Here is a 57,671-nt window from a genome sequence, read left to right as displayed (position 1 = left end):
GGCGCAGGAAAAGAAAACACAAGCTTATATAACGAAATCAGTATCGTATTCCCAATAATTTGGTAAAAATAGACGCCTTCGAAGAAGAATTTAAAGTTTTGCCATCCTACCCACGGACTTTCCCACAGCCCTTTGAGCACATTGTAATTTTTGAAACCAGCGGTGATGTACACCATAGGAACGTACTTGAATACCGCAAAATACAGCAAACCGGGCAGCAGAAGCACATACATGATGCTGTACCTGCGGAACTGTCGAGCTATTAGGGCCATAACGTTTCTCTCCTCTTGTCTATCTTGATAACTTTATTCTAGCTCTTCGAATGAACCCTAAATTCCAAATTCTTCGGCAAAAAGTTTGCTATTTTCGAATGTGCTTGGAAATTGCCATATCTACCTGCGTGAGGCCCCATGAACGTATAACTTGCCGAAGATCAAAAACTTTTTGCCGAAAAATTTAGACCTCTTCCTGTTACCAACCTTCTACAATTGAACTATCCGCCATAATGAGGAGGTGAGATGATGGCTTTATCAATGTAAGCGCTTTATAACTATCGCGAAGCCTTGCCCGTACACGAAGTAAAATCGATTGCAAACATGAATGAAGGAGGAAACTCAGTAATGCTTAAAAAATGGAAATCCAAACTACTTGCCGCAACACTCCTAGTGTCCCTGCTGGCTTCCGGCTCACAAGGGATGGGTGGAACTAAGGCTTACGCTGCTTCCCCGGTTAATCCGGGCGCGACACAAGCCGTGAAGGATGTACTGAATTATATGGATACGGTTCAGGCAAACAATCAAATCATCTCCGGACAGTACGTACGGGGGCAGAATTATGGCTATATGGAAACCGACCACATTTACAATTTGACAGGTAAATATCCGGCCATGATTGGTTTTGATTTCTACTACAACGTGACGGATGCCTCCGATTTAAGTCATTGGCGCTCCTTTGTTGTCGACCACGCGACTGAATATTGGAAGAAAGGTGGGCTTGTCACGATCTCATGGCATGAGACGAACCCACTAGATACAATAGCGGACGCCGGTGGCTGGAATAGCGTCAATAGTTCAATGTCACAAGCGGATTTCAACTCGCTCACGACCCCTGGGACGCCTCTATACAACAAGTGGCTAGCACATATCGATACGATGGCTGGCTATCTGAAATCTTTGAGAGACCAAGGTGTTGTCGTTCTCTGGAGGCCTTATCACGAGATGAACATCGGCTTCTGGTGGGGCGGGAAAACGGGGGCCAGTTACAAAAAGCTATGGGAGAATATGTATGACCGATACACGAACTATCATGGTTTGAACAACCTGATTTGGGTCTGGGCCCCGGCTCGGGATGATAACAATGCAGTAAACAGCAATTATTACCCCGGACCCTCTTATGTTGATCTCGGCGGGGCTGACATCTATGCTGATGTCAGCGGGAATGCGAAATTTGCAAACGCAAACAATGAGCTGGCTTCTGTCATGGGCAATAAGCGTTACGGTTTATCTGAGGTTGGTTTGCTCCCGACTCAAAGTGCGGTTCAAACAACCTTTGACTATACCTGGTTCCTTGTATGGGCTATAGGATGGGCCGACAATCTGTTCTACGGATACCCCGCGAATGGACCTGGCAACAATACTTACTCGATCACGCCATTTTATAACAATGCCATCACGATTACGCGAGATGAAGTGCCTTCCTTCGGAAGGACCATCGCCCAGGAAACGATCATTTTCAAGGATGCCATGAACGGCTATTCGGCAGCAGGTGTTTCCCCATCCAACTGGACGACCGTTACCACAGGAGGCACGGTAACCGTGGAGAACGTTCCTAGTGTGGGATTAAATACCGGCCCGGACCGAAGTATGAAATTAAACAAAACAAGCACGACGAATGCCACGACAGCCGAGAAATCGTTCACCCCGCAAACTGGCGTCGTTACCTTCAAAGCCACGCTGCGGACAGAGGATGCCAGTTGGAAAGACTTCATTATCTATGACAGTTCAAACCTAGCCGCCTTGCATGCAGGCCTGCAGGGAAATTACTTAAAAGTATATGATGGCTCAACACTTATGAGCATTGAACCGATCACCGCTAGCAAATGGTACGATATTAAAGCCGTGATGAATACCACTACCAAGAAGTTTGATTTGTATGTCAACGGTGCAAAACAAGCCAATCAATTCAGCTTCAAAAATACGGCAGCGGTTGACGTCAGCCGATTGAAGGTTGGGGTTGCTCCAGATGCTGCTGGCATCTATTATATGGATAATGTTTTCATAACCAGATAGGGCAGACCGCCGAGAAATCGGCTTCGCCGCCCTGAGAGCTGAGCGCTGAGCGATGAGCCTCTTATAGGCGACAAATCCAGAGGGAGGGGAACTCTAGTACGCTAATTAGGCAAATAGCGGGAATGCTGGGGCAATAGCGGAACTACAGGGTCTTATTTCCGAGAAAAGCGCCTGATTTTTTGCAAAATAGCAAAATAGCACCCTGTAGTTCCCTTTGGCTCTCGATAACGGCAGTTTTGGCTGGAATAGCGGACTGTAGTTCCCTTTCCTCAGCGCGAGGCAACTGGAGCCACCTCCTCCAGCACTCTAAAACATATAAATGCTTCCACCCAGAGGAAATAACCATGCAAAACCTCTCATATTCCCATCTCGTTGGAGGAAGCTGCCACAATGGACGGCGTAAGCCGTACGGGTATCTTGTTTCGAGTCGTGATACCTTTAATAAAAAGCGCTGTATCGACTCGTTCAGTCGGCACGGCGCTTTACCTTTTTTCGCACTTAAAGCATTTTATTTATACCCTCACAGCGGACCATCCATGTCCCATCCTGCGGGAAACCGGGCGCAGCCGCATCGGTCCCGCCCAACCAACCACCTGCCATCATAGCAACTGCCGTCAATAAGCCGCCATTGCCGGGCAGATAGATCGGCAGCCTGCTCGTCTGAAAGTTATGGCCATTCGGCAAGTAGGTATTCTTCGTCTGATCGATCAGGAGAAGATCGACAGCAAGCTTGCCTTCTCCAAGCCTTGCGGCCGTCATCGCCATCATCGGATAGTCCCAGCCCCAAGTGTCCTTCCAATGCCAGACCTGGATAACTTCCTTCAGCGTTCGCCGCATGGTTTCCGTATCTGTCATCAAGCCAGGCAAGATGCCCAGCGGAGCCAGCATGGTCGGATGGTCGTCAATTCCAGCCAAGCCGCTGAATGTATCCGGAACCGTTTCAGCTGCCACATATAGTCCATCTGATACAGGAAGCGGAGACAAGTGCTCCAGCACATGATCCCATTTCTCCACGCGTGTTAAGCCGAGCCTCTCCCTCCAATGGTTCGCTGTGGATAAGCCAAAAGCCCAGTAAGCAAGCTCGAAAGTCGGATTCATTGTTATCGCATGATCATAGATTTCCTGTGCTGGCGCAAGTGGCGGCCCCAACACATAACGCTTGCCAGCTTCATCCCATTCTGCCAAGGAAGCCATGAAATCTGCACTTTGGAATACGATGTCTTGATACTTCTCCAGTGTGTCACGATCGTTTCGTATCGTGTAAAGCAGTTCAGCAAAATAGATCGGGTGCGGCTGCTGCCAAATGAGGAATGGTTCGATAAAACAGGGCGCATTTATTCCCTCCTCCGTTACGCACTTTGGCCAACGGGCCCCCTCATATCCTTGAGAATGTGCCAGTTCCTGCGCTTTGTGGAGAATCTCACTATACCAGCCTAAATTATTCTCTAACAGCTCCGGTCGATTCCATAGCGCAAAATGCACCGAATGCCACCAATGCATCTCGAGATGGAATTTGCCGGCCCAGCTATTCATCGTCAAGCCCGTTTCCTGAGGGGGAAGCGATCCGGACGACTGCACAGCGGTCAAATATTGCGAAAGCACGATCCGCCGTTCTAGCTCATGGGCTCGAATGTCCTGACTCCCAGCCAGTTCTATCGCCCCACCGCTGTTCCAAAAAACTGGCCAATGATTATTAGATTGCGTTAAAACATCCTCGAAATCAAGAAGAGGTATGGCCTGTTCCTCTTTGGAGTAACGAATCACCAGCTCTACCTCGTCAGACTCTGCATGAAGTGTTAAGAGGTGAGGGTCGCTCGAGTCACGCTTGAGTGTGCCATTTGACCACCCGGCGGTGACCCAATAGACATCCTCATCCAGCGTTCGTTTTAAACGGACAGAGTGGTCTGTTGATGCTACAATCTCAGTCCGGTGTGCTTCGGGACGGTCCCATACTGCGCCTGAACCGCCGAAGGATGCTGATCCATAGGGAAACCGCATAGCCAGTTTGAGCTGACCTGATACCAAGAGACTGGATTTAACCCGGATCGCAAGATGATCTTCCTCCGGATGACAGCATGTCAGTACCGAGACCGTTTCGCCTGATAAGGAAAAACGGCTGGTGATCACACCTGTCCACAAGTCCAGCGTTTGCTCGGTCTCCTGCAAGTTCTCTCTTCCTGCCGGTTCACCAGAAGGAAGAGTAAAGAGGAACTTGACTGCCCCCAGATGCAGGCGGTGGGGGTTCATCCGCAGCCATCTGTATTCTTCACTGTTCTCCCCGCGCGGCATATAGGGAAATCCTATCGCCCTCCCATTGAACGTGTTAAAGTAGGTTTTCTGAAACCTCTCCACATCGTAGCCCTTCGGGTTAGATGAGGTGTGCCAGCCCCAATTGGACAGATGGCCAAGTTCAACTCCGCCATTCTCATAACACTCGGGAAATGTCTGCAAACCCGTTGCATCAACGGTGAAGGCATAATTCCCGTTCCCCACGGTTAGAGAGGAGAATTTATCGAAGCCCCGTACAACGGGGTTATGGCGGCGCACCAGAGCTTTCCGATCAATCGTTTGCATAATTTACATCCTTTCTCTGGATTAGCCTCACATATACATAGCTTAAATCTCAATAACATATACTTCGAAAGGCTGCATCCTATGAACACCTTGCAGGACGGTCTCTGTAAGCAGATCACGCTGCGGGGTTAAGAAGGTGACCCTTAGGGGAACTCTAGTACGCTATTTAGCCAAATACCAGTGATGCGAGGGTAGTAGCGGAACTACAGGGTCTTATTTCCACGAAAAGTGCTCAATTTCTCATCAAACAGTAAATTAGCGTACTGTAGTTCCCTTTGGTTCGCCATAATGCCACTTTTTGCTGGAATAGCGTACTGTAGTTCCCTCCGCGCGAGGCAGCCTAAGAAAAAGGAGCCGCTCGTTGAACCAGCCGCTCCCTTCCTTCCACTACAATTAATAGCGGACTATTTCTTCACTTTCGCATACCAATCTCTAGCACGCTTCGTGACTTCTTCACCGCCTGATTTGTTCCACTTGTCAACGAATTCATCAAATTTGCTGATCGGGTACTGGCCAAGGATAATCTTGGTTGCATATTCCACATACAGTGTGCGATTGTTAATGTCGGCGAAGCCTTCATAGATACTCGCAGGCATGCCGTCGCCGGCAATGGTCTTGACGTATTTCTGAGCTTCTGCGATGTTCCGAATACTTTGATCCACTGCCCATTTCCGATCTTCCGATGCCGTGCTTTTGTACAGATCTGAAGAGAAGTCTGCAGTAGCTACAAATAGATAGGGGTTAATGGCAAGATTCTCTTGTACACTCTTGTCATCCGGAAGTCTGGAGGCTTTGCCGTCCTTCATGGTATAGTGCATGCCTTCCACACCAAGGTACAGCGTATTCCAATTCTTTTTGTCATACATATTGTTCAACAGTTTCAGCGTCGCCATAAGCTTCTTCTGATCCTTGTTGCTCTTCACAACCCAGACCGGAGGCTGCATCTTCTTCAAGGTATAAAAACCTTTGTAGCCTGGAACCTCTGGGATCGGGAGTACCGAGTAATCGCCTTTCACGCCTTTATTTTTGTTGATATTCTCTAAACGCTCGAAGACCGACTCTTCCCAGTGGAAGTAGTTGCCGACATTGTTGGATTCAATCTTGCCTTCCCATTTCGCTTTATTATTCAAGAGCGATTCCTTATCGATTAAGCTATCCTTATACAGCTTGGCGATGAACTCCAAAGAAGCTTTCATATTCGGGGTAACCGCAGCGTAAGTCAGCTTGCCATCATACACATCCCAATCTGGCTTGCCTTCGAACATCGCTACACCATACATCGCGAATAAATGATCCATCCAAGCTGCTGCCTCCCGGCCGCCGGTCGGGATCTCATCCTTTTGTCCATTGCCGTTCGGATCCTTATCCCGGAAAGCTTCAAGCACCTTCACGTACTCATCTTGCGTCTTAGGCATTGGCAGCCCCAGCTTGTCGAGCCAATCTTTACGAATCAAGCCCGTTTCTCTGCCATAGTCCAGCACACCTGGGATATAATAAATTTTCCCTTGTCCGGTAGGATCATTGGCTTTGACCACGTCCCATACTTCCTTGGGAATGACCTGCATGACATTCGGTGCGTACTTCGGCAATAAATCTGTCAAATCGGCGATTGCGCCGTTCTTAGCCAAGCTGTCTTCGATGCCCTGCTGAGGCAAGAACAAGTCCGGCATTTCGTTTGCTGCAATCTTCAGATTCAACTGGTTCAGGTAGTTGGTGCCTCCGTTCCATTCCACATACGGTTGAATGACACCCACGCCCAGTTTATCCTTATAAAAATCATAGAGCTTGCTGCCTTTGGTAATCGGTTTAAAACCCGTATTGGTATTCCACACTTCAAGATCAACGATTTCCTCTACCTTAGGAGCAGCACTTTGTCCTGGAGCAGGAGATGAAGAAGCAGCGGATTTGTCTGAATTGCTGCTGCAGCCTGTAAAGACTGTAGCGGCTAGGGCGCCTGTTAGCGCCAGTACTCCCAATTTTTTGATAGCCATGCCTTGTTTCCCCCTTGAAATCGACATTATATGTTCTAGGCTTATTAAGCCTTAAAACCAATACGAAATTATCCTTTTACAGAGCCGATCATGGCTCCTTTGACGAAATATTTTTGCAAGAACGGATACACCGCGATGATCGGAAGGATAGCGAAGATAACCGTCGCCGATCTTAGCGTTCTTTCGTTAAAATTAAAGTCAGCCGTTGAAGCGGCACCTGGCATAATCATATTATCATCCGAGATGAACTGGCGGATCTTCATCTGCAGCGGAAACCAGTCCGTATTCTGGAGAAATAATAAAGGTGTCTGAAACTGATTCCAAATGACCACCGCGTAGAATAAGGCTAGTGTAGCAAGTACAGCTTTCGACAGCGGAAGGACGAATTGGAACAGCATTCGAAAGTAACCGCTGCCTTCGAGGAAAGCTGCTTCCTCCAGTTCCTTAGGAAACTCCTTGAAGAAGCTTCTCATGATGATCAGATTAAACGGGTTCAGGATATGAGGAACAATCAAGACCAACGGGTTATTATAAAGGCCTATTCCTCGTACAGTAAGGAAATAAGGAATGATGGGAGCCTTGAAAATCATGGCAATGACCACCCCAATCATGATCACGGAACCCCAGCGAAACTCCGGTTTCGAAAGCGGATAAGCGAGCAGCGCTGTAATGAATAGCGCCAAGGCAGTACCAATCACAGTCGAACCTAGTGTGAGGAAGAATGACTTCCACAAATCAGGACGCTCAACAATGTAGCTCCATGAATCTAACGTGAACTCCTTAGGCCAGATGGACACCAAATTTTGCACAACAGCACTTTTCGAGCTGAACGAAATCGAAATGACGGACAGCAGCGGCACAATTGCAATGAACGATAGCAACAGAAGAAGGGTCGTGATACTTGTTACAAAAACTTTTTCTCCCCTGGATTCAAACATATCTACCACAACCCCCCATCTGAAACTTTTTTCGACAACCGATTGAAGATGAACACCAGAATAAAACCGATAACCGACTGGAACAAACCTACTGCCGTAGCAAAGCTATATTGTGCCTGTTGAATACCTGTTCGGAACACATACGTATCAAGAATATCCCCCACGCTGTAGGTCATTGGTGTCAATAGATTGAATACTTGATCGAAGCCTAAGTCCAGGAAGTTTCCGATTTCCAGTAAAAACAGAACCAGCACCGTAGGCAAAAGCAGTGGGAATGTAATATGACGAATCTGTCTGAATCGGGATGCCCCGTCCATCATGGCCGACTCATATAACTGCGGATCGATGGAACTGATCGCGGCCATATATACGACAGTTCCCCACCCAGCATCTCGCCAAATGGAAGTCAGCACATAAACCGGTCGGAAGTAAGCGCTGTCTTGCATGGCCAAAATTGGATCATGCCCAAACCATCCCAACACGATGTTGAACAATCCACTTAAGGAGAAGATGTCAAACACAATGCCGGACACAATGACCCACGATAAAAAGTGAGGGATGTATAGCGCCGTCTGCACACCTTTCTTTAGGGCGGATTTCCGAATCTCGTTCATCATCAGCGCCAGCAAGATCGGAATCGGGAAGACCAGCACGATTTTCAGAAAACCTAGCATCAGCGTATTTCCGAACACGCGGACGAAATCCGGATAATCGAGAAGCTTCTGGAAATGCTTAAAGCCAACCCAAGGACTATCGATAAACCCTTTGAACACCGAATAATCCTTAAAGGCGATCACCGAGCCTAATAACGGAATGTACTTGAAAATAATGAGAAACATGAGACCTGGAATGGCCATCACATAGAGCGGCCAAAAAACCTTCAATTGAATTTTGCTTTTAAGCAATTTATTCCCCCCTCGCGTCTAGTTGTATTCGCTTACACACAGTGTACTCTCTAAGGGGGATGCTGCTCAAAGGGACGTTTTTAAGTTTCGACAGGGTCATTTTATAGTTACAATAAAAGTCCTCCCACCTTGAGAACGGCGAAAGGACTTCTGAGGATTAGACACCTGAGGGATTCCTGCGATATTCGCTAGGCTTGCAACCCGTTAGCTTTTCGAACAACTTGGCAAAGTACTGAGTGTCGGAATAACCGACCATCTGGCAGATCTCGTACACCTTTAAATCCGTCTTTTCCAGCAATTCTTTGGACTTATTGATCCTTGTCTGGGCGAGAAATGTCAGATAGGTATCTCCCGTTTTTTGTTTGAAAAGTTGGCTCAAATAGTAAGGATTGATATAAAAACGGGCGGAAAGTTCCGCCAAGCTGATCGCGTCGGCGTAGTGAATCGATACGTAGTCTTTGATCTCAGCGATTACATCCTTTTTCTTCGTCATATTATGTTCCAGCTTGAAAGCGATAATACCCTTAATCATTTGAAGCATCCAAGTCTCCATACGGTCCAATGTCCGATAACGCGAGAGTCCATCCAGAATAAGGAGATGGCGTCCCAAAAAGTCATTTTGCTGCAGCTGCTCCATGGAAAGTTTGCGTGCACTCGACAAAAGAATGCTTAAGCATTGCAATTGGAGATCAACAGGACTCATCTCACGCTCCTCCTCCAGCCAATGGAAAATCACGCGGATCGCGCCGACACAAGCTTCTTCATCCATGTTATCAAGACCAGCCTCCAGCTTGTTAATCATATCTTCCGGAACGGCTTGCCGCTTGCCTGACAGGGTCATGATATCCGGATATGAAATGACCACACCCGCACCTTTAATTAGTTTGTAGCTGAGTGAGTGGCGAGCTTCTTCAAAGGACATATTGATTCCCGCTACCTTTTCCTTCACTGTACCGATCCCGACTGTAACGGATAACTTCAACTCGCGAAATAAGGTATCTTTGAGCCGCTGGATAGCCCGGACGAATTCCCCATAGTCGATGGCATGATCATGCGCAACAACAACTGCCACCTGGGCGCCTAGATACCTGAAGCGAAATCCCCCACGATACGGCCCCAATGTGCGGTCTATGTGATTGAATACGGAATCAAGGCCACTTTCCGCCAAAGAGCCCAAGCTGCTTTCAAATTCCAGCAAAGCGCAAACAAAATGCGTACGATCTAGCGGAATATGAGCGGTCTGGAGCAGCTCTTCCGCATGTACCGTATGCTCGCTGCCTCCTTCAATGATGTCCCGTAAAGCGCTTTCCATCATACGAATATTTACTTCTTGCTTCAGCTCATCCACCTCTTGGAGCTTAGCTCGTTCCTCCCGAATCACGTCCATGACCTTACAGACGCATTCACGAAGTTCCTCTTCTTCAACCGGTTTGTTGAGATAAAATTTAACCCCCAACTGCATGCCTCTTCGCGCATATTCGAAGTCCGCATACCCGCTCAAAAGAATGAATTTGGCCTGGCAGCCCTTCTCTTTCAAGATCTGAATCATGTCCAACCCGTCTGCCTGAGGCATTCGAATATCTGTAATGACAATATCCGGCTGGCGTTCTTGTATCAGTTTAGCCCCTTCTAGTCCGTTATAGGCCACTCCGGCAATCTCGCATTCCGGGATATAGCGTCCTATCATTTTCTGGAGTCCCTCCACAATCCCTTTCTCGTCATCAACCACAACTACTTTCATCCCAAGCACCTCCCCTTCCAGTCTGCCTGACTACAACTTTTATTTAGTATTTGGGAATGAGAATCTCAACTATGGTTCCCTTGTCACCGCCCGATCGAACGGTTAATTTGTACAAGTCCCCATAATGTAACGTGATGCGTTCGGCAATATTTTTCAGCCCTAACCCTTCACCTTCCAACTTCTCCGTTTCCTCCAGCTTATATTTATCCGATGCAGCATCCTCTAGCACGGTACGCAGTTCCTCCTGCTTATCCCCGGAAATACCGATTCCGTCGTCCAGAATCCGTATCATGATTCCGCCATCTGCCGTCCACATGCCTTCAATTACAATATGCATGCTCCCTTCATAGCCTTGAAAGCCATGGATGATACTGTTCTCCACAATAGGCTGAAAAACGAGAGGAATGATGTTGCATTGCTGCATCTCTTCCGGCATTCGGATATCGAGCAGGAAACTGTCGCCAAAGCGTATATTCTGAAGCTGCAGATAATTAAGGGTATAATCAATTTCGTGTTTGATCGAATGCTGTTTGCCATCCTTGCCCAAGGTCAAGCGAAACATTCTCGCCAAAATCTTGATCATTCCAGCGATCTCTTCTTCCTCCTTCACAAGCGCCTTCATGCGGATCGATTCTAACGTATTGTACAGCATGTGCGGGTTGATCTGATTCTGCAGAGCAAGGAATTTGGCTTTCCGCTGTTTGATTTCTGCGATGTAAACGTCTTCAATAAGTGTTCGAATGACAACAATCATCTTGTTATAGCTATATACCAAGCTGCCAATCTCATCATTGGCTTGAATACTTTCAATGGGCAAATATTGCCCCGTTTCCGCTTGCTTCATACTGCGGCGCAGTGCTTTAATTGGCTTCGTAATCCTTAAGCTTAGTCCGAGGGAAATCAAGACCGTGATCAGAAAACCAATGATGATCAAGATGATGGTAACCACCTTAATCCTAGTGATTTTCTGCAGCAGCTTCTCACGGGGTATCTCTGTCTTAATCACCAAATTTCCCAGCTGGGTACTGCCTGAAATCACGATTTGGTCACTATTGCTCACGTCTTTGGTATAATCAATGCCTGCTTCCAACACCTGCATCCAGGGGACTCTACCGCTGGCGGCATCCGAATGATAAACGGTTTCACCTGAAAGCTTGGAGATGATTACACTCATGCCATATTTATCTCTAGTCAAGACAAACTCATGGTTTAACTCCATCAATGTGAAAGGGTCCAAGTCGATGAGAAGCACCCCGGCAAATGCCCCTTCGGAGCTGAGCAATACTCGACCTACTGTAACTAAAGCCCCCTGCCCTTTATCCTCGTAGTAAGATCTGTCATGCAGACCGGTGATGAACAAAGTATCTCCCGAACTGCGCGCTTGTTTGTACCATTCTTGAGACATCAAGGCGCTCTCATTAACCGTGCTGCTTGTATTCGTATACTGATAGACGCTATTATCGCGGCTGATCAGCATGACATTATTAATTTCGGACTTGAGCAAAGCGACTCGCATCAAGACCCGTTGAACTGATAGTTTCTGAAGAATGTACTCATTCATGGACAAGTTAGGCCCGTCCCCAACCTTGGAAATAAGATCATTGTCAATGAGTACAGACTTGGTTACTTTGTCATATTCCTTCATAAGTTCATTTAGAGAATTCTCGATCTGAGACGTGTACAGGGCAGCGAACTCCTGAGACGAGTCCTCCAATCCGGCTGCAGATTGACTATAGATGATACTGCTAACTACCAGTAACGGAAATGCACACGCAATGAGATAGCCTGCCATAAATTTGCTTTGGAGCTTCATATTTTTTAGCTTTGCTAGTGCTTTTTGGTCCCATTTGTTGTAACCCATTTACGACCTTCCTCGGTTTACTGACATTACTTAACATTGTACATGCCATCGTACATCGACGCTATCGAAGTATCTTTGCCATAAATGTATGCGATTACAAGTTACTATACTTGGCGGAAGTTCATAACTCAAAGGGTCATTTTTAAGTTTTTACATGGGCAATGTTGAGATACAATCCGTATATAGAAGAACGCGTTCAAGAGTGCAATGCCCTTGTCCATCCTAACGACTATACTATTCCCCCTAAAATAAATAAGGCTGTCCCATAAGTCAATTTAATGACTTATGGGCAGCCTCTTTCTTTCAATGATATTGCACTACATGGAAAAGGATAGAGATCTACTTCTTGAGCAGCAAGTAGACGAAATAAGGCACACCGATCAGCGACACCATGATGCCCGCCGCAATACCGTCCGGGTCGACCAGGTTGCGGCCAATCGTATCTGCTGTCAGCAGCAGCCAACCGCCTAAGAGCACCGCGACCGGGATATAAAGCTGATTGCGCGGACCGACTAGCGCCTTGGCAATGTGCGGAGCTATCAGCCCAACGAAGGCAATGCCGCCCGTGACAGAAACTGCCGAAGCCGCAGCGGCGACTGCCGTTAGAATCAACACCAGACGTTCCCGTTCAAGCTTCAGACCAACGCCGATGGCAGACTCTTCATTCAGAGCAAGAAGATTAAGTCTGTGGGCTTTGAACAACGTGAACGGAATAAGCAGCACCAGCCAGGGAAGCAGCGCCCAGATGAACGGCCAATCCGTCCCCCATATCGTGCCTGCCAGCCATTTGGCGATGAAATCGACCTTGGATCGATCCGCCGACGAAATGATGACAATCATAATGCCCGACAACGCCATAGAGAAACCAACACCGACCAGTACCAGCAGGGTAGGATTAAGCCCGCGCGTCCGACTATATGAGAACAGATAGATCAACGCGGACGTTAGCAGCGCCCCGAGGAAAGCGACGGCCGGCAGAACATAGACATAAGAGCCAACCTGAATCGGAACATAAAGGAAGAAGACCGCGATAGCCACACCCGCTCCGGAATTGATACCAATAATCCCAGGATCAGCCAGATCATTGCGGGTTACGCTTTGCAGGATAGATCCGGATAGAGCGAGTGCCATGCCTGACAGCAGTGTAATAATAATGCGCGGCAGCCGGATAGAAAATAGCACAAAATCTTCTTTAAAGGTACCATGGCCGAACAGTACGGGAATTAACCGATTAAACGACAGCGGTGAATAGCCAATACTCATGCTAATGATAGAAGTGGCTGCGATCAGCACCAGACTGACAAGCAGAATAAGGCGTTGTTTGCGAATGAGAGCAGTCATCATCATTAGAATTGTTTGCCTCCTCTACGCACCACGAACAAGAAAAAGGGCAAGCCCAGCATCGCGACGATGGCTACCATCGGTGTCTCATAAGGCGCATGAATGGTCCGCCCCAGCGTATCGGCAAGCAGCATGAACGAAGCTCCGGCAATGACGGAGAACGGAAGGACATGCCGGTAATTGGTGCCTACAATTCGGCGAACGATATGAGGAATCATGAGGCCGACAAAAGCCATATTGCCGACCAACGCTACCGAAGCCCCAGTAAGCACGATAACAAGAGCAAAGAGGACAGCCTTGACTTGCACCAGCTTTTGCCCGAGTCCCGTCGCCACCTCATCGCTTAAGCTGAGTATGCTCACTTGGCTGGATAGAAGGAGCACCAGGATAATACTAACCAGAATAACCGGACCGATGGCTTGAAGTTGTCCCCAGGTAGTTCCAATCAAGCCGCCCGCTGTCCACATGGATACATCCTTGGAAATTTTGAAAAAAAGGCTGACGCCGTCCGAAATGGCATACAGAAAAGCGGATACAGCTGCTCCCGCCAGCACAATCCGGATTGGCGACAAGCCGCCCTGACGCACGGAGCCGAGAATGATCACCAGTACCGCTCCCAGAGCAGCTCCCAGAAAAGACGCCATCATAATGCCAAAATAGTTCAATGACGGAACGAAGATGAATGCCAAAGCGAGCGCCATATTCGCTCCGGAGGTCAGCCCCAACAAGCCGGGGTCGGCCAGCGGGTTGCGGGTGACGCCCTGCATAATGGCACCGGACACCGCAAGCGCAGAGCCGATTAGAATGGCTCCAAGCTCCCGCGGCAGCCGAATTTCACGCAATATGAGAATCGTATCATTCGTAGCAGACGAAGTCAGGGCAAGCCATAAATCTCGAAACGTTGTTTTTTCTGCCCCGAACAGCATCGATATAACAAAGCAAAGGACAAGCACCAGAGCACTTCCTATAAGCTTTAAGAAGAACCGTACAAGATGTCGTCTATTTGTCATTGGAATCAGCGTTTAACGGCCAAGAAAGTTCTTGATGAAAAATTTAAGTTGATACTCCATACTTACTGGATCGTTAAAGTAGAATGCCTTCGCATTAGCTTCGAACACGCGCTGATTTTGGACAGCAGGAACATTCTTGTAGGTTTGCGTATTTTGGAACGAGTTGTCTTCATCGGCATTTTTACTGAAAATGACATAGTCGCCCATGAAATCCTTCAGCACTTCGGTCGATAAGGCAAAAAAACCATCTGTTTTCGTTGCTGCCTTCACTTTATCCGGCATCTTCAGTCCAAACTGCTGATAGAGGATTTCGGTTCCGCGGCCAAAGTTTTCGCCGTACACATACAGCTGTTTATTGAACGTTTCGATAACTGAGACCGTAGCATTTTCACCGATTTTGGCTTTGATTTCTTCACCAATCTTTTTGGTGCGTGTATTAAAATCATCGACCCAGGACTGAGCCTCTTTCTCTTTATTCACCAATTTTCCGATTTCAAGCTGTTGGGTCAAAAAGTCAACCTTGCCGTACGTATACGTCACCGTCGGGGCGATTTTCTTGAACTTGTCGATATTTTTGATGTCGGATAGTCCTACGATAAGATCAGGTTTCAGCTCAATAATTTTCTCGAGACTTTCGTCCGTAACCGCTTCTACACCAGCCAGCTTTTCGGCAAAATTCGGATTATCCTTGGACATCTCATCCGCGCCCACCAGAGGCACGTCGAGCGCCATTAAATTTCCTGTCAAAAACCGCGTTAGCACGATGACACGTTTCGGATGGGTCGGAACCTGTACAGGTCCGCTTTCCGATTGGTAGGTAAACGTGCCGGTATCCTTTTCACCCGTTTGCGTCGAAGCCGGTTTAGGCGACGAACCGCTTCCCGTATCGGACTTGTTAGCTTCTTTCCCCCCACAAGCACTAATCAGCAAAACTAAAATTAAAACGAACGGAATTAACAGTTTTTTCATCAATAACTCTCTCCCTTTTCCATTGCGAGGTTTCTTATATTTGAGTATGAAAATCATTCTCATTTACACACATAATTATATGAATCCCTCCTGCAACAAACCATGCCTTTTTGTTTGGAAAAAAGCTTGCACTATTGATTGCCTGTCCACAAAGCTACCGCCCGCCCAAGCTGCAACCGAATTGAAATCGGATTATAAGGAATCCATTCATCCTTCACAAGATGATGGACACAATTTCGCTGTACCGCAGGGTGATTCTTCCACTGAGATGAGGTGAATACCGCTTCGGAATGTGCGGTGGAGCCGACTTCATCCGGAAACACAATGACCAACAGCCTTGTTGCTTCAAAATCCGCTAAATCTGATACTCTGATGGTAATAGAATGGAATTGATCACCTTGTTTTTCTATTTCCTGCGCAATCCTTGCTGGCGGCCGCAATCCCAGCGATCGGTACATGACATAACCTGCATTTCGCGCCCCGTAGACATAGATTCCCTCCGGTTTGATAACCAGAATCATGAGGATGTCAGCAGCGACCTCACTTTGCTGAACCCGTATTCGTCCCGCTTCTTCCTCCTGCTCAAAATCAGCCAACCATTGTTCTGCACGGTCGCTTCTCTGAGTGTATTTGGCGAGTAGACGAAGATGTTCTTTCCATCCCATCTCCATCCACGCAATATCTAAGACAGGCGCTGAAACCCGCAATCGCTCTGGGCTCAGTCCCAAGTGCTTCATATGCAGGTTTGCTGCAAAAATCAGCTCTACCCCATTGTCAAGCAGCGCCGAATTGATCTGTTCAATCGTGTAGCCCGCATTAACAAACACAATGCTCTGTGGAAGATGCAGGCCTGCCGTGCTGATATATTCGCTCGTCTCCGAAATGATGACAGTAGGCTCCAATCCAAGCAGCATCAGATGTATGGCGTAGGGGACAAGCAAAACCGCCACGCGTTGAACGGACTTCCCATCATAGCCGGAAGGCGACTCTCCTGTCTGCTGCTTGAAACGGCGGCTGAGATAAAATTCATCTCTGTACCCCACCTTCTGGGCAATTTCCCTGAGCGTGCCCGGCTCGCCAAGCAGCAGCTCCTTGGCTCGATGAACGCGCAGCCGCGACATATACTCATTGGGCGAAAAGCCCGTAAGCTGCTTGAACAGAATGGAGTAATGCGACCGGCTTATACCGGCAATATCGGCCAAATGTTCACGCGTGATCTTTTCATTAAAATTGTTTTCCAAATACGTCATGCTGCGTTCCATGGAAGGTTGTTCATCCGTGGCAGACTTGACGTCCATCTTCTCCAGCAACCGAAGCAGAATTTGATGAAACAGCAGTTGATTCTGTACATGACGGATTTCGCGGTCAGGCATGCGATGCCTATACAATTGCTCCGCGTAGGCCACAATCTCAGATTCATGTGAGAAGTAATGAACATGGGTATTGGAGGTAATGCCGTTTTTTCGAATCATCGCCTCTTCCGGCACAGATCGATTCTGGTTCTGGGTATTAATAGCAATTCTGTAAGCATGAAAAGGGCTCTGGCGATTGGCAATCAACTCAGCCTCACCAAACGCTGGGAGCAGAATGACACTCCCTTCCGTCAGTTCGTACGAATGACCCTGAACAGTAAGGACCGCTTTGCCACCGGCTGCTGCAATCAGCACTGGTACGTTCTCTTTTATCTGATACACCGGTTTGTTCATCGTGCTGTACAGGGAATGGATGCTTTCCAAGATATATAATTGAAAGTGGGACGCTGCCCACTCCGAAACATGGTTGATGTCCATGGCCAAATCCTCCGTTATCTGCTAGCAGCTCGTTTAAGTCGCTTTTATTTTCGCACCCCCTGATCTTCTTGTCTATGCTGTTCCATTTAAGTATTAACGAAAAGATGGTTATCTAGCGATATGAACAGAGCCGTCTTTTTGTCGTTGTACCAAAAATCCAATTCGCTGCCACGGTAGAATTCAGGTTGTGGATCTTAACATTTTCTTATTATCAAAAGAGCGAAAATAAAAGGAATACATGTCGATTCATGTCGAATTATGAACGAATAACAGTGAAAAGAGGTTGTGACAATGAGAATATCAATGATGAGAATTTCAATGATCCTAAAGCTCATGTGTGTTATATTTCTATTGCTGTCTGTCTTAAATGGCATAAGTGTATACTTGCTGCAAAAAGACGTTAAACAAGAACGGCTGTCACTGCAAAGACAATCAGAATTTAAACAACTGGGGATAGATCTGGCCAATGCATCAGATTATTTAACGAATGAAGCCAGAAGATACGTGCAATTTGGGGAAAAAGAGTATTTTAATAATTATTGGAAAGAAGTTAATGAGACTAAGACAAGAGATCATGTTGTCATAAAATTAAAGGAATTAAATGCTCCACAGGCAGAATTGGATCTCATAGAAAAAGCAAAGCAAAACTCCGATGCATTAATAAAAACAGAAGATGAAGCGATGAAAGCAGTTGCGAGTAAAGACTTCGATAGAGCCAGAAAACTGATGTTTGACAAAAATTATGATGATACTAAGAAGATCATTAGGGATCCGATTGATGAATTTCAGACAAAAATGAATGCAAGGGCCGAAAAAGAAGTAATTCAAGCAAGACAACAGGCAAGCAGCATGTTGAACCTTGCAGTTACCTTGTTAAGCATCACTTTCTTAACATTCTTCGCTATGCTTTTTTTCATCATTGTTAGGCTGAAACCTTTAAAAACGGTAAATGAAAAACTAGCAGAATTAGCAAGTCAGGGTGGAGATCTCACGACAAGACTATCCGTAACTTCCAAGGATGAAATCGGAGAAATCGCTTCCTCATTAAACGCTATGCTGGATAGTTTGTTGGCTATGGTGCTAGATATATCCCAAGCTTCAAAGCATGTGTTTCAATCCGCAGAAAAATTAACTTTCAATACCAAAGAAACCGCAACGGCAACAGTGGAAATTGCCAGAAGTATAGATGGAATTCAGCAAGGAGCAACAACTACCGTACAAAATACATTAGACGGAGCGCGGGCAATAGAAGAAATGGCCAAAGGTGTACAGAGAATTGCAGAATCTGCTAATGAGCTATCTGAATCTGCTGGAGACACTGAAAGTGAAGCTGTTGAAGGTTTTGGACATATGGAACAAGCGCAGCAGCAAATGCATTCGATTGATGATTCCCTTAAATCTTCCCTAAATATTGTCACCAAGCTTAGTGAACGGTCATCACATATTGAGAAAATCGTTGGAGCTATTATGGAGATAGCCAATCAAACCAACTTGCTTTCCTTAAATGCGTCAATTGAAGCTGCGCGGGCTGGCGAACATGGGAAGGGATTCTCTGTTGTCGCATCGGAAATTAGAAAGTTAGCTGAAGGATCAGCTTCTTCGGCATCGGAGATATCAAATTTATTGAAAGAAATTAGAAGCGATTCTACGGAAACTGTAAAAGCAATGCATAGTGTATCTGAAGAAGTGGTGCTTGGAAATCAAAAAGTACTATACGCAAGAAACTCCTTTCAAAAAATCTTGCATTCCGCAAAAGGTATCACGGTTCAAATTCAGGAGTTGTCAGCCGTTTCAGAACAAATGGCTGCTGGCTCCGAAGAAATTTCGGCGTCCGTATCTGAGATGGCACAGGTGTCTCAAGAATCGCTAAATGCAGTGAAAATAGTGAATGATAAAACAATCATACAGACTAATTTGGTAAAAGAAGTATCTTTATTGTCAGATTCACTTAGTAAAGAAGCTGAAAAAATGGAGAGAATAATTCAGAAGTTTAAAACCGTGTAAGTTTAGAACTAATCTGCCCTTTCGTTTAATAGTAAAAAAGAGACCCTCAGCAACGAGCTGAGGGTCAAAGTTTATATTTTAAAAGGGGGTAATAAGATCAGCCTCTTAGGAGCGACAAAACCTGTTAAGGGAACTAGAGGACGCTATTTTGGCAAAAAGCGGGGATGCGAAGGTCATAGCGGAACTACAGGGTCTTATTTCCACGAAAAACGCTGAATTTTCCGTGAAACAGCAAAATAGCGTACTGTAGTTCCCACCCCCCTGCAAAAAGGACACTTTTTGCTAGAATAGCGTCCTGTAGTTCCCTTATCTTCGCGCGAGGCCGCCTAATTTCCGCATCATTTTATAGATGCTTCGTTATCCTAATCCTTACGATTGACTTCACTAATAAAATGAACTACAATCTCATTAAACAATCGTTCAATGAAACACATGCAAGAAAGGATGGATATTGGTCATGAAAAAAGTACCCAGAACAAGCCGTGACCTTCAAGCTGCTGAACGGAAAGTTCAGATTTTGCAAGGTGCCAAGGAGTTGTTTGCCCAGCACGGTTATCATGGTACTTCTATTCGAACTATTAATAAGCAAATAGGCATTACAGATGGCCTTTTGTATCATTATTTTCCCGGTGGCAAACAGGAACTTCTCGAAACCATTTTTCAGGAAGCTCAAGTCGTTCGGTTAAAAATAATGGATGATCTGATTGCAGGCATTCACCCTGGTCAGCCGCTGGAGGAAGCCCTTTATCTCTTGGTCAGCAGTGTCGTAAAAACGATGTTAGGTGACAGGGACTTTATGCTAATTATGATGCGAGATTCCGATTCGATCCTATCGGACGACAAAAATTTCTTGAGTGAAATGATTTTAAAAAGACACCAAGCCCTAACTGATGCGCTCAAACAGAGAGCTCTCAATGGCGAAATTCGGGACATGGACTTCAACGCTGCGGCCAAACAAGTGATTTCTATTGGTATCATGGTTGTGATTGGGGAAGTGACTTCATTGAATATTATCAACGCCGATATCGATAGTTATTTACGACATATGATCGCTTTCACTGTCTCGTTATGGAGATAGTGATTATTTTTTAACTATTTGATTCATGCAACGTTGAATGAATTAAATACAAATTAGGAGGTTAAGTATGAATCATTTTTTTAAACAAAAACATCCGTATCTCGCTATTATTGCTGTATTTCTTGTGGTTCTTCTGCTAGGTTTAGCGCAGCTTGGATCAACCGTTAATCCTGTACCAAAGAATTTACCCGTACTTCTGGTACAGGCTGATAGCGGTGCAAAACTCCCGACGGGTCAGGAGATGAATTTTGGCAAAACGATTCAGGAGAAATTAACAGCGACTCCCACTCAAAGTAATACGGTGTCTCCTCTGCAATGGACGATTCTGGAAAGTGAGCAAGAAGCCATGGATGCTATGAATCGTGAGCAGGCCTATGCGACAATAGTGATTCCGGCTGATTTTAGTTCCAATCTTATTAGCCTATTATCTCCTCAACCCTCCCCATCTATGATTACTGTCTATGTTAATCAGGGCATGAACTATAACGGAGCAACCATGGCAAACCAAGTCATCAGCCAGATGGTTGGCGGAATAAACGCACAAGTCAGAGAACAACTGCTCAATCAACTGGCTGGGCGCAGCGGTGCTACACTTACGATTGAACAGTCCAAAGCATTCGCTTCACCGATTTCAGTCACAACAAAAACAATCAATACGGTAGGGGCTAACAGTTCGAATGGCAACGCCCCTATGGTTCTGACTCAGCTTGCATGGTTCGGAGCCATGGTAACTACTCTACTTCTTTTCACGGCTTCGCAGAAAGCTGTTCAATCAGGTTCCCGTCTGCATCGTCTAGGAATCCGGGCATCTCAGCTCGTAGGCGGGGTTGTCGTCACCGCGGCAGCAGCGGGCAGTATATTGCTGGTTACAGGGCAGTGGCTCGGCTTATCCATTCCCCATACAGGGCAAATCTTTTTGTTTCTATTCTTCGCCGGGTTCGTCTTCTTCCTGCTGCAAACAGCCGTGGTAAGCTGGCTTGGGATGGCAGGGGTACCGCTATTTGTACTTGTCTTTTTCTTTGGTGCTCCAGTTCTTTCTCTGCCGCCGCAGCTGCTTCCGGCCTTCAGCCATGATTGGCTCTACTCGTGGATACCACTTCGATTTTCTATAGAAGGTCTACGCGATCTGTTCTATTTCGGCCAAGGATTGAATATCAGTGGACCTATATGGACTCTAAGCTCCATTGGTGCTGTTGGCATTGTGCTCATTCTCTTGTCCGTTCTCAAAAAGCATCGGGAACCTGCTGCAGCTAAACAGTTAGAAAAAACAACGCAAATTGCCTTAGGCTAGATGAAAATAAGGACTTCCTCCAGCTGCATTTGGAGGAAGTCCTTTCACTTACTTGCTGGCATAGGCGGACGAAAATCATAAGATGTGTTCTTCGCCCCACTCGCTCATTTTATCAAGAAAAACAATCATCGATCTTCCGGAAGAAGTCAACAAATATTCTACTCTTGGCCGGGGTTCGGGATATGCTTTCCTGTCAATGATTCCGTCACGCTCAAGCTCCCGAAGCTGTTCCGTTAGGATTTTTTTCGAAATAGAGGGTAAATGGCGCAGTAATTCACTATAACGCACTGGTTTGTTATTTTTAAATAAGTATCGATAGATCGGAATTTTCCATCTCCCACTTAACATCGTAAATACAACTTCTACCGGGCACTCATTTCGCTGTACAGGCATTCGCTCACCCCATTAATCAGCAACATTATACCCCCTATCATAACCTGTAAGGTTGGATACTTAAAAGTGCCTTATTGTTCATCATTCATAATGTTCATATAATCACGCTTAGAGAGGAGTGAATGAGTATGAACATTGGCATTCTAGGTGCTGGAAATGTAGGTAAAATTCTAGGAGAGGGTTTTGTTCAATCAGGTCATCGCGTTCTTATCAGCAGCCGAGAACCGCATAACTCAAAGCATATTTCTTGGAAGCAAGAGGTTGGCGAATCCGGAGGCATCGGCTGGGGTCATCGTCCAACAGTTATTGCCGGAAAGTCATATCGTCAAAACACTCCATACCATCAGCGATAAAATCATGATCCATCCCCATTTTAAAGAAGGTACGCCAATCATGTTTATGTGCGGAAACAATCCTTCGTCCAAAGATCAGGTCAGAGCTCTGCTTAAAGATATTGGTTGGACGACGGTTGTTGACTTGGGTGACATACTGCAGAGCCTTCTACAAGAATCGATCATGCTTGCCTGTGTGATTAGCGAACTTCAATTACAATCGCCTGGATCTGCCTTTGCTTTGTTGAGACATTAAATGACTACACTCTTACCGATGCCTGCACCGATGTATAAGTCGGGGTGGTCATCGGTTTTTTCAACCAAAGTATTTTATCCGCAATAGTACCTTGACAGACATAGTAGTGTGTCGTATTATAAAGACACGGAGGTGATTACATGAGCGAGAACAAAATTACATCCGACCTGCTGCGCGGACATACCGATACGATGATTTTACGGCTCTTATCCGAAGCTGACCGCTACGGGTACGAGATTGTTAAACTGATCGCCGAGCGCTCGGGCGGCGAGTATGAATTAAAGGAAGCCACGATGTACTCCAGCGTCCGGCGGCTTGAGACAGACGGTGATATCGAGTGGTATTGGGGTGACGAATCTCAGGGCGGACGACGCAAATATTTTAGAATTACCGATAAGGGCAAAGTTGCTTACGCCCGCAACAAAAGTAATTGGGAGTATTCGAAGCGCGTACTAGAAAATCTATTATAAGGAGATTGATGTTATGAATCAGAAATTGACGAACTATTTGAACGGTGTTTTCACGCCATACGATGGGGTTAAAAGCGTCACTGAATTAAAGGCTGACCTACTCTCCGACTTGCAGGAGCGCTACCGTGAACTCAGAGCTGAGGGCAAGGACGATGAAACAGCGTTTAAGATGACTATTGAAAGTATCGGCGACATCGAGCAAACGATCCTGGAGGTTGCCAACCTCTCCCGCTCGCTGGAACGGCAAGTCGTGACAAACTTTAGTGCAAGCAACCTGGCCATGAGCGACTTTGCAGGCGTTAAGGCCCATAAAGGTCAATTTAATGCCAGCGCGTTACGCGGTGCCGACTTTGCAGGTGCAGACTTGACCGGAAGTTCGTTTAAGACCAGTGATTTACGTGAAGCCAATTTTGACGGCGCAAATCTGACGGACTGTACCCTAACAGCAACTGACCTTACGAATGTAAGCTTCAATAAGTCAATCCTTGCACGCACCAATTTCAGCGTTTCGGGGATGGATGGAGCCAAATTCACAGGTGTAAAACTGACTGACGTCACGTTAAGCAAGACTGACCTTAGAAAAACAATCTTTGAAGGTTGTGTCTTTGATGGTGTGAACTTCGAATATTCCGACCTGAGCGGGCAGCGTTTTGACGGGCAAACCTTTATCGGCGTTAAATTTGACAAATCGGCAGTAAACGAAGTTTCATTTAGGGGCGCTATACTCAAGAATGTGTCTTTTCAGGCGTTCTTCTCATTGACCAATAAGTATTACCGTGCCTTCAAAACCATTTGCTTTGACGGCGCAGTCATGGATAAGCTGACCTATGCTTCGCTTAAAGGCATGGGGGCCGATTTGTCCAAGGTTACTATTCAATAAGGAGGGGAAGTTATGCAAAACTCTATTCAAGTAACAGGGTTGCAAAAGTCCTACAAACAACTTCAAGTCCTAAAAGGTGTAGATTTCGAGGTTGAAAAAGGTAGTATTTTCGCCTTGCTTGGCTCTAATGGAGCTGGCAAGACAACGGTTGTCAAAATCCTCACCACCCTGCTCAAACAAGACAGCGGAACCGCCACCGTCAACGGATTCGATGTTGCTTCAAAACCCGAGAATGTGCGGCAGGCGATCAGCCTGACTGGGCAGTTTGCCGCGGTGGACGAAATTTTGACCGGACGGGAAAATCTGATCATGATTGCGAAGCTGCGATATCTCAAGAACCCGCGCCAGGTTGCGGACGACTTGCTTAAGCGCTTCGGTCTGACAGACGCCGCCGACCGCAGGGCGTCTACTTATTCGGGCGGTATGCGCCGCAGGCTTGACATCGCCTTGAGCCTTGTAGGAAAACCGCAGATCATTTTCCTCGACGAGCCGACTACCGGGCTTGACCCCGAGGCACGCATCGAGGTTTGGAAGATTGTCAAGGAGCTGGCTGATGGCGGCACGACGGTACTCCTAACCACGCAGTATTTGGAGGAAGCTGAGCAGCTTGCCGACCGAATTGCCATTCTGCACGAGGGTAAGATTATCGCTAGCGGCACACTTTCGGATCTCAAAAAGCTGTTCCCATCCGCCAAGGTGGAGTATGTTGAAAAGCAGCCGACATTAGAGGAAATATTCCTCGCAATCATCGGTAAAAAGGAGGGAAAATAAATGGAGACGGTAAAGAAACATTTCTTCAGTGATCTGGGCGTTATGCTCGGGCGTTCCATGCGCCATATTTCCCGCAGTATGGACACCATCATCACGGTCACCATCATGCCGATTGCGATGATGCTCCTGTTCGTTTATGTGTTCGGCGGCGCCATTCAAACCGGAACCGCTAACTATGTGAACTACCTATTGCCTGGTATACTATTGATTGCTATTGCCAGCGGTATCTCCTACACGGCATTCCGCCTGTTTACCGATGTGCAGCGGGGCATATTCGAGCGGTTTCACTCCATGCCGATTTCACGTTCCACCCTACTGTGGGGGCATGTGCTTACCTCGCTGGTATCCAACGCCATTTCGGTTGTCGTCATCATTCTCATAGCGTTGATTATGGGCTTTCGTTCGTCGGCGGGGATCCTGTCATGGCTTGCAGTAGCCGGCATACTGGCGCTGTTTACGTTGGCCTTAACTTGGGTCGCGGCAATTGCCGGACTGTCCGCCAAATCGGTGGATGGCGCAAGCGCCTTCTCCTACCCGATTATCTTCCTGCCGTTTATCAGCTCGGCGTTTGTGCCGACCGAGTCGATGCCGTCGGTCGTTCGCGCCTTTGCCGAAAACCAGCCGGTGACCTCGATCGTGGAAGCCATCCGTGCGCTGCTGTCGGGTCAGCCGGTGGGCAATGAGATATGGGTCGCTCTTGCGTGGTGCGTCGGGATTTTGATCGTAGCCTATTTCTTTGCAATGAGGGTGTACAAAAAGCGGGTGTAAAAAATCATATCGCATATGGATTTGACGCGCCAAGTGCCGAACTATCAGCTCGGCTTAAAGCAGAGAGGGAACTCAAGTACGCTATTTAGGCAAAAAGCAGGGATACGAGGGCAGTTGCGGAACTACAGGGTCTTATTTCCACGAAAAGCGCTGAATTTTCTATGAAACAGCTAAATAGCGTACTATAGTTCCCTCTCGATCGCGATAATGCCACTTTTTGCTAGAATAGCGTACTGTAGTTCCCTCCGCGTGCGAGGGTGCTGGAGTAATCTTTATAAATCAAAGATCCATGTCCATCATCGCGCGGTTGTATATTAGAGATTTGCTACAACAAAAAAACTGCCAGGCTTCATCAAGAAGGCACTAGCAGTTTTATAGAGATTAAGGACGAGCGGAAGTGCCATCTGGCAGACGAGCCAGCGTCCAAGCCGGAACAACGTTCTCACATGGAAACTTCGCAGCCACTTTCTCATCGATGTCAATACCCAGGCCTGGCTTCTCATTCGGGTACACATATCCGTTTCTGGCTTCAGGTATACCCGAGAATACCTCGTGAATTTCGTCTTTAAAACCGTTCCATTCCTGAATGCCGAAATTGATGCTGCTGACATCCAGATGAACATTAGCCGCATGCCCGACTGGGGAAACATCGCCAGGACCGTGCCATGCTGTGCGAATGCCATAAGCCTCGCACAGTGAAATCATCTTTTTGGCTGGTGTGATCCCACCGATTTGACTGACATGGATACGAATATAGTCAATCAAGCGTCCTGAGATCAATGGCATCCATTCGTTCGGATTATTAAACAATTCCCCCATCGCGATAGGCGTTGTTGTGTGTTGGCGAATGAGTTTGAACCATTCGATTTGCTCCGGAGGCAGTGCATCCTCCAGATAGAACAACTGGAATTTCTCAAGCTGTTTGGCAAAACCTACCGCATCGATCGGTGTCAATCGTTCATGAATATCATGAATCAGTTCTGCTTCCCAGCCTATTGTGCTGCGCAGATGTTCGAACATCTCGACGATACCTCTCATATATACCTTTGGATCATAGTAAACACCGTCCAACGCGTTATCCGGCTTCACGATCTTGTGATCGCGTCCACCGTACAAGCCCATTTGGCAGCGGACATAACGATAGCCTTCTTCCAAGCAGGCGCGCACGTTTGTCTCTACTTCCTCTTTGCTGCCGCCATCGGCATGTTTATATATGGCAGCTCCTTCCCGGCACTTCCCGCCAAGCAGCTGATACACCGGCAGTCCCGCGATTTTCCCTTTTATATCCCACAAGGCCATATCTACCCCGGATAAGGCATTATTGAATTCCGGTCCATTTCTCCAATAGCCGCTGACCATGGCCGTCTGCCATATATCTTCGATTCGCTGCACATCCTTACCAATCAAGAACGGCTTCAAGTGATCTTCTATAGCTGAAGCTACGGTCAAATAACGCTGTGTAAATGTTGCGCAGCCGAGGCCATACAAGCCGGGCTCCGAGGTTTCAATTTTCACCACAACCAAATTAATCCCCTCTGGAGCGGTCAGTATTGCTTTAACATCGCGGATCATAATCATATAAGTCTCTCCCTTATCCGTATATCTATCTCTATTGTTTTACAGCTCCTGCTGTCAGACTGCTAATAAAATACTTTTGCAAGAAAAGGAACAAAATAATCAAAGGCAAACTGGAAACAATCGATGCTGCCATTAGATCATTCCAGACGATTTTATAAAATCCGTTCAACTGCCCGATTCCAACCGGCAAGGTCTTCATATTATCAGAGGTCGTGAGAATGAAGGCAAACATGTACTCATTCCATCCGACGATAAGCGAATAAATAGCCGTTGCAGCCAATCCTGGTAAAGACAATGGCAAAATAATCTGCACAAACGTACGAATCTTGCCGCAGCCGTCAATTTTCGCTGCTTCATCCAGTTCTTTGGGTATCCCTTGGAAAAATCCTAACATCATCCACGTACAAAATGGGATAGAAAATGAAATATACACGACGATTAGGCCTAAATGCGTGTCAATCAAACCTAACTTCTGCAGCACTTTATAGAAAGGAATCAACAGCATAATGGATGGGAACATCTGAGTAATGAGCAAAAACGTCAGAAATGACCCTTTTCCCCGAAAGTTGAACCGCGATGCCCCATATCCCGCCAAGGCAGAGAATACTAATGAAATACCGGTTGACACAAGCACGATATACGTGCTGTTCATAAAGTACGTGCCGAAAGGATAGTCCTTCCAGATTCTTGAGAATGCTTCGAATGAAATATGCTCCGGAATCCACTGAGGTGGAGTCACCATAACTTCCTGTGCTGGTTTTAACGCGGTAGACAGCATCCACAAAACAGGAATCAAAACAAGCAGTGAAGCAAAGATCAAAATGGCGTACATGGAAGAGTTGAACAACAAATTTTTCCCTCTACTCGTTGGCACTGCTGAACACCCTCCTATAAACATATCCGATCAAGAAGCATACGAAGAAAACGATGACAGCCATCGCTGCTGCTTTACCGAAATCAAAATATTGGAACGCTTGCTTAAAGATATCGATACTGACTACATTCGTAGCGTCTCCTGGACCGCCTTCTGTCAAAATCCATATCATCGTGAAATGCTTGAACCACCACACTGTATCCAAAATCAAGGTTACTAACAGCACTGGCATAAGCCCTGGAACAGTCACATAACGGAAAGATTGCATTCGATTACAACCATCGATTTTGGCCGCTTCATAGGTATCCTGCGAAATGGATTGAAGACCTGCCAGCACCAAAAGCATGACCATTGGATAGCCTTTCCAGATACACACAATGGTAACTGCGATAAAAGCAAAGTAAGTGTCTCCAAGCCAAGAAACCGGGTCAGAAATGAGATGAAGATCCATCAAAATATAATTAAACAAACCGTACATCGGGTTGAACAGCCATTTCCAAAGCAGACCTACAACGACTTCTGGAAGAAGCCAAGGGAGAATCAGAATCGCTCTGAAAAAAGTGCGCCCTCGCAGGTCCATATTTAAGACCAAAGCAAGAATAATACCGAGGATAAAATGTCCAACAACGGTAAAAAACGTATACTTGAGTGTTAAAAAGATTTTCCCGACAAATTCCCAATTAGAGAAAATATCGATATATTGATGAATGCCGACAAAATCCCATATGTTAACGAGATTAGTGTTAAAAAAACTGATATATGCGCCATAGATCAAGGGATAAGTCACCAGCAACAGCAAAATGATTGCCGCTGGTGATACAAATCCATAACCAGCCCACTGCTCTTTCGATACGGTATGCTTCACGTTGTCCTCCCTAAAAATAGAAGGGGGGAGCCCCCCTCTACCTAATTCTGATACTGCTTACTTGCCTTCCTTGCCGATCAGCTCATTTGCACGGTCAGCCGCCTTTTTAGCAATTGAATCCACCGTCATTTTAGAATCGGTAGCCAACAGAGTTTGATATTCCTCGGCTACAATATCATAAAATTGTGAATAGGCAGAGAATGTAGGCGTTGAATAGGCAAACTCTAATGCCTTCACAAAGCCTGCTTTTTCAGGAGTAGACATTTGCTGGCTCTTGCCCGCTTCGATCTTCGTAGGCAAGGTTCCGGTTACATCATTCATTTTCAAGGCATTTTCTTGACTCACTAAAAATTTTAAATAATCTGCAACCGCTTCCTTGTTTTTGCTTTGAGCGGATACGGAATAGCCAAGTAAACCAAATGTTGCTTTATGCTCTTCCTTTTTCGGTATAGGAGCACTATAGAGCTTACCTTTCAGCTCAGGGTTTTGTGATAAAATCGTACCGATAGCATTCGGGCCGCTAATGATCATCGCTGCTTTACCTGTCGCCATCAAACTGGCTGCTTCAGGAAAACCTGTTTCCGTTACACCAGGTGGAACTACATGGTACTTATTATTTAGATCTACGTAGAATTGCAGTGCTGCTTTGGCTTTAGGCGTATCTAGATCGGTGACCCATTTGCCGCTTGCATCTTTACGGATTTCTTCCGCTCCAAAAGAACGCAGTACAGGCAAGAAACGAGTCCCTCCTGAGGTGTTGCGCGTACCAATGAGCGCGAATCCCCATTGATCCGTTTTTCCATTTCCTTTCGTATCCTTCGTCAGCTTTTTAGCCGCCTCGAGGAAATCATCCCACGTTTCCGGCGCCTTAAGTCCTTCTTTCTCAAACCAATCCCCTCGGTAAATCAAAGCTTGAGGAGTCGCTGTCCAAGGAAGCAACTGCAATTTGCCATCAATGCTTGATTCCTGAATCATATTGGGATAAAACTCTTTTAAATAATCCGCCCCAAACAGCTTCGTCAGGTCTTCCGTAATGTTCATTCCATAAGCAGTCCGCATAAACTCAGGTGTACTCGTAAATGCATCAGGAAGATCTGAAGCCGCAGCAAGCACCGATATTTTTTTGTACATTTCATTCATTGGAACACCAACAAACTCAATTTTGACATTAGGGTGCTGTTCCATATATTTATCTGCAATCGACTTCTCAGCTGGTCCCCCTGGTGTTTCCGTTTGTGTAGCTGACATGATTTTGAGCGTAATTACACCTTTTCCTTTGTCCTTGGTGCTGGCTCCAGCTGATGGTGCTTCTGATTTCTGTCCACTGCACGCGGTAATACCAAGCGTTAGCGCCAAGATAGAGCTAGTCCAAATCATACGTTTACTTTTCATTTTTTCAACCCTCCGTTTTGGAATACAAACTGTATATATTGCTAATGGAGGACAATTCCACAATAGGCTTTAGTCCTACATCTAACAAACACAATGGAAATGCGGCATTCTCTTCATGGTTATGTATGTAGAATTAAACAATTCGCGGACATCTTGTAACATGTCATACATGTTACAGCGAGAAAAAGAAGTGCTTTTAACGGCCCATTCTTTCCCGGATTTTAAGCATATTCTCGTCCATGCCCTGTTTAATATTAGCTTTGACTCTTGCACTATCTCTATTCCGCAGCGACTGAAATTGCTCAATATGCCCTTGCAAACTTTCTTCATTAACCCCCAAGACCCGGTTCAACTCCTCCAAATAATGATAAAATACATCCTTGGTGTTTTTCATCACCATAAAAAGAATATCATTCTTGGAAGCCTTCGCAATGGCAAGATGAAACTCAAAATCAGCCTCTGAGTACTTCTTGTAATCATCTTTGTTTGCAATCATTTTGTTGAGAGCGTTCTCAATCTGAAGCATATCTTCCTCATCGGCTCTTTGAACAGCAAGTTCAATGCATTTGAATTCAATCGTCTCACGAAATTCCGACATGTCGAGAATCTCTTTCTCGCTCAAATTCATTTTGGGAATGAAATTGTCGACCATATTATCGTTGATCGATTGGGACACAAAGGACCCCTGGCCTTGGCGTGTTTGAATAATGCCGATCGCTCTTAACTTTTGAATCGCACTTCTTACACTCACCCGGCTTACATTAAACATTTGACACAATTGATTCTCTGAAGGAATCTTGTCTCCTGGTTTCCATGAACCGGATACAATATTCGTTTTCATCTGATCATAGACCTCGTCCACGATATTTTGCTTTTCGATTGTTTGGATACGCAATTCATACACCGTTTAGTTATGACATGTCATACAAGTTGTTTCGTTTTTTATAATAGCAGATATTTCATAATTAATCTAGAGGGAAAACCAATTTTACGCATCCCTCCAGCCTTAGCCGCTGGCGCAGGCTCGAGATAACGATAACGAATCGGTAACCCACATCAATCTGCCGAGATCTGTAAGTGCTTTTGCTGCTACCTTTGTTTATATGATGTTAGGTTTCCCGGTAAGCTCCACCATTCTTTGCTCCAGTCGCGATTGATCTGCCGCAAAACCAATCAAATGCCCGCCGATCGATTATCGCAATGCCAGACGCTTGCCCGCCCCAGTTGGCGCATTCTCCGGCCGGAATTGCAGCAGACTTCCAAAGCTGCTTACTTTCACTGGCCGGGTATCTGCTTTCATCCAGGCCAAAATGTCCAAATCGCGGCAGCTTTTAGCCATCAGCAATCTTCAATTCTTAACCCTCAATTTCTTCTTAATCTTTCCGGCCATGACCTCAAGCAGAATGGCAAAAATCAGAATGAGATACGTAATCGCTCCGATTTCCCTCACATCATAATAATAGGAGCTAGCCATGAAGAAATCATACCCAATTCCTCCGGCACCAGCTGCTGCACCCATGGCTAACGCTACGGAGAAGTTGATCTCAAATCGCATAAACGTCCATGAAATCAAATAGGTGATCGACGAAGGCAGAACGGCTTGAAATACGATTTGAATCCAATTAGCACCACTGGCTTTCAATGCTTCTATGACTCCTTTATCTAACTCTTCGAATGATTCCGAATATGTTTTCACGAGATAACTGACAGAATGGAACGTCATCCCAATAACCGCAGCCACACTGCCCAATCCCGCAGCAACGGCAAAAATTAATACCCACAGAACAGTTGGTACCGCTCTAATAAAAGCAACTATGCCTTTCACGACGACGGAAAGTGTCGGATTGGATAGATTAGTGGCGGCCATTAAACCGAGCACCAAAGCAATGATAGCGCCGAACAACGTTGTCAGAAATGCCAATCCGAGGGTGATAAATAAGTAGGTAACCGCTTCGATAAAGGTAATGTGTTTAAAGTGCGGCTGAAAGAACATCGTTGTAAGCGTATGGACTGTCGATATAACAGCATCTAGAAATTGAATGTCCTTATAGTCAAAAGTTGCGAATGCATATAGCGTCAATACGACGATTGACGCCATGGTCAGCCGAATCACTGTCTTTTGTTTGTTGAACGGCTTCTTCATTGCCAGTTCCTCCATGGTCATTTACATGATCACCTTCCTGATGTAGGTTGAAACCGTTTCTATCACAAAGATAGCAAGGACGAGAACGAGGACAACTAAAGATGCAGCGCTGAAATTAAGACTCTTGTAATACAAGTTGAAAAGAAAACCAATACCCGTGCCGGTTAGAATGCCTATTAAAGTAGCCTGGCGAATGTTCGTTTCCATCATGAACAAAATCCAACTGATCAGCTGTGGGATGCAGGCTGGAATAACTGATTGCGAAATAATGGAGAAATAGCTCGCTCCTGTAGATCTTAATGCTTCTACCGAACTGCTGCTTACTTCGTCAATCGACTCCGTGAAGGCGCGGGTCAAAAAGCCGAAGGTGCCAAAAAAAAGCGCAAAGTATCCAGTCAGTACATTTTGACCGAAAGAAATTAGCAATATCATCGACCATGCGGATACATCAATGTTGCGGAATACGGTCGCGACCGATCGGCTCACAAAACCGAACACGCCTCCTACCCCAGTCGTATGCGAGCCTGCAATAGCGAACATCAAGGCAAATAAGGCTGCAACGGCAGTTGCCGCTATAGATACGAGAACCGTCTCAGAGATACTGCTGATTATAACGGGAAGCCGTTTCAACGACTTTTCGTTCGGATAAAAATTGTTGAATGCCCAATCGGCCGCCTTAGGTATAGAAGTAAAACCTTTGATGACGTCATAGTTCGTTATGAGTATGGCAATTAGAGTTATGGCTAACAATAAGGCACAATAAAGCAGCGTCTTCAAGCGCTTTCTGGCAAAGAAATTATCTTGCATAACTGCCCTCCAGCTCTTCTAGCTCTCCCAACTCTTCTTGATGCTCATGAACCTCCGAACCGTAAATTCTGGATAACTGCTCGCGATTGATTCCTGACGGATGACCATCGTAAACGATGGATCCCTTGTTTACACCAAGTATCCGGTCTGAGTATTTCAATGCTGTATCCACTTGATGCAGGTTGACGATAACCGTGATACCCATCGTGGTAGAAATATTACGCAGATGATCCATGATGACCTTGGAGGCATTAGGATCTAACGAAGCGATCGGCTCATCGCACAGCAGTATTTTGGGATTCTGCACAAGCGCCCTGGCAATCCCAACTCTCTGCTTTTGTCCACCGCTCAGTTGATCACACCGCTTGTAGATTTGCTGTTCTAGTCCGAGTGTTGTCAAAATGCTAAAGGCTTGATGCTTCTCCTCTTTGGAGTAAAGCCCCAGAATCCCTTCCAGTGTGGACTTATAACCAAGCCGCCCGTGCAAAACATTTTCGATGACTGACAGTCTATTCACTAAATTATAATGCTGGAATACCATGCCCATCTGAGTTCTCAGCCGTTTCAATTCGTTCTTCTTACTTGCCAAAATATCGACGCCATTAAATAAAATTTCGCCACTGCTTGCATCAATCATGCGGTTAATACAGCGAAGCAATGTGGATTTACCAGCCCCTGAGGGGCCGATAATCGACACAAACTCGCCTTCTCTCACAGCGAAATTAACATCAGATAACGCTTTTGTATCCGAACCATACTGCTTGGATACCTGCTTGAATTCCAGTAATGTTGTCATAGCTGCTCCCTCAATCGGTCCGTTTGGCAAGTGATCATACCTTCTAGTTGTAGAGTGTTCTGATAGGATTGAAAAATGCGTCATCTACGCTAAGGAACTTTTCTTTGCCAGTCTTTTGCTTAAACATGCCTGGCTCCTTCGAATCTTTAGGAATGAAGATCAATGGGTTGTTCGTTACCGCATCGGATGTGAGGGCATCCTTTATTTTCTTCGTGTCTTCTACACTTACCGTACCTGTGTTAATAACAATCGGTTGATTCAGTACAGGTGTAACCGAAATGACTTCGAACTCTTTACCTACCTGTGTATTAAACGGTTCTGCTGCACCTTGTTTTACTTTGTATACCGCACCAGGCGTGTTTGCCGTCCCTGAGCTCAGTTCGATATAGTTAGCCACGCAAGTATCGCAGAAGGCAGCTACATCCGCTTTACCCATTAACAAATTAACTGCCGATCCTTGGTGTGTTCCTCCAAAAAGCACATCGCTAAAGAATTTATCTTTGCCGCCTATAAGCAAATCATCCACAGTCAGAGCCTTATATTTGTCTTTTTTCGTAAAATAGGTAAGGATTCTGCCTGAAGGGACTTTAAATCCGGATGTAGAGGAGTTGGATACGAACGAAAACTTTTTACCGACAATGTTATCCATGGAATAGATGCTGCCGACCTTATAGGCATCCCCATCCCCTTTACGCACGTTTAACCAACTATTATAAACCGCATCATTCAATGTTCCTGACTCCCCGCTCGGAACGACTAGCGGCTGAACCTTCTTATTCTTAGCATTCGCTTCAACGTAAGCTTGCGCTCCCGTATAGATCATATCTGCACTGCCGCTGGCAATAGCTTCGATAGCGATCGTGTAGTCAGTCGTCGTTTTGTGCTCTACCTTTTTGCCAGTTGCGGCTGCAACAACTTTCCCAATTTCGTCCCGTGAAACTTTCATGTCTGCACCAGATTCATTAGGGAACCAACCGATCGTGATGGTATCCTTCGTCTTTACCGCTTTTGTGTCATTCTTAGCATCATCGGCTTTCACACCACAACCTGCTGATACAGCTACCAAAGATAAAGAAATCATGAGCGTTAACATTTTCTTTTTCATAATTAAAATGCCTCCCTTAATAATTTTAGTTTAAAATGGCTATTTTATAATAATGAAACAAGCATACGTTCAAGTTCTTCAGGAGATATGTGCGCAGGATTATTATCCATTCTCCCTTTCGTATAAGAGTGAGACACAACCTCGCGGATTCCCTCGACTGTAACGCCATATGAGCTAAGACTGCTTGACAATCCATATAGGGTATAAATACTTCGAATGAGATCATCTACTCCGTCTACGTCCGCTGCTCCAAATGCACTAAATAATTGATCCGGTTCTATTAATGAATCCTGATTATGTCTCAAAATGGTCGTTAGCGTTATGCTGGCAGCGACACCATGATCAATGCCGTAAAGCATCGTAAGTGGATAAGATATCGAATGGCAGGCCGTCGTCCTCGTATTGCTAAATGCCAATCCGGCCATCAAACTTGCCACGGATAACTGCTCTCTCCATACCAAGTTAGAGGGTTGCTCGATTAATAATGGAAGCGTACGCCGAATTCGCTCGATCGCTTGCAGTGCGTAAACACGAGTAACTGTGTTGGTATGAACAGACCAATACGACTCGGTCGCATGGCACAAGGCATCTAGCGCTGTAGCAACGCTTAGACGCAGCGGCATCGTCACGGTCAACTCTGGAAGAATTAAAGCTGCGCTAGCATACAGCCGCTCATCCGAAACCGAATATTTGCTTCCACATTCTTCGTCCCATACGGTTGCCCAGCAAGTAACCTCAGAACCCGTTCCCGATGTCGTCGGAATACCGACCCACGGGGTGAAATACGGCTCACTGCGATACCCCTCATGTGTAATAGCTTCTCGCACTTCGGCGACTGTAGATAACTTCTTTGGTTGTAAAGCCGACAGCACTTTAGCAGCATCCATGACACTGCCTCCGCCAATGGCCACAATAAGTTCATACTGGAAAGGCTCAGTCTCCTGTTTCAGCTTCAAAATATCTGCCACATTGGGATTATTCAAGGTTACTTCAATGAATAACGTTTCCTTCTTAGAGAGTGCATTCAAGACAGGCTGTAAACAATCACTCTGCTCAACGCCCGCCTCTCTTGCAAGAAGCAATACTCTCTTGACATCTGCATAACGTTTGTTAAACAACTCAGCGAATGCTTCCGCCGATTCTGTTCCTAAGAACACAGCTACCGGATTATAATATTGGTTCATCTCATTCCCCGATCCAAGCCGCTTCGTTCAAGCTCTTCAATAACAAGAGGCAGCTGCGTGATTGAGCCGATAATATAGTCTGCTCCTGCTTCCTCGAATGTTAGTCTCGTTTGATTCATGCGTTCTGCAAGTTCATCAGGATGCAAGCTCTCCACTTCAGTCTGCGTTAAACCCAACTCACTACTTCCTAGTATGATAGCGACCGTCCATACCCCCGCATTCCTGCCTTCATGAATATCGGACACCGTATCTCCAACCTTGATGACTGATTTCGGAGGATAAATACCAAGCTCCACTAAGTTCTGGAATATCATATTTGGATAAGGTCGGCCAGCCTTGACTTCATCCGATGCGATCATGCAGTCGGGCGAATATCCCTTCCGCGCTGCTTCCGGTACGATGACCGCCATCATACTTGCTGTATATCCGGTCGTCGACCCGATGGCAATCCCCGCATCACGAAGCTGTCTCACCGTTTCTAAAGCTCCCGGAATCGGATCCGTGTAGGTTTTTAACGATTCCATCAATATCGCTTCGAATCGGACATAGAGACGATCAACATCCTCCTTGACAGCTTGCGTGCCGAATACATCGCCCCAAGTGTTTCTTACTCTTTCCATCTCCAAAATAGCTTGAATATGATCCCATTTCAGTAGGCCCATTGGAATCCTTGCTTCCCGATCTGTGATCGGTACCCCCGCTTCTTCAAAAGTTTGAATAAAGGCATGCATCGGCGCGAAGCAGCCATAATCAATCACGGTTCCAGCCCAATCGAAAATAACTGCATTAATACGTTCCTTACTAATCAACTTGATTCCTCATTTCTTGGTGGCTTTAATATTTTCAAGTATAAAATAATATCCCGCAAACAAGCAATACATTTTGCTATTTTTTACGTATTTTTAACAATTATATGCTGTTATTTGCTGTATTTAACACTGAGAAAACATAATAAAAACGCAAGACATAATATGCCTGCGTTTTTATTGGTGTAGGATCCCATTGGTCATCTTTGCTTTAACGTTTAGGAACGGTCCGTTTCTCAACAAACTGCCTAGGCGAGCAGCCGAAATGCCTTTTGAATAATTGATAAAACTGGGCTGGACTGGTAAACCCTACTTTGCCGCTAATTTCAGTTACAGACCACGCCTCTGTTAGCAAGAGCTGCTCTGCTCGTTTCATTCGGCGCATCTGGACGTAGGACGTAAACGTCATCCCCATTCCTTTTTTGAACAGCTTGGCAAAATAGCTGCTATTATAGTTCAGCTTGCTGCTTATATCCGCAATTTGGAAAGGAATTTCCAACTGTTGTTCGATATAGACAAGTGCAGGACGCAATTTCTCCGCTAGCTGTGGATCCATCGGTTTAATGATGTGGGTATCATCAATTTGAATTAATGTGTACATGAGCTTTTTCAAACTGGCATTTATAGAGAGCTCGTAGCCCCGCGGTTGTATGGTCATATCGAGCAGCATCTGATGGATAAGTTGGTAAATGACCTGCATGCTTGCCGGATATTGGCGCAGCGTTTCATTGAACTGTGTTAAATTAGCCGAGCGGCCGGTAAATGCGGCGAAATACGAAAGCAAGGATGGATCCATAAAAGCAGCCATATCAACATGACAGACGATATACAGCAGATCGTCATGTCCATGTTTGTGGGATCTGTGCAGTTCATTGGAGCCGAGCAGCACCACATGACCAGCTTGCAGATGATAGTTGAGATGTGTTGTTTCCATCGTCAAGGTACCTTGCAGCACAGCGATCAACTCCACCTCTTCATGATAGTGCCAGGGCCCATATTGATCGGATAGTTGGCTGGGATGATGCAGGGTCCATATTTTCATTCGGAAATTTGGATCTTCATAATCCACATGTTCTTTATCGTAAGCTGTCAGATTCACGGGCACGGGGATCCTCCTGCACTTCATTGTTATTCCCATCATATCATGGATATCCGTTTTCAAGATAATTAAAGCTTATATCAAGAGGCATTTTGGTCTGTACTCTTTTAAAATAAAGAGAAACCTACATTCCGAAGGAGCGATAGACGATGCATGAGATTGAGACACTCCCCGATGGCCATGATCTTAGACTGCCTGCTTGGGGACCTTATACCAAACAATACATGGGTATCTCCCATATCAGCGATCAAGCGCGAGGCTTGCGTTTTGATCTTAGTTTAATGCCTGGCTTCTACAGGAGAAAAATGGATATTCCCAGCGTATTGTGGGAATCCGGCTATCATCCATGGGAGGCAACGGCGGATTACAGCTTCTTCTCCCACCGCCATGAGCTTGAATGGAAAGATCGCGTCTATACCGACATCTCCTTCAGCCGTATCGCCGATCAGTGCCGTCTGATTCGAGTATCCCTCGTGAACCAAACCGAGCATCCGCAAAACTTGGTACTGCACTGGATGGCTTCGCTTCAGCCGCCTCGCCTGCTCGGGCACGGCGATGTTCAGGTATGTGCAGAGGCGCAGCTGCCTGAGGGCGCTGTGTGGGTTGATGCGCTAGATTATAGCGAATTGAATTTCGCACACCCGCGACCGTCGGACGGCTTGGCCTATGACGGTTTTCTTAGGGGGGAAACTCGCGGCCAGCATTTTACGGGAGGGTCCGCAATAGGAGGCAGCTTCGGTGCTGACCAAGGGGACCTTCTGCGTTATGAGATAAACCTCGCAGAGCCTTTAAAGAACGGTGTGTTTTTACTGCGCTACCAAACGGAGCAAAGCGGGGAGCTTGAGCTTCAAATTGGACATCAGACATACCGATTCCATGTAGAAGCTTCCCACTCCCTCAGGGTTGCCCGTCTACCGATCGGGACGCTTGCAGCAGGAGACTTCACGCTCTCCTTATCTGCTTGCGGCTCCGGTCCCTTGGTGCTGGACGGCTTTACCCTACTCGAGCACAACGCTGCCGAGGAGGTTGCCTTTGTCGACCGGCCCTGGCACATTGAGCCTGAATTGCTGGAAGGGCCTGTTCCTGGCAGCCTGATCCTCCGATATAAAGATTGCCCGTATCATTACGGCCTTTTGTGGAACTACCCCCATGTCGAGATACGGCAATACAACAACGACGAACTGGATCGGTATGCCCGTCATACGGTGCATAATCACGTTGATGCCGTCTTGCAGGGGAATGGAAAGGGACACTTTACGAATGTGTTCATGCGTCCCATTCATGTCGTACCCGCTTCATCGAAGATCCTTCATGGCATGGTCTGCTCTGGGACGTACGAAGAAGTGCTTGCCTCCCTAACAGCGGTTTCGCTGGATTACGACGAATGCGAAGCCATTTATAAAGCTGAACATGCGAAGTTAATTCCGCCTCCCTCCTATGCTGCTGGCGACACCTATACGTTTAGCCAGCAGCTTATGCGAGCTACGCTGCTAACCAATACAGTCTTCCCTGTCTACACCAAACGCAGGTATATTCGCCACAGTACGCCAGGGCGCTGGTGGGATTCCCTATATACATGGGATTCAGGGTTTATCGCACTCGGTTTCTCCGATTTGGATGCAGGGCGCTCCATCGATTGCTTGAACGCTTATATGACAGAACCTGGTGACCGCCAGGCTGCCTTCATTCATCATGGCAGCCCGGTGCCTGTGCAGCATTATGTGTTTCTTGAGCTGTGGAACCAAGGGCAGTCTCTCGCCTTCTTGCATCATTTTTATCCGCGATTACGTCAATACTACTTGTTCCTGGCCGGAAAAATTAACGGGTCTACTACTGGCCTACTGCGCTCCGGACTGCTCAAGACATGGGATTACTTCTATAATTCCGGGGGGTGGGACGACTATCCGCCGCAAAAATATGTGCATGCGCAAACGCTGGAAGCAACAGTTACCCCTATTGTGACAACGAGCCAGGCCATTCGTATTGCTAAAATCCTGAAAATGGCTGCCGCAATGTCGGAGAATTGGCAGGAAGACATAAGGGACTACGAGCAGGATATAGAACGATGGAGTCATGCTTTGGAGAAGCATGCGTGGGATGAAGAAGCCGGTTATTACGGCTATGTCGTGCATAGCGAGCAGGGTGAGCCAGAAGGCCTTCTCCGGCACAGCTCCGGGGCCAACTACAATATGGGGATGGATGGGCTTTATCCGCTTGTTGCCGGCATCTGTACCAAATCGCGTGCGGATCGCCTAGTTGCCGCGCTGTTCGATGATAAACGTTTATGGACGCCAATCGGCCTGTCCACCGTTGACCAAAGCGCGCCTTATTATCGGGCGGATGGCTATTGGAACGGCGCGGTTTGGATGCCGCATCAATGGTTTTTCTGGAAAACCATGCTCGATTTGGGTTACTCCGATCTTGCTTCCCGCATCGCGGATACTGCTTTAGACTTATGGAAGCGTGAAACCGAGGCCACCTACAACTGTTATGAGCACTTTATCGTGCAGACAGGTCGAGGCGCAGGATGGCATCATTTCGGCGGTTTGTCGGCTCCGATCATCAATTGGTTTGCTGCTTATTACCAACTTGGCAAAGTTTCCACTGGTTTTAATGTATGGATGCTGCAGATGTCCTTTAACGAAAGCTATACGGCGTATCAGGCGGAATTTAACTATGCAAGTAAAGCGGAACAAGCCTTCAGCATCGTGGTCAACATGGCAGAAGGCGTACACTATGAAGTAGAGGGAACAGGGTGTACCGTGCAGTGGACGATTAACAAGTGTGGTGGTGTAGAAATGTACATTACCGATTGCATGCCGCAGGCCGCTGTGCAGATCCGAGCGTATTAAATGATTTTTACGCAACAGAACCCGCCTATCTTTGGCGGGTTCTGTTTGTGTTATTTTTTATCTCATATAGATGGAATCTTAACAATCACTGTCGTTCCATGACCAAGTTGACTCTCTATCTCTACCCCGTAATCCTCTCCAAACAGCAGCTTTATCCTATTATTAATATTGGAAAGCCCTATATTTTTCCCTTCTAAACTGTTTCCCACTCTCTCCGAATAATCCATATGCAGTTTCGCTTTCATGCGTTCCAGCTCATCTTGTCCTATCCCTCTCCCCGTATCCGCTACTTGAAAACAGATATCTCCATTCTCGTCCATATTGCCGCTTACACACAGCTGTCCTCCTGCGTCCATACTTTCGAGTCCATGATAGACGGAATTTTCTACAATGGGCTGCAAGATCATTTTAGGTGTTTTCATACCTAATAGCTTGTCATCAACCTTAACTTCCAAAGAGAACTTGTTTTCATATCGAATGGAAATAATATTGAGATAGGCCTTAATGCATTGAATTTCTTCACTGATTAAAACAAGTTCGCTCTTTTCAATACTATATCGAAAAATCTTTGACATACTTGAAGTCATCTGCGCGATTTCCTTACTGCCGTATTCTAGACCGATACTACTAATGCAATTTAAAGTATTATAAAGGAAATGCGGGTTGATTTGACTTTGCAAGGCAGAAAACTCTGCTTGTTTTTTACTCAATTCCGCCTCATATAATCTTGCCTGGGTACTAATAACATGACTCGTCATCTCTTCCATATTGTCAATCATCCTATTGATATCATAGGCCAGAACGCCAACTTCATTGGTTGAACGTACCTTCACCCGAAAGCTCCTGTCGCGATTTCCAATTTTCTTCATATCTGAGACAAGCCCCATCACAGGTCGAGTCAGATTGTTTAAGAAAAAGTACCCCAGAATCATCATACTAATTATGATTCCAATTCCTGCAATAATGCTAATATTCTTAATCGCCTTCATATCCGTTGTCAGTTCATGCACCGGTATCATACTTACGATCCGCCACTCGTCCGCCTGCCTCAAGCCTTTTGCCTGTACGATGACATCTTCTCCATTGATTTTGGTTTTTACCCCATTCGTTAAACTTTGATTATCTATCGAAAGAATCTCCTTGAATAAATTGCTATGCAATTTTGCATGATTTGACGCGATGACCTCATTTCGGCTGTTAAGGATATACAAAGCTGAATTAGGCGTTAATTCTGTGTTTTCCACAAGGTCTTGTATCTTATCCATATTCACCATTACGGAACAATAGCCTGTCTTTTTAGAAAATTGCACCCCGCCAATCGCCTCAATAATGGGTGCTATATAAAAGAAATAGTCATTTCCTGTTTTTTCGTCCTTTAATAAGTTTGTAAATTCCCCTTTAACAACGGTCTCACTCTCATTTTTAAATGAATTAATAAAATGAATATACTGATTTGAAAACGTAATATCACCGTTGGCCGTCGCTAAACTGGAAACTCTTCTTCCTTGATTATCCGTAATCACAATGCCATTCAAATAAGAATTAAATAACCTCATATATTCAATGAGATCAATGACATAAGTGCCAATTTCAAAGCCCCTCTTATAGTCATCATCTGCAATGGTAAACTCCTGTACCCATTTATTATCGACAGCTATGTTCGTACTGACTTTAATATCGTTAAAAACAGAATCGATCTTTTGGCGAGTTTGTTCTATGATCGTATTCCCATAATTTACAGCTCTCTTTTGGGTTAAATTATAAAAACTATAGTAGGAATAGACTTCCATGATTGTAAATATGAAAACCGAAAATAAAAATATCAGTAAGATTTGATGTTTGAGTTTCAGTCTACTAATCTGCAAATCTCCCCACTCCAGTCAACTTTTTCTGAATTTCGTAGGCGTTATCCCACATTGTTTCTTAAATACTTTATTGAAATAATAATAGTCAAAATAACCTACTTTAGTTGCAATTTCTTCAATGGACAACTCTGATCGCTTCAATAGCTCACAAGCTTTTTTGATTCTCAAATCGGTTACATATCCCGAAAAGGTTTTGCCCAAAACTTTTTTGAACAGTTGGCAGCAGTACACTTGGTTAATCAGAAATTTGACAGACAAATCTTTCAGATATAACTCGTCCTGATAATGATTGTCGATGTATTTCACCATCTGGGCAAAATAAGCGTTCTTATCGCTTTCATGCATGGACTGGCTGTTTAGTTGCTTTAAGTATATGAAAATGTCATGTAAAAAGCTGCATAAGGACTCAAAGTTTTCAAATCGCTCTTTCAGTTCAGAGTAATTGAGGAAATCAAGCTCCATGTCCTTCAACTCTTCGTAATAGGTGCCCACCAAGCTGCTGACCACTTGATTCCATAAATAAACGACTTCTCCCATGCCTAAATGATGCAAAGTGAAGAAAATCTTCATTTTCTGAATGATGTCATCCATGTCTTCAAACTTTTTCTCTTTCATACTAGAAGCAATGCTATCTATAAACGGATTAACCAAACTAAGCTTTGGCTCATATTCAAATATCCCTTTATCTTCATTCAAAAATGTTTGTGAAGCTGCAAGATCGGATTCCTTGATTAGTTTGGACATTTGATCATAATTCGTAGAAATGGAGCTAATTCCTATTGATTTTATATGCGAATCTGTGAATATGGCAGTATCCAATTGCACATCCAACTCTGATCTCTTATCACTTTTGAGAATGTACATTGTCTTTCTTGAGCCAAATTCAACTTCTAAGGTATGCGCTGCATCGCCAAACTTAATGGCTTGACCATCCTTTTTCTCACGATCGGAATACACGATAACGACACGCAAATAATCGTCCGATGTACGATCAAAAAATGGCGTCAAACGTTTTAAATCACTTTTGTCAGGTGCGGTAAGCGCCTCTAAAATAAGGTTATTTCGAAGGCTTCGCTTCTTGGAGAAGTGCAAGGCCAGCTTTTCAATTAAGGGATCTGCCAACTCCATATCTAAGGGTTTGAGACAATAATCCAGCGCACCATATCTTATGGCCTCTTGTGCGTAAGCAAACTCGGCGAAACCGCTTACAACTACGAAGTCAACATCCAATCCCCTGTCTTTCGTCATCCTCATAAGATCAAGGCCGGAAATTTCAGGCATTCTAATATCTGTAAAGACGAGATCAGGAGATTCCTCGGATATGAACTCAATCGCCTTATGGGCACTTGTAAATTGACCTATGATTTCGAACCCGTATTGCTGCCAGTTAAAGGCATTCCGTATTCCTTTTATCGCCCAAGGTTCATCATCAATAATAATTACACTATACATAAGTACCTCCATGATCGTTGATCATTGCACAATTGTTATGTTTCCACGCATATAAATAATCTCATCAAAGGAAAAAACCTAGGCTAGTGCCTAGGTGTAAAGCTTAACTGCTGATTGCGTAAATCACAAGAGAAGGTTACTATGAACCGGCCTCTTTACATACTTGCATCAGTTTGGTACTAGTTTAATATAATCAAGTAACAGATGGTAGGCTGAGCTTGAACCATTTTTACCTGCAATATTAAACTTGAAAGATTTATTGCCTGCCGAGCTGAAGGTTATATTGGCCACATTCAGTTCCGCGTAGTTTAATCCAGTTGCATATAAATCCTGAACCGAACCGTGATTTACATCGTTTACCGACAGCTGGAACTGCCCCCTGTTGGGTCCCTTTTTCACACCGACCCTTACACTATAGCTGCGTGCCTCAGGCACATTCACCGTGTATGTCACATAGTCATTGACTGCATCAGCTTCCAACGCAGTTCCATATCCACCGCTCAGATTGAGGTCCGGACCGGACCCATTTCCGAAATTGGCGTGTTTGTCGCCCGAGGTTGCGCTTATACTTAAATTTTCTGTTTCATATTGGCTGCTTTGAACTGAAATATTATCAAATTTTGCAGTTGAATCAAATGTCCTAACACCTACCTTACCCCCAATATGGGTTGAATCCGTCACACTAATCTTAGGTGTAGTCATGTCACCAACATAAACCTTAATGAATTCATCTTGTGCAACAATTTTAACATGATACTTTGTATTAGCCGTTAAGCTCATAGTAGCAGTGGCAAGCGATGTCCAGTTGTTGTTTGCCTTCCCGATCAGCACCTTCTGATTAGGAACATCGAGTCCAGCATAGTAGCCTTGGTAAGCATCACTACCTGTTCCAGGATTTGATACCCTAAATACCAGACCCGCATTGCCGGTCGAACCTGGTGTCACATCAGCTTCATAAATCAAATCTGAGAAATTGGTGTCCAGAAGAGCTTTGGCACCTGGATTTGATGCTATATGATACTGACCGCCTGATACTGTCCATGTACCGCCATATTTGGTCCACCCTGTATCATTACCGTCATCAAAGTTATCTTCCACTGCCATTTCGACTGGTATAATCGTATTATCTGCATTAAACTCAAATTTATCGAATGCCAGTACGCGTTGTGAACTACTCAGATAACGCTTATGGTAAACAATGTACCACTCATTGGTTGTAGGTGACTGAACAATACCATTATGACCAGGTCCATCTGCTGTTGTAGAATCCGTATGCAGCATAATACCTTTTGGCACAAAAGGCCCTGTTACAGAGGTGGAAGTTGCATACATGACCTTATAAGTTGAATCTGCCCATACACCGGCAGCATAAGTCATATAGTATATCCCGTTCCTCTTGAACACTTTAGGCGCTTCAAAATAATCATTATCACCCGTTTTCGTGGGAGTAACTTTCTTATAGACGGTTCCGTCAGGCCATGTTCCCAGAGACTTCATGTCCGCGTTAAGCTTTACAACATTGCACTCGCCCCAACTGCCATAATACATATACGCCTGACCGTCATCATCAATAAATACATCCTGATCCATCGGACCTGCGCCATTTCTTACAACATTGATAAGGGGTGCGCCAATCGCATCGGTATATGGACCTTGTGGATTATCAGCCACTGCAACGCCTATTCCGCCTAATTGTCCATCGCCGTTGATTGCGTTAGCAGCAAAATAGATGTAATATTTTCCATCACGATAAGCCCCGCTCGGTGCCCACAACGAATGTTGCAACCATGATATATTGGCCGAACTTATGACATTAGAGTATTTTGTCCAATTGACCATGTCCGTTGAAGAGAAGATGTCCACCGATTTTGCGCCAGTGCCGGATTCACCAACTTGAGTCGCACGCGTCGGATACACCCAATATGTGCCATTATAAATCTGTACATCAGGGTCTGCATAATAGCCATCCACAAATTGTGGACCAGAATGAATCGGAGCTGCATAAGCTAGTCCCGGCAAAGATACAAACAAGCAAATGACAATTGAAAGGCATACTAATACCAAATTAGATTGTTTGATTTTTCCCATGAGACAACCTCCTTTTTTGACTGAAGACAACGGCTTATATGATTTGCTAATGTTCTTCCAATTACTTCTTATTTGCTTGCATTGCCTTGTAGATTTTCACATTTTCATCCGTAACTGCCTGCCCGCCTGCTGCCAGGTATTCTGCAACCAACTTATCATACAAAGCATCAAATTCTGAAGGCTTACAGACGATCAGTTTATCCGTCATTAGTTTGTTCATATCCCCAAGTGTTTTGCCAAACTTAATATTGGACTCATTTGGCGTATCAAAGAAGAAACTGGTGTACGTATCCGTCGTATTGATTTTGTATGATTTTTCTGCAACATCTTCAAGTCCAGGAGCCGAAGCAGCTAAAGCCTTAATATTTTTCTGAGGGTCGCCAAGCTCCACACCATTTACAACCAATGTATAATCAAGATTTAGATAACTCGGTTGCATATTGTCCCCTGTTTGATTAATAAGCTGCGGAATCCCATTCACCATCTTGTGGTTAATTCCTTCTTGACCATATTGAAGGAAAAATAAGTTTTTCGGGTCGGCCATCCAGTTTAAGTATTTAATAGCCAACTCTGCATTCTTACTGGTCTTCGGAATTATGACATTGACGCCATTTTCGTTATAGGCGATTTTCTTATATTTACCTTCGTAATTTTGAAAAATGTCAATGGGGACATAGTTTGCGGTAGGCACATTTGCTTTTAATGGCTGACTGATATTTTGTCTTAATGGATAATCCCAGTTTGCACTGAAAAATCCGATTTTTCCGTTTGTTAGATCAGCATCCGCTTGCTTGGCTGTTTTGTCTAATGCAAAATCAGGGCTGATTAGTTTTTCATTGTAGAGCTTGTTCAGAAACTTCAGCGCATCCTTGTTTCCAGGTCTTAACCAGCTGAACGGAGCAGTAACAAATTCTTCCTCCGACTGTTTCCCCCAGAAAGATTCGCCTAAATTTCCGTAGTTATAATTCAAACCAGTTGCAGCTAATCCCCACGGGATAACGCCATTCACGCCTCCCGGATTTTTATCTCGGAATGCCACTAAAGTATTATATAATTCATCCCTCGTCGTAGGAACAGGCATCCCTAATTTATCGAGCCAATCCTTTCTAATAAACATACCATTCCATGCCAGTGAAGTTCTTTTGGAAGGAATTGCCATCTGTTTTCCATCAAACAGTCCATAAGAAAGAACGGTCTTACCCAAATAATTCGTTAATTCTTTGCCATGCTTAGCCAATAAATCATTCAATTGAACAATACCATTCACTTTGGCATATCTGGATACGGTTGGGCTGTCATATGTGAATGAGATATCAGGTGCCTCACCTGCTGCCATCAATACATTAAGCTTGTCAATTTCTTGAGATCTAGGTACCAGAACAAATTTCACAATCGCATTATTCTGTTTACCAAAATTATCATTGATATACCTGGTCCACGTATTATTGTTCAGATCTGGCTGTCCTTGTACGCCTCTGTCAAATACTTCAACCGTTAGGGTAACCGGGGGACCTGATGGTGTTGCAGCGGCAGTTGAAGCTGCTGGTGATGCCGATTGGCTTACTTTATTACTATCGCTTCCACATCCTGCCAAAGCACCTAGTAGTAGTGCCGAAACCGGTAGTAAAGCCAACATTTTTTTCATTTTCATTTTTATGACCTCTCTTTTATCATTTTCAATTGAAATCATTCCTATCAATCCTACCTACTTTGTCCAATAACCACCACCCTTCACTCCGCCCCATTATCCCTTAATTGCCCCCGTCATGACGCCATCCACAAAATATTTTTGAAGTTTCGGGTAAACAACTAAGATTGGAACGGTTGCAAACATAACACTTGCAGCTTTCAGTGACTCCGGAACAATATAAGCTCCAATACTGCCTTCACCTTGCTGGGTATCTAGCTGTTGGTTCGCCGTGATGATTTGGTACAGCTTTAATTGCATCGGATACAGATTCTTATTAGTGATATAAAAAAGCGCATCCTGAAAACCGTTCCATCTGTCCACCGCGTAAAAGAGGCTTAACGTTGCTATAGAAGGCAAAGATAACGGAAGAACAATTCGTACGAGGATCCCCAGTTCATTACAACCGTCAATCGAGGCCGACTCTTCCAAGCTTTCCGGAAGTGATGCAAAAAAAGTTTTTAGGATGATTAAATTGAAAACACTCATAGCGCCTGGCAGAATTAAGCTCCACATCGTATTCATCATATCCAGATTTTTCACAAGCATATAACTAGGTATTAAACCTCCACTAAAATACATGGTGAATACCAGAACTGTTAAAATAAAGCTTCTTCCCTTTAACCTTTGCTTTGTAAGGGGATATGCTGCGCAAATCGTTAAAAACATACAAACTAGTGTATAGACAATGGTCAGCACAATCGTGTACCCAAGTGTATAAATCATTTCAACATCGCTTAGAATCGTTTTGTATGTTTCAAGGGTAAAGCCTACCGGCCAAAGTGTGACCTTCTGAGAAATAATTGCCTCATTCGAGCTAAAAGAAAGCGATATCATATATAAAAATGGAACTAAACAGGTAATTGATACAGCAGTTATGAATAAAACAATACTTATATCGGTGAAATTAATTCTTTTTTTTCTACTCAACAAACTCACACTCCTTACCAAATTCCCTGCTCACCAATTCTTTTGGCAATGTAATTGGCTGCCACTAAAAAGATTAACCCTACAACCGATTGAAACAGTCCCACGGCTGTTGCCTGCGAAAAATCGCCAGATCCAATGCCAATCCGATATACATAGGTACTGATCACATCGGAGTACTCACTTACCAGTGAATTCCCCATCACAAATGGCCGATCAAACCCGATCGAGAGCATCCTGCCGATTTGTAAAATTAGCAAAATAATAATCGTAGGTTTAATACCAGGCAAAGTAATGTGCCATATTTTACGAAGCCTGCTGCATCCATCGATATCAGCCGCCTCATACAACTCCTTATTGATGCCAATGATGGAAGCCAAATAGATAATGGTACCCCATCCTACGCTTTGCCATATCCCAATAGCTACATACATGATCAACCAATTCGTTTTTTGCGAAAGGAACTCCATTTTTCCAATCCCGATGCTTGATAAGACTGTATTCGCCATCCCACCTGAGGAAAATAGCAGGTACACCATACCGCCAATAATGACCCAGGATAAGAAGTGCGGTAAATATAAAATCGTTTGGGTCACTTTTTTAAATCGAACATACCGGATTTCACTCAACAATATGGCAAGGATGATGGGTGCAGGGAACCCCGCTACCAAATCCAGAAGGTTCAACACAAGCGTATTGGTAAGCGCACGGTAAAAACTATTTTGTTCGAAAATGAATTTGAAGACATCAAGCCCAACCCACTCACTGCCGCTAATTCCCTCAAAAATGTTATAATCCTGAAAGGCCATCAACACGCCATAGATGGGTGCATATCGAAATATGAGGATATACGCCATTGGCAACAGTAAGAGGAGATATAGGAGTGAATCTCTTTTTAAGCTATGTAGAATACTGTTCTTTTTCTTAATTTTGATATTCTCTCTATAGTTTTCTAAAACCGCTTTCATTTGTACCGTCCCTCTCCAACTAATTTTTAACAACCGAACCTCCTACGAAATAATTTGAGCAAAAATCTTATAAAGAGTTCTCATGTGAAGAATTATACGCTCATGAATTTTTATTAAAATGTAATTTTATAAATTATTTTGGTAATAATTTTATATTCGCCCCTTTATTATTGTCCCATCCTGTCGGGTGACAAATAAGTTTTGAAGTGCAAAAAGCCAGCAAACACAAGTGTTTGCTGGCTTTGCTTCTTCATCTTGATTGACGGTATTGATTTGGCGTCATGTTGACGAACCTCTTAAATATTTTTATGAAATAATTGTCATTTTCGAATCCTACTCGTTCACCAACCTCGGTGATGGACAGCATGGTATCTTTCAAAAGTCGCTTGGCTTGCTCCACCCTATATTGTTGGATATAGTTGATAATGGTTGCACCTTTTTTCTTCTTGAATAATGCACTTACATAATGAGGATCAAACGACACGTACTCCGCCAAGCTTTTAAGCGTGATTTCCTCGCTGTAATTAAGATGAATATAATCTATTATTCTATTTACATCCCGATTCGATGTATACACTACAGATGCTGCCCGCTTCAAAGTCAAACAGGTTTCTAGTGTCTCGTCCAACATTCGCAACAATTCAGCATGGGTAGATGCTCTATAGACGATTTCTTGGTCTACTGAAGCCTCTGAAAATTGTTTTTGGTACATGCCTATAATGACTAGTCCCGCTTTTTTTACATGATGGTAGTCGGTCCGTGCCCTCGCATAAAGTCCCCATCTGCCAGCAAGCACTCTGCGAAATTCACTCCACTTGCCATGATCTAGCAGAAGAAGCAATGCCTTCTCTTCCTCCCAACGAAGATCAGCAAGCATACTGTCCGGTTCGATATATGGAGTCTCATCTGCATACCATGCCTCGAGCAGGGCTCCTCTCAACTTTTTCCATGCCTGCCCCCACTCTATTGTTGGTACAAGACTGCTGCTAACCAAATTTGGGTAGTTCGTTGCACTTGCTATCTGAATAGGTGCCGGGTGCCAGTAAAACCTGCTCTCCTGAAACTCATCCAAAAATCGATGAACCTCAGTGTCCACAGCGGCAGCAGGAAATTCAGCTTGTCTGGAAGCACTCGCCCAAATTTGCACGTAAGGATAGAACCGCTCAATTTCAAGATCTAACGAACCATCTGTCACTTCTTTACCGTTGACGATATTCTTCCAAACCTTCTGATACACAGATTGGACAACTGCTATATTTTCCTGCTCCTTAATTTTATTGTATTGCTCCTTCTCGTCCAGTTCGACACGTAGTTTCACAAGTTTCTGCTCCAACTCCGGAATACTCATGGACAGCTTTAATATATAGCTCGATGCACCAAATTCAATCGCTTGACGCGCGTACTCAAAATCATTCATGCAGGTTAGCATAATGAATTTGGAGTCCACCCCTTCTTCCCGCGCTCGTTTTAAAAGTTCCGTCCCGTTCATCTCCGGCATCATAATGTCGGTGATAACAATGTCAGGTTTTCGAGAAAGAAGCATTTGAAGCGCTTCACGCCCATTGCCACTCTCACCAATCACTTGGTAACCGATAGCTTCCCAGTTCACTTGCTTTAGCAATGTACGTCTAACAAAAGGCTCATCCTCGACCAGAAGTACCGTTCTCATCATAGAGCTTCTCCTCGATAAGGGTTGGATATTAATAGAGGAAATTCAATTCTAACAAGCATCCCTGGTAGAAGCGGAACGAGCTCAAGCTTCCCTTCTTGCCGGAACAACAATTCCAAACGCTCCTTCAAGTTAGCCAGGCCAATTCCTTTTCGCTTCCTGTCATTACGATTTAAGGATGAATCTGGATTCATACCATTATCCGCAACCTCCACGACGAGCTTATTCTCTCTGCAGAAAATAGAAATTTGAATAAGCCCCCCACTGCTCCTGTACATCATGCCATGCAAGATGGCGTTTTCTACTAATGGCTGCAGCGTCAATTGAGGAACAAGCACGTAGTCCAATTGCGTTTCCACCTCTAGTTGAATGGCAAACATATCTTCATAACGTATAGATTGAATATAGATATAAGCATGAAGTAATTCCAACTCGTCTTTGAGGAAAATGAGTTCCTTCTCTGAACAGAGGCTTTGTTCTAGGAGTTTCCCCAGTGCCACGCAAACTTCACTAATTTCTTTTTGATCTTTATCCATTGCCTGAAACTTAATCATATTTAACGTATTTAATAAAAAGTGAGGGTTCATTTGGGATACGAGCATCTGGAAACGAACGGCTTCTTTCTGACGCTCTTCCACTCTAAGACGCTGAATCAACGATCGAATATCTTTGACCAGGTTGTTAAACGTCTTGACCAATTCAAGCGATTCTCCTACATATTTATGCTCAGGAAGAAGTGTATTAAAGTTTTTACGAACCATCTCACTCATTTTCATCTGAAGAACTTGCAGAGGTCTAGTCATAGCTGAGGAAATTACAAACGTCATCCCAATAAAAAGGAGAACGAATAAACCAAAAGTGGCAAAGATGGAACGTTTAATTGCGCTAATATCCCCTATATAGGATTCCATGGAGACCATACTAATCATGGTCCATTGCAGGCTAGGGATTGGAGAGGAATTGATGATTTTCATATCCTTTGATGTATGCACAGAGGAGTCGGATCGTATAGTATTATTATTTATAGTTGGAGGGAGCTGCATGCCCTGGTTGGTTTGAACCACAACAACGCCCGATGAATCCATAATGAAAGCTTCTCCTTGTATCAGTAAGTTTTTAGTAGAACGCTGGAGCCAGGTTTCCACATCAAAAGTTAGCCGAATTCTAGCATACGGGTCACCGGACCGCGTTTGAAGAATGGCGTACAGGGAGAGGGCGCCTCCTCTAAAGCCAATTGAATTAATTTTCCATGTGGATAGCATGTCTTTTTCCTCAAGGTTAGCGAAAACAGAAGGCATATCCAAATCCCTCTCCTGTTGGAGATTTGACAAAGGAAACTTGAAAGACTTGCCTTTCATATCCTGTAGAGTATAACTGACAAACTCATTCTGTGGTACCAATTTACTGCTGCTTGCAGCAATCCGCCCCATAATTTTCTCATCTCGTTCTGGGTTCGAATCAGCCAAAGTTAACAACACCGTCAACTCCTCATCCTTCTCGAGCTCCAAATAGCGTTGAAGCATGGCAAAGCGTATATCCTCCAAATTACTTTTCAACAGATTAACCTGTGTCTGATTCTGTTTATGTAGTCGGTTTATAATCGTATTTTCCATTTTGTTGTAATTGTAAATTTGCAAAAATGTAAACGGTGCCACAATGAGTAATAGAAAGGCAAAGAATAGCCGGTATTTCAATTTTTTAGGTATCCATTGTTTTAATCGAAACACTGGCACTTCACTCCTTCCTTATCTCATCTATATAATACCATACAATTTATCCCAATAAAGAAAACTAAGCATGCCAGTTTTGGTACTGACAAGCTTAGTTTGTAAAGAACATCCGCTATGGGAAAAATCCATGTCTAATCCCGATGAGATTTAAGATTAGCCTTTTCAATTGAACAGGTATAACAACCTTGCTCGTTCAGTTGAAACTCTACCAAATCATTACCTGACCGCAGCTTCCCGCGCTTACCAGACTTTCCATAAAAGTTAGCGTGAATCAATCTGCCCCCCTGCTCCCACCTTAGATCAACTGTATAACCGCCTTTGGCTCTTAGTCCTTTCACATAACCACTTTCCCAAACATCCGGAAGCGCGGGGAGCAGATCCATACAGCCTTCGAACTCACTTTGAAGGAGCATCTCCGCAATCCCTGCGGTCAGCCCGAAGTTGCCATCAATTTGAAATGGAGGATGAACGTTGAACAAATTATCAAATGTCAACTCTTCCAGCGTCCCTCGCAACAGCTTATACGCACGATTACCATCCTGAAGCCGACTCCACAGATTCACTTTCCAGGCCCTGCTCCACCCCGTTCCTTGATCACCTCGGCAATTCAAAACAACCTCGGCACCTTCAGCCAGCTCGGGCGTTCGAGTTGGTGAGATCAGAGAAGCAGGATGCAGTCCAAATAACTGTGAAACATGACGATGCTGATCCTCCGGGTCGTCCCAGTCGTGTTCCCACTCTTGGATTTGCCCATAACGCCCCAGACGAACCGGAGCCACCTTCGGCAAAGCACGTTCCAACTCCGCTCTGAATTCGTCATGGATGCCAAGAATATCGCAAGCTTTCAAACAGTTGCGAAACAAGCTCTCCACAATTCGATGATCCATCTCGCAGCCGTCGCTTACCGTACAGATCTGTCCGTTAACAACAAACTCATTCTCAGGCGAAGTGGAGGGCGAGGAAACCAAATGCCCTTCTTCGTTCTCCGTCAAATAGTCGAGGTAGAACTCAGCGCTCTCCTTCATGATCGGATATGCGGTTTCAACCAAGTACGCTCGATCCAGGTTAAAGCAGTATACCTGCCAAACATCTTCGCATAACCAACCTGCACCGCCGATGAAAAGCCCGTTTACAGCGGCAGCATATGGCTGCGTGAAGCCCCAGATGTCAGATTTCTTGGCTGTAAACCAGCCACCGGCATTGAAAAATGCCTTCGCGGATAGCCTGCCGCTTGGCCGCAAGCGGTCAATGAAATCGATCATAGGGGCATGACATTCAGCAAGATTGGTCGATTCGGCATGCCAATAATTCATATTGAAATTAATGTTGTAACAGAACATCGAGCCCCACATCGGGTTGTTGCTATTGTTCCATATCCCTTGCAGGTTTGCGGGCAAGTTGCCAGGACGTGAACTGCTTATCAGTAAGTAACGACCGTATTGAAAAAGAAGCGATTCAAGCCCGACATCGTGCTCTCCCTCTCGATACCGTCGCAAACGCTCGTCCGTTGGTAAGTGGTCTTTGTCCAGCCCATCAATCTTTAACTCGACCCTTCTATACAGTTGTTGATAATCTATTACGTGAGCTCCAAGCAGATCATGGAACGATTTCTCTCCAGCTTGATCTAGAAAAGACCGATTAAATGACGTATAATCCTTGCCACGGAATGACTCCTGACTTGCATCGTAATCCGTTGCAGCGCTGAGCAGCAGCATGACTTCGTCAGCTTCACGAATCAATAAAGCGTCATTAATCGCCTCGATTGTGCCTCCCTTAGTCGCAACACGAATCTGTGCTTCATACGCCAAATTCGTCATGCTCCCGTTCATGGTCATTCGAGATTCTGCCTGATCGTAAGAAATTATCGCTCCTGCCTGCGCACTCACCAAATGTACTTTCATGTTTAAGGCATTCGGCTTGCTGCAGCGAAAACGCATGACCATGACGTTATCCGGGCAACTGGAGAAATATTCACGATAAAACTCCTGCTCCTCACACCGATAGCTAACGCGAGCAAGCGCCTCATCAAGATCAAGCTCCCTGAGATAATCGGTTACTTTCCCTTCAGGATGTTCCATCTCTACGAGAACTTCGCCAAAATTTTGATACATCCCAAAATCGCTTTCATCCCCATAAGACACTGGCTTCAAAAACTTTCTTTCCACATGCCGATGAGCCGCCACATACTGTTTAAGCTTTAAATATTCCCTAATTTGATTAAGTTCCTGATAGGGGGTGCCTTCTATTTGAACAGGCCGCCCCGTAAAGAGCGTCTCTTCATTAAACTGAATACGTTCACGTTCAATCCCGCCGAATACCATTCCCCCTAATCTCCCGTTGCCAATGGGAAGAGCATGCTCTTCCCAAAGCTCAGCAGGCTGTCGATACCAGATCTTGTTCATCTTACTAACCTCCATTGGTTATTTAAGCTTCACCTTTATTTCAAGATCCCATTTTCCTTCAATTGCTTGTTTGCCTGATCAACAAGCAACGTATACTTGAAAGTCTTTTCCAATGTTTGAATAAATTTGTCATAATCATTTAAATTTGATTTCCCGTATTCAAACTTCAAAAATTCTTCTTCAATATAACGCCGAACGTCAGCTGCCTGGAAACCCTCTGGCAGATCTATGAATCCGTTTAAAATGGTAATACGGGGAAGTTCAACACTTTTCTTTATCCAATCTGCAGATGCCGGGAATTTAGTAGACAAATATTGCTGTTCTGGACGGCCCACGAATTGGTAGATCCATGAATACGATGTCTCTGTTGCCTTATCCGTTAAAGTAATTTTGTCGCCATCTTGTGTATAGTGCCGAGCTTTAACACCGAACTGTACTAAATTCGAGCCTTCTCCTTTGGATGTGTAGCTCAACAATTTGAAGATCGCGTCCAGCTTCTCAGGGCTTTTAGCAAGTGTTGCTGGCAGTGCAACATATTGGGAAGCTGCTCCCGCATCAACAATACCGGCTTGTCCACCAAGTGGACTTCGCAAATTTTCAATGAGCACCCATTCCGCATTCGGATTAGCCGCTTTGATTTTAGTAAGATTATCCCCTCTCACAAGACCCCAATTGTTGTATATAATTCCGGCTTTACCTTGATATACCTTATTCATCGCATCAGCCGTTTTTGCACTTGTCGCATCAGGATCTACAACATTCGCAGCGATTAACTTCTGAATATAGGCAAGCGCTTGTTTCGTATTTGGATCATAGAGAGAATTTATCAACTTCCCATCCCTTAGATAGAAGCCCCCTGGCAGAGGTACGCTCGGTCCACCTGCTGTAGCAGAGTTGACTGTGCCGAACAATGTAAATACGCCATTGAATACAGTGCTGGCGTCACCCGTAATGCCATACGTATCTTTTTTTCCATTTCCATCAGGATCGTTCTCTGTGAATGCCTTCGCTACGTTAAAAAACTCATCTGGGGTTGTAGGTTGCTTCAGCCCCAGCTTGTCCAACCAATCCTTGCGAATCCAGTATGCTTCGACAAAGAGATTTGGTTTCAGTGTAAAGCCGAGCTGCTTCCCATTAACCACACTTTTCTTAAAATTCTCCTCACCAAGCACAGACTTAACATCCTTCAGCTTGTCTAAATAAGGTGCCAGATCCAAGAGCAATCCGTTTTTGGCAAATTCCTGATACTGAATTTTGTCTAGGTACATCAGGTCAGGCAGCGAATTCGATGCAGCTCTAACATTCATTTGAGCCTTATAATCTTCTTGATTCGCACCGGAACTTACCTTTAGATTAAGGCCGAGCTTCTCATCCAACGTTTTCTTTAGAAAATCATCTTCGGGAATTTTCACCCCCCAGCCGTTAATTGAGGTTTCAATAGTAACTGGTCCCGTTGACTTGGTGGCAGCAGCGCTCACTGCCGGTGTCGGGGAAGTCGCTGGAGACTTGCTCGTGCAGCCGTTTAACACACTACTTAACAATAGTACAGATAGGATAGAAAGCTTAACATTTCTTTTCAAATTTACCCCTTCTTTCTTGTTCATATTTCTTACACTATTAAATTATCAATTTCATTTTGCAATTGGAATGAACAAATATGTGATTTTCATAGAACAAAAAGGTTATCCTTTCAACGAACCCATGAGCATCCCTTTCATAAAATGTTTCTGA

47 protein-coding genes (2 of these 47 cut by a window edge) are annotated in these 57,671 nt (G+C 44.9%); 11 read left to right on the top strand and 36 right to left on the bottom strand.

Going from position 1 to position 57,671, the window contains the following annotated elements:
* Window positions 1–272, bottom strand: partial view of an ABC transporter permease gene (locus LOZ80_RS36725; RefSeq protein WP_238169104.1) — the 5' portion only. It extends 631 nt beyond the left edge of the window; the window shows 272 of its 903 coding nt (coding positions 1–272); it begins with the start codon at window positions 270–272; its stop codon lies beyond the left edge, outside the window.
* 348 nt (window positions 273–620) lie between these two features.
* Here LOZ80_RS36725 and LOZ80_RS36720 point away from each other — a divergent pair, with 348 nt between their 5' ends.
* Window positions 621–2,288: a glycosyl hydrolase gene (locus tag LOZ80_RS36720; RefSeq protein ID WP_238169103.1), complete on the top strand. Its 1,668-nt coding sequence runs from the start codon at window positions 621–623 to the stop codon at window positions 2,286–2,288.
* Window positions 2,289–2,786: 498 nt separating this feature from the next.
* On the opposite strand, the gene LOZ80_RS36715 is transcribed toward LOZ80_RS36720, so the two are convergent.
* The 10 genes from LOZ80_RS36715 to LOZ80_RS36670 all read right to left on the bottom strand — a co-directional run bounded on the left by LOZ80_RS36715 (window position 2,787) and on the right by LOZ80_RS36670 (window position 17,408).
* On the bottom strand, window positions 2,787–4,862 hold the full coding sequence (locus tag LOZ80_RS36715) for a glycoside hydrolase family 65 protein (RefSeq protein ID WP_238169102.1): 2,076 nt from the start codon (window positions 4,860–4,862) through the stop codon (window positions 2,787–2,789).
* Window positions 4,863–5,266: 404 nt separating this feature from the next.
* A complete protein-coding gene (locus LOZ80_RS36710) occupies window positions 5,267–6,853 on the bottom strand; it encodes a type 2 periplasmic-binding domain-containing protein (RefSeq protein WP_238169101.1) in 1,587 nt (528 codons plus the stop codon).
* Window positions 6,854–6,921: 68 nt separating this feature from the next.
* Window positions 6,922–7,791 carry a carbohydrate ABC transporter permease gene (locus LOZ80_RS36705; protein WP_238169100.1) on the bottom strand — a complete coding sequence of 290 codons (870 nt, stop codon included), beginning with the start codon at window positions 7,789–7,791 and terminating at the stop codon, window positions 6,922–6,924.
* A 2-nt stretch (window positions 7,792–7,793) separates the two neighbouring features.
* Window positions 7,794–8,696 carry an ABC transporter permease gene (locus LOZ80_RS36700; protein ID WP_238169099.1) on the bottom strand — a complete coding sequence of 301 codons (903 nt, stop codon included), beginning with the start codon at window positions 8,694–8,696 and terminating at the stop codon, window positions 7,794–7,796.
* A 157-nt stretch (window positions 8,697–8,853) separates the two neighbouring features.
* On the bottom strand, window positions 8,854–10,437 hold the full coding sequence (locus LOZ80_RS36695) for a response regulator (protein ID WP_238169098.1): 1,584 nt from the start codon (window positions 10,435–10,437) through the stop codon (window positions 8,854–8,856).
* A 43-nt stretch (window positions 10,438–10,480) separates the two neighbouring features.
* Window positions 10,481–12,298 carry a cache domain-containing sensor histidine kinase gene (locus tag LOZ80_RS36690; protein WP_238169097.1) on the bottom strand — a complete coding sequence of 606 codons (1,818 nt, stop codon included), beginning with the start codon at window positions 12,296–12,298 and terminating at the stop codon, window positions 10,481–10,483.
* 339 nt (window positions 12,299–12,637) lie between these two features.
* On the bottom strand, window positions 12,638–13,645 hold the full coding sequence (locus tag LOZ80_RS36685; protein WP_238169096.1) for a FecCD family ABC transporter permease: 1,008 nt from the start codon (window positions 13,643–13,645) through the stop codon (window positions 12,638–12,640).
* Window positions 13,645–14,649, bottom strand: coding sequence for a FecCD family ABC transporter permease (locus LOZ80_RS36680; protein ID WP_238169095.1), 1,005 nt, complete (start codon window positions 14,647–14,649; stop codon window positions 13,645–13,647). The genes LOZ80_RS36685 and LOZ80_RS36680 overlap by 1 nt, the downstream gene beginning before the upstream one ends.
* 12 nt (window positions 14,650–14,661) lie before the next feature.
* Complete coding sequence (locus tag LOZ80_RS36675; protein ID WP_238169094.1) at window positions 14,662–15,618, bottom strand: iron-hydroxamate ABC transporter substrate-binding protein; 957 nt, start codon at window positions 15,616–15,618, stop codon at window positions 14,662–14,664.
* A 131-nt stretch (window positions 15,619–15,749) separates the two neighbouring features.
* On the bottom strand, window positions 15,750–17,408 hold the full coding sequence (locus tag LOZ80_RS36670; protein ID WP_238169093.1) for a helix-turn-helix domain-containing protein: 1,659 nt from the start codon (window positions 17,406–17,408) through the stop codon (window positions 15,750–15,752).
* A 291-nt stretch (window positions 17,409–17,699) separates the two neighbouring features.
* Here LOZ80_RS36670 and LOZ80_RS36665 point away from each other — a divergent pair, with 291 nt between their 5' ends.
* The 3 genes from LOZ80_RS36665 (at window position 17,700) to LOZ80_RS36655 (ending at window position 21,781) form a co-directional block, all read left to right on the top strand.
* Window positions 17,700–19,412, top strand: a complete 1,713-nt coding sequence (locus LOZ80_RS36665) for a methyl-accepting chemotaxis protein (RefSeq protein WP_238169092.1) — start codon at window positions 17,700–17,702, stop codon at window positions 19,410–19,412.
* A 457-nt stretch (window positions 19,413–19,869) separates the two neighbouring features.
* Entirely contained in the window at window positions 19,870–20,490 is a 621-nt protein-coding gene (locus tag LOZ80_RS36660; RefSeq protein WP_238169091.1) for a TetR/AcrR family transcriptional regulator, read from the top strand.
* 67 nt (window positions 20,491–20,557) lie between these two features.
* Window positions 20,558–21,781 carry a YhgE/Pip domain-containing protein gene (locus tag LOZ80_RS36655; RefSeq protein WP_238169090.1) on the top strand — a complete coding sequence of 408 codons (1,224 nt, stop codon included), beginning with the start codon at window positions 20,558–20,560 and terminating at the stop codon, window positions 21,779–21,781.
* Between the two features lie 75 nt (window positions 21,782–21,856).
* On the opposite strand, the gene LOZ80_RS36650 is transcribed toward LOZ80_RS36655, so the two are convergent.
* Window positions 21,857–22,174, bottom strand: a complete 318-nt coding sequence (locus LOZ80_RS36650; RefSeq protein WP_238169089.1) for a winged helix-turn-helix transcriptional regulator — start codon at window positions 22,172–22,174, stop codon at window positions 21,857–21,859.
* Window positions 22,175–22,296: 122 nt separating this feature from the next.
* Between LOZ80_RS36650 and LOZ80_RS39645 the strand changes: the two genes are divergently transcribed.
* From LOZ80_RS39645 to LOZ80_RS36625, 6 genes are all read left to right on the top strand, one after another.
* Window positions 22,297–22,527, top strand: coding sequence for an NAD(P)-binding domain-containing protein (locus tag LOZ80_RS39645; protein ID WP_443146998.1), 231 nt, complete (start codon window positions 22,297–22,299; stop codon window positions 22,525–22,527).
* Between the two features lie 40 nt (window positions 22,528–22,567).
* Window positions 22,568–22,762 carry an NAD(P)-binding domain-containing protein gene (locus LOZ80_RS39640; protein WP_443146997.1) on the top strand — a complete coding sequence of 65 codons (195 nt, stop codon included), beginning with the start codon at window positions 22,568–22,570 and terminating at the stop codon, window positions 22,760–22,762.
* Between the two features lie 140 nt (window positions 22,763–22,902).
* Window positions 22,903–23,232, top strand: coding sequence for a PadR family transcriptional regulator (locus LOZ80_RS36640; protein WP_238169087.1), 330 nt, complete (start codon window positions 22,903–22,905; stop codon window positions 23,230–23,232).
* Between the two features lie 13 nt (window positions 23,233–23,245).
* Complete coding sequence (locus LOZ80_RS36635) at window positions 23,246–24,112, top strand: pentapeptide repeat-containing protein (RefSeq protein WP_238169086.1); 867 nt, start codon at window positions 23,246–23,248, stop codon at window positions 24,110–24,112.
* A 12-nt stretch (window positions 24,113–24,124) separates the two neighbouring features.
* Window positions 24,125–24,883: an ABC transporter ATP-binding protein gene (locus LOZ80_RS36630; protein WP_238169085.1), complete on the top strand. Its 759-nt coding sequence runs from the start codon at window positions 24,125–24,127 to the stop codon at window positions 24,881–24,883.
* The gene (locus tag LOZ80_RS36625) at window positions 24,884–25,651 is read left to right on the top strand and encodes an ABC transporter permease (protein WP_238169084.1); all 768 of its coding nucleotides are present in this window, start codon (window positions 24,884–24,886) and stop codon (window positions 25,649–25,651) included.
* Window positions 25,652–26,032: 381 nt separating this feature from the next.
* Here LOZ80_RS36625 and LOZ80_RS36620 read toward each other — a convergent pair whose 3' ends face one another.
* From LOZ80_RS36620 to LOZ80_RS36560, 13 genes are all read right to left on the bottom strand, one after another.
* On the bottom strand, window positions 26,033–27,229 hold the full coding sequence (locus tag LOZ80_RS36620) for an enolase C-terminal domain-like protein (RefSeq protein ID WP_238169083.1): 1,197 nt from the start codon (window positions 27,227–27,229) through the stop codon (window positions 26,033–26,035).
* Between the two features lie 31 nt (window positions 27,230–27,260).
* Complete coding sequence (locus LOZ80_RS36615; RefSeq protein ID WP_238169082.1) at window positions 27,261–28,103, bottom strand: carbohydrate ABC transporter permease; 843 nt, start codon at window positions 28,101–28,103, stop codon at window positions 27,261–27,263.
* The gene (locus LOZ80_RS36610; RefSeq protein ID WP_238169081.1) at window positions 28,090–28,968 is read right to left on the bottom strand and encodes a carbohydrate ABC transporter permease; all 879 of its coding nucleotides are present in this window, start codon (window positions 28,966–28,968) and stop codon (window positions 28,090–28,092) included. Before LOZ80_RS36610 ends, LOZ80_RS36615 begins: the two co-directional genes overlap by 14 nt.
* Window positions 28,969–29,025: 57 nt before the next feature.
* Window positions 29,026–30,360, bottom strand: a complete 1,335-nt coding sequence (locus tag LOZ80_RS36605; RefSeq protein ID WP_238169080.1) for an ABC transporter substrate-binding protein — start codon at window positions 30,358–30,360, stop codon at window positions 29,026–29,028.
* 196 nt (window positions 30,361–30,556) lie between these two features.
* Complete coding sequence (locus LOZ80_RS36600) at window positions 30,557–31,255, bottom strand: FadR/GntR family transcriptional regulator (protein ID WP_238169079.1); 699 nt, start codon at window positions 31,253–31,255, stop codon at window positions 30,557–30,559.
* Window positions 31,256–31,552: 297 nt separating this feature from the next.
* Entirely contained in the window at window positions 31,553–31,699 is a 147-nt protein-coding gene (locus LOZ80_RS36595) for a hypothetical protein (protein WP_238169078.1), read from the bottom strand.
* 9 nt (window positions 31,700–31,708) lie between these two features.
* Window positions 31,709–32,524 (bottom strand): PhnE/PtxC family ABC transporter permease, encoded by an 816-nt coding sequence (locus LOZ80_RS36590; protein WP_238169077.1) that lies wholly within the window; start codon window positions 32,522–32,524, stop codon window positions 31,709–31,711.
* Window positions 32,525–33,310, bottom strand: coding sequence for a PhnE/PtxC family ABC transporter permease (locus LOZ80_RS36585; RefSeq protein WP_238169076.1), 786 nt, complete (start codon window positions 33,308–33,310; stop codon window positions 32,525–32,527).
* On the bottom strand, window positions 33,300–34,106 hold the full coding sequence (gene phnC / locus LOZ80_RS36580) for a phosphonate ABC transporter ATP-binding protein (RefSeq protein WP_238169075.1): 807 nt from the start codon (window positions 34,104–34,106) through the stop codon (window positions 33,300–33,302). The genes LOZ80_RS36585 and phnC overlap by 11 nt, the downstream gene beginning before the upstream one ends.
* Window positions 34,107–34,149: 43 nt before the next feature.
* Window positions 34,150–35,211 carry a phosphate/phosphite/phosphonate ABC transporter substrate-binding protein gene (locus tag LOZ80_RS36575; protein ID WP_238169074.1) on the bottom strand — a complete coding sequence of 354 codons (1,062 nt, stop codon included), beginning with the start codon at window positions 35,209–35,211 and terminating at the stop codon, window positions 34,150–34,152.
* A 44-nt stretch (window positions 35,212–35,255) separates the two neighbouring features.
* Window positions 35,256–36,395 (bottom strand): phosphonoacetaldehyde reductase, encoded by a 1,140-nt coding sequence (locus tag LOZ80_RS36570; protein WP_238169073.1) that lies wholly within the window; start codon window positions 36,393–36,395, stop codon window positions 35,256–35,258.
* A complete protein-coding gene (gene phnX, locus LOZ80_RS36565) occupies window positions 36,392–37,201 on the bottom strand; it encodes a phosphonoacetaldehyde hydrolase (protein WP_238173216.1) in 810 nt (269 codons plus the stop codon). Before phnX ends, LOZ80_RS36570 begins: the two co-directional genes overlap by 4 nt.
* Before the next feature lie 211 nt (window positions 37,202–37,412).
* On the bottom strand, window positions 37,413–38,306 hold the full coding sequence (locus tag LOZ80_RS36560; RefSeq protein WP_238169072.1) for a helix-turn-helix transcriptional regulator: 894 nt from the start codon (window positions 38,304–38,306) through the stop codon (window positions 37,413–37,415).
* A 143-nt stretch (window positions 38,307–38,449) separates the two neighbouring features.
* Here LOZ80_RS36560 and LOZ80_RS36555 point away from each other — a divergent pair, with 143 nt between their 5' ends.
* Complete coding sequence (locus LOZ80_RS36555; protein ID WP_238169071.1) at window positions 38,450–41,152, top strand: MGH1-like glycoside hydrolase domain-containing protein; 2,703 nt, start codon at window positions 38,450–38,452, stop codon at window positions 41,150–41,152.
* Window positions 41,153–41,214: 62 nt separating this feature from the next.
* Here LOZ80_RS36555 and LOZ80_RS36550 read toward each other — a convergent pair whose 3' ends face one another.
* The 11 genes from LOZ80_RS36550 to LOZ80_RS36500 form a co-directional block, all read right to left on the bottom strand.
* Window positions 41,215–43,017 carry a sensor histidine kinase gene (locus LOZ80_RS36550; RefSeq protein WP_238169070.1) on the bottom strand — a complete coding sequence of 601 codons (1,803 nt, stop codon included), beginning with the start codon at window positions 43,015–43,017 and terminating at the stop codon, window positions 41,215–41,217.
* Between the two features lie 15 nt (window positions 43,018–43,032).
* Window positions 43,033–44,469, bottom strand: coding sequence for a response regulator transcription factor (locus tag LOZ80_RS36545; protein WP_238169069.1), 1,437 nt, complete (start codon window positions 44,467–44,469; stop codon window positions 43,033–43,035).
* A 168-nt stretch (window positions 44,470–44,637) separates the two neighbouring features.
* A complete protein-coding gene (locus LOZ80_RS36540; protein WP_238169068.1) occupies window positions 44,638–46,557 on the bottom strand; it encodes a family 43 glycosylhydrolase in 1,920 nt (639 codons plus the stop codon).
* Between the two features lie 61 nt (window positions 46,558–46,618).
* Window positions 46,619–48,247: an extracellular solute-binding protein gene (locus LOZ80_RS36535; RefSeq protein WP_238169067.1), complete on the bottom strand. Its 1,629-nt coding sequence runs from the start codon at window positions 48,245–48,247 to the stop codon at window positions 46,619–46,621.
* A gap of 54 nt (window positions 48,248–48,301) precedes the next feature.
* The gene (locus tag LOZ80_RS36530; RefSeq protein ID WP_443146996.1) at window positions 48,302–49,174 is read right to left on the bottom strand and encodes a carbohydrate ABC transporter permease; all 873 of its coding nucleotides are present in this window, start codon (window positions 49,172–49,174) and stop codon (window positions 48,302–48,304) included.
* 14 nt (window positions 49,175–49,188) lie between these two features.
* Window positions 49,189–50,139 carry an ABC transporter permease gene (locus tag LOZ80_RS36525; RefSeq protein WP_238173214.1) on the bottom strand — a complete coding sequence of 317 codons (951 nt, stop codon included), beginning with the start codon at window positions 50,137–50,139 and terminating at the stop codon, window positions 49,189–49,191.
* Between the two features lie 250 nt (window positions 50,140–50,389).
* Window positions 50,390–51,811: a response regulator transcription factor gene (locus tag LOZ80_RS36520; protein ID WP_238169066.1), complete on the bottom strand. Its 1,422-nt coding sequence runs from the start codon at window positions 51,809–51,811 to the stop codon at window positions 50,390–50,392.
* The gene (locus LOZ80_RS36515) at window positions 51,808–53,535 is read right to left on the bottom strand and encodes a sensor histidine kinase (protein ID WP_238169065.1); all 1,728 of its coding nucleotides are present in this window, start codon (window positions 53,533–53,535) and stop codon (window positions 51,808–51,810) included. The genes LOZ80_RS36520 and LOZ80_RS36515 overlap by 4 nt, the downstream gene beginning before the upstream one ends.
* Before the next feature lie 134 nt (window positions 53,536–53,669).
* Window positions 53,670–55,940, bottom strand: coding sequence for a glycoside hydrolase family 95 protein (locus LOZ80_RS36510; RefSeq protein ID WP_238169064.1), 2,271 nt, complete (start codon window positions 55,938–55,940; stop codon window positions 53,670–53,672).
* Window positions 55,941–55,975: 35 nt separating this feature from the next.
* Complete coding sequence (locus LOZ80_RS36505) at window positions 55,976–57,520, bottom strand: type 2 periplasmic-binding domain-containing protein (RefSeq protein WP_238169063.1); 1,545 nt, start codon at window positions 57,518–57,520, stop codon at window positions 55,976–55,978.
* A 102-nt stretch (window positions 57,521–57,622) separates the two neighbouring features.
* Window positions 57,623–57,671 carry the end of a carbohydrate ABC transporter permease gene (locus tag LOZ80_RS36500; RefSeq protein WP_238169062.1) on the bottom strand. Its footprint extends 812 nt past the window's final position, so the window shows 49 of its 861 coding nt (coding positions 813–861); the start codon falls outside the window, past its right edge; the stop codon is at window positions 57,623–57,625.

It is taken from the genome of Paenibacillus sp. HWE-109, from assembly GCF_022163125.1.
Classification (GTDB): domain Bacteria; phylum Bacillota; class Bacilli; order Paenibacillales; family NBRC-103111; genus Paenibacillus_E.
This window is presented reverse-complemented; position numbering and strand designations above follow the sequence as displayed.

Excerpts from the sequence above, each read along its gene's own strand:
- LOZ80_RS36720 (WP_238169103.1), top strand. The coding sequence starts at position 621 with ATGCTTAAAAAATGGAAATCCAAACTACTTGCCGCAACACTCCTAGTG.
- LOZ80_RS36715 (WP_238169102.1), bottom strand. The coding sequence starts at position 4,862 with ATGCAAACGATTGATCGGAAAGCTCTGGTGCGCCGCCATAACCCCGTT.
- LOZ80_RS36710 (WP_238169101.1), bottom strand. The coding sequence starts at position 6,853 with ATGGCTATCAAAAAATTGGGAGTACTGGCGCTAACAGGCGCCCTAGCC.
- LOZ80_RS36705 (WP_238169100.1), bottom strand. The coding sequence starts at position 7,791 with ATGTTTGAATCCAGGGGAGAAAAAGTTTTTGTAACAAGTATCACGACC.
- LOZ80_RS36695 (WP_238169098.1), bottom strand. The coding sequence starts at position 10,437 with ATGAAAGTAGTTGTGGTTGATGACGAGAAAGGGATTGTGGAGGGACTC.
- LOZ80_RS36690 (WP_238169097.1), bottom strand. The coding sequence starts at position 12,298 with ATGGGTTACAACAAATGGGACCAAAAAGCACTAGCAAAGCTAAAAAAT.
- LOZ80_RS36685 (WP_238169096.1), bottom strand. The coding sequence starts at position 13,645 with ATGATGATGACTGCTCTCATTCGCAAACAACGCCTTATTCTGCTTGTC.
- LOZ80_RS36680 (WP_238169095.1), bottom strand. The coding sequence starts at position 14,649 with ATGACAAATAGACGACATCTTGTACGGTTCTTCTTAAAGCTTATAGGA.
- LOZ80_RS36675 (WP_238169094.1), bottom strand. The coding sequence starts at position 15,618 with ATGAAAAAACTGTTAATTCCGTTCGTTTTAATTTTAGTTTTGCTGATT.
- LOZ80_RS36670 (WP_238169093.1), bottom strand. The coding sequence starts at position 17,408 with ATGGACATCAACCATGTTTCGGAGTGGGCAGCGTCCCACTTTCAATTA.
- LOZ80_RS36665 (WP_238169092.1), top strand. The coding sequence starts at position 17,700 with ATGAGAATATCAATGATGAGAATTTCAATGATCCTAAAGCTCATGTGT.
- LOZ80_RS36660 (WP_238169091.1), top strand. The coding sequence starts at position 19,870 with ATGAAAAAAGTACCCAGAACAAGCCGTGACCTTCAAGCTGCTGAACGG.
- LOZ80_RS36655 (WP_238169090.1), top strand. The coding sequence starts at position 20,558 with ATGAATCATTTTTTTAAACAAAAACATCCGTATCTCGCTATTATTGCT.
- LOZ80_RS36650 (WP_238169089.1), bottom strand. The coding sequence starts at position 22,174 with ATGCCTGTACAGCGAAATGAGTGCCCGGTAGAAGTTGTATTTACGATG.
- LOZ80_RS39645 (WP_443146998.1), top strand. The coding sequence starts at position 22,297 with ATGAGTATGAACATTGGCATTCTAGGTGCTGGAAATGTAGGTAAAATT.
- LOZ80_RS39640 (WP_443146997.1), top strand. The coding sequence starts at position 22,568 with ATGTTTATGTGCGGAAACAATCCTTCGTCCAAAGATCAGGTCAGAGCT.
- LOZ80_RS36640 (WP_238169087.1), top strand. The coding sequence starts at position 22,903 with ATGAGCGAGAACAAAATTACATCCGACCTGCTGCGCGGACATACCGAT.
- LOZ80_RS36635 (WP_238169086.1), top strand. The coding sequence starts at position 23,246 with ATGAATCAGAAATTGACGAACTATTTGAACGGTGTTTTCACGCCATAC.
- LOZ80_RS36630 (WP_238169085.1), top strand. The coding sequence starts at position 24,125 with ATGCAAAACTCTATTCAAGTAACAGGGTTGCAAAAGTCCTACAAACAA.
- LOZ80_RS36625 (WP_238169084.1), top strand. The coding sequence starts at position 24,884 with ATGGAGACGGTAAAGAAACATTTCTTCAGTGATCTGGGCGTTATGCTC.
- LOZ80_RS36620 (WP_238169083.1), bottom strand. The coding sequence starts at position 27,229 with ATGATTATGATCCGCGATGTTAAAGCAATACTGACCGCTCCAGAGGGG.
- LOZ80_RS36605 (WP_238169080.1), bottom strand. The coding sequence starts at position 30,360 with ATGAAAAGTAAACGTATGATTTGGACTAGCTCTATCTTGGCGCTAACG.
- LOZ80_RS36595 (WP_238169078.1), bottom strand. The coding sequence starts at position 31,699 with ATGGCTAAAAGCTGCCGCGATTTGGACATTTTGGCCTGGATGAAAGCA.
- LOZ80_RS36590 (WP_238169077.1), bottom strand. The coding sequence starts at position 32,524 with ATGACCATGGAGGAACTGGCAATGAAGAAGCCGTTCAACAAACAAAAG.
- LOZ80_RS36585 (WP_238169076.1), bottom strand. The coding sequence starts at position 33,310 with ATGCAAGATAATTTCTTTGCCAGAAAGCGCTTGAAGACGCTGCTTTAT.
- phnC (WP_238169075.1), bottom strand. The coding sequence starts at position 34,106 with ATGACAACATTACTGGAATTCAAGCAGGTATCCAAGCAGTATGGTTCG.
- LOZ80_RS36575 (WP_238169074.1), bottom strand. The coding sequence starts at position 35,211 with ATGAAAAAGAAAATGTTAACGCTCATGATTTCTTTATCTTTGGTAGCT.
- LOZ80_RS36570 (WP_238169073.1), bottom strand. The coding sequence starts at position 36,395 with ATGAACCAATATTATAATCCGGTAGCTGTGTTCTTAGGAACAGAATCG.
- LOZ80_RS36555 (WP_238169071.1), top strand. The coding sequence starts at position 38,450 with ATGCATGAGATTGAGACACTCCCCGATGGCCATGATCTTAGACTGCCT.
- LOZ80_RS36545 (WP_238169069.1), bottom strand. The coding sequence starts at position 44,469 with ATGTATAGTGTAATTATTATTGATGATGAACCTTGGGCGATAAAAGGA.
- LOZ80_RS36540 (WP_238169068.1), bottom strand. The coding sequence starts at position 46,557 with ATGGGAAAAATCAAACAATCTAATTTGGTATTAGTATGCCTTTCAATT.
- LOZ80_RS36535 (WP_238169067.1), bottom strand. The coding sequence starts at position 48,247 with ATGATTTCAATTGAAAATGATAAAAGAGAGGTCATAAAAATGAAAATG.
- LOZ80_RS36525 (WP_238173214.1), bottom strand. The coding sequence starts at position 50,139 with ATGAAAGCGGTTTTAGAAAACTATAGAGAGAATATCAAAATTAAGAAA.
- LOZ80_RS36520 (WP_238169066.1), bottom strand. The coding sequence starts at position 51,811 with ATGATGAGAACGGTACTTCTGGTCGAGGATGAGCCTTTTGTTAGACGT.
- LOZ80_RS36510 (WP_238169064.1), bottom strand. The coding sequence starts at position 55,940 with ATGAACAAGATCTGGTATCGACAGCCTGCTGAGCTTTGGGAAGAGCAT.